The organism is Acetobacterium wieringae, assembly GCF_001766835.1.
GTDB classification, from domain to species: domain Bacteria; phylum Bacillota; class Clostridia; order Eubacteriales; family Eubacteriaceae; genus Acetobacterium; species Acetobacterium wieringae.
Genome location: NZ_LKEU01000023.1, coordinates 1 through 57671, shown reverse-complemented (window position 1 = coordinate 57671; position 57671 = coordinate 1). Strand labels below are relative to the sequence as shown.

The 57671-nt window shown below is 46.1% G+C and carries 56 protein-coding genes, 1 tRNA gene and 1 other annotated feature (1 of these 58 running past the window's edge); of the genes, 17 read left to right on the top strand and 40 right to left on the bottom strand.

The window, feature by feature from the left end:
• The 4 genes from ACWI_RS05710 to ACWI_RS05695 form a co-directional block, all read right to left on the bottom strand.
• A protein-coding gene (locus ACWI_RS05710) for a restriction endonuclease subunit S (RefSeq protein WP_070370471.1) crosses the window boundary here: on the bottom strand, positions 1 to 824 show its 5' portion. The gene continues 637 nt to the left of window position 1, outside the view; 824 of the gene's 1461 nt are visible here — the first part of the coding sequence; its start codon is at positions 822 to 824; the stop codon falls past the left edge of the window.
• Positions 825 to 2294, bottom strand: a complete 1470-nt coding sequence (locus tag ACWI_RS05705; RefSeq protein ID WP_070370470.1) for a class I SAM-dependent DNA methyltransferase — start codon at positions 2292 to 2294, stop codon at positions 825 to 827.
• Between the two features lie 30 nt (positions 2295 to 2324).
• Entirely contained in the window at positions 2325 to 4694 is a 2370-nt protein-coding gene (gene hsdR, locus ACWI_RS05700; protein ID WP_070370469.1) for an EcoAI/FtnUII family type I restriction enzme subunit R, read from the bottom strand.
• A gap of 357 nt (positions 4695 to 5051) precedes the next feature.
• Complete coding sequence (locus tag ACWI_RS05695) at positions 5052 to 5678, bottom strand: hypothetical protein (protein WP_070370468.1); 627 nt, start codon at positions 5676 to 5678, stop codon at positions 5052 to 5054.
• Positions 5679 to 5944: 266 nt separating this feature from the next.
• Between ACWI_RS05695 and ACWI_RS05690 the strand changes: the two genes are divergently transcribed.
• Complete coding sequence (locus tag ACWI_RS05690) at positions 5945 to 6370, top strand: pyridoxamine 5'-phosphate oxidase family protein (RefSeq protein WP_070370491.1); 426 nt, start codon at positions 5945 to 5947, stop codon at positions 6368 to 6370.
• 59 nt (positions 6371 to 6429) lie between these two features.
• On the opposite strand, the gene ACWI_RS05685 is transcribed toward ACWI_RS05690, so the two are convergent.
• The 7 genes from ACWI_RS05685 to lctB form a co-directional block, all read right to left on the bottom strand.
• Positions 6430 to 6690, bottom strand: a complete 261-nt coding sequence (locus ACWI_RS05685) for a Txe/YoeB family addiction module toxin (protein WP_070370467.1) — start codon at positions 6688 to 6690, stop codon at positions 6430 to 6432.
• A complete protein-coding gene (locus tag ACWI_RS05680) occupies positions 6683 to 6946 on the bottom strand; it encodes a type II toxin-antitoxin system Phd/YefM family antitoxin (RefSeq protein ID WP_070370466.1) in 264 nt (87 codons plus the stop codon). The genes ACWI_RS05685 and ACWI_RS05680 overlap by 8 nt, the downstream gene beginning before the upstream one ends.
• A 122-nt stretch (positions 6947 to 7068) precedes the next feature.
• Positions 7069 to 8340 carry a nickel-dependent lactate racemase gene (gene larA / locus ACWI_RS05675; protein WP_070370465.1) on the bottom strand — a complete coding sequence of 424 codons (1272 nt, stop codon included), beginning with the start codon at positions 8338 to 8340 and terminating at the stop codon, positions 7069 to 7071.
• Between the two features lie 235 nt (positions 8341 to 8575).
• Positions 8576 to 10117, bottom strand: coding sequence for an L-lactate permease (locus ACWI_RS05670; protein ID WP_070370464.1), 1542 nt, complete (start codon positions 10115 to 10117; stop codon positions 8576 to 8578).
• 8 nt (positions 10118 to 10125) lie between these two features.
• Positions 10126 to 11526 carry a lactate dehydrogenase subunit LctD gene (gene lctD / locus ACWI_RS05665; RefSeq protein WP_070370463.1) on the bottom strand — a complete coding sequence of 467 codons (1401 nt, stop codon included), beginning with the start codon at positions 11524 to 11526 and terminating at the stop codon, positions 10126 to 10128.
• A gap of 1 nt (position 11527) precedes the next feature.
• Positions 11528 to 12784, bottom strand: a complete 1257-nt coding sequence (gene lctC, locus ACWI_RS05660) for a lactate dehydrogenase subunit LctC (protein WP_070370462.1) — start codon at positions 12782 to 12784, stop codon at positions 11528 to 11530.
• Between the two features lie 19 nt (positions 12785 to 12803).
• Positions 12804 to 13607, bottom strand: a complete 804-nt coding sequence (lctB, locus tag ACWI_RS05655; RefSeq protein WP_070370461.1) for a lactate dehydrogenase subunit LctB — start codon at positions 13605 to 13607, stop codon at positions 12804 to 12806.
• 460 nt (positions 13608 to 14067) lie between these two features.
• On the opposite strand from lctB, the gene ACWI_RS05650 reads away from it, so the two are divergent.
• Positions 14068 to 14778, top strand: coding sequence for a FadR/GntR family transcriptional regulator (locus ACWI_RS05650; RefSeq protein ID WP_070370460.1), 711 nt, complete (start codon positions 14068 to 14070; stop codon positions 14776 to 14778).
• 68 nt (positions 14779 to 14846) lie between these two features.
• Here the strand turns inward: ACWI_RS05650 and ACWI_RS05645 are convergent, their stop codons facing one another.
• The 5 genes from ACWI_RS05645 to ACWI_RS05625 form a co-directional block, all read right to left on the bottom strand.
• Positions 14847 to 16331, bottom strand: coding sequence for a phosphohexomutase domain-containing protein (locus tag ACWI_RS05645; RefSeq protein WP_070370459.1), 1485 nt, complete (start codon positions 16329 to 16331; stop codon positions 14847 to 14849).
• A gap of 42 nt (positions 16332 to 16373) precedes the next feature.
• Positions 16374 to 17357, bottom strand: coding sequence for an ornithine carbamoyltransferase (argF, locus tag ACWI_RS05640; RefSeq protein ID WP_070370458.1), 984 nt, complete (start codon positions 17355 to 17357; stop codon positions 16374 to 16376).
• 55 nt (positions 17358 to 17412) lie between these two features.
• Positions 17413 to 18645, bottom strand: coding sequence for an arginine deiminase (locus ACWI_RS05635; RefSeq protein WP_070370457.1), 1233 nt, complete (start codon positions 18643 to 18645; stop codon positions 17413 to 17415).
• A gap of 139 nt (positions 18646 to 18784) precedes the next feature.
• A complete protein-coding gene (locus ACWI_RS05630; protein WP_026395084.1) occupies positions 18785 to 19057 on the bottom strand; it encodes a Veg family protein in 273 nt (90 codons plus the stop codon).
• Positions 19058 to 19227: 170 nt separating this feature from the next.
• Positions 19228 to 19962: an HAD family hydrolase gene (locus ACWI_RS05625; RefSeq protein ID WP_070370456.1), complete on the bottom strand. Its 735-nt coding sequence runs from the start codon at positions 19960 to 19962 to the stop codon at positions 19228 to 19230.
• A gap of 121 nt (positions 19963 to 20083) precedes the next feature.
• On the opposite strand from ACWI_RS05625, the gene ACWI_RS05620 reads away from it, so the two are divergent.
• Together ACWI_RS05620 and pheA are read left to right on the top strand one after the other, a co-directional pair.
• Entirely contained in the window at positions 20084 to 20719 is a 636-nt protein-coding gene (locus tag ACWI_RS05620) for a lactate utilization protein (protein ID WP_070370455.1), read from the top strand.
• A gap of 1 nt (position 20720) precedes the next feature.
• Positions 20721 to 21617, top strand: coding sequence for a prephenate dehydratase (pheA, locus tag ACWI_RS05615; RefSeq protein WP_070370454.1), 897 nt, complete (start codon positions 20721 to 20723; stop codon positions 21615 to 21617).
• A gap of 85 nt (positions 21618 to 21702) precedes the next feature.
• Here pheA and ACWI_RS05610 read toward each other — a convergent pair whose 3' ends face one another.
• From ACWI_RS05610 to ileS, 3 genes are all read right to left on the bottom strand, one after another.
• Positions 21703 to 22023 carry a hypothetical protein gene (locus ACWI_RS05610; protein WP_070370453.1) on the bottom strand — a complete coding sequence of 107 codons (321 nt, stop codon included), beginning with the start codon at positions 22021 to 22023 and terminating at the stop codon, positions 21703 to 21705.
• Between the two features lie 177 nt (positions 22024 to 22200).
• On the bottom strand, positions 22201 to 23964 hold the full coding sequence (locus tag ACWI_RS05605; protein ID WP_070370452.1) for a flagellinolysin: 1764 nt from the start codon (positions 23962 to 23964) through the stop codon (positions 22201 to 22203).
• Between the two features lie 303 nt (positions 23965 to 24267).
• Entirely contained in the window at positions 24268 to 27366 is a 3099-nt protein-coding gene (gene ileS, locus ACWI_RS05600; protein ID WP_070370451.1) for an isoleucine--tRNA ligase, read from the bottom strand.
• Positions 27367 to 27515: 149 nt separating this feature from the next.
• Positions 27516 to 27743 (bottom strand) — a binding site (T-box leader).
• Positions 27744 to 27979: 236 nt separating this feature from the next.
• Here ileS and ACWI_RS05595 point away from each other — a divergent pair.
• Together ACWI_RS05595 and ACWI_RS05590 are read left to right on the top strand one after the other, a co-directional pair.
• Positions 27980 to 28570, top strand: a complete 591-nt coding sequence (locus ACWI_RS05595) for a hypothetical protein (RefSeq protein WP_070370450.1) — start codon at positions 27980 to 27982, stop codon at positions 28568 to 28570.
• Positions 28571 to 28791: 221 nt separating this feature from the next.
• A complete protein-coding gene (locus ACWI_RS05590; RefSeq protein WP_070370449.1) occupies positions 28792 to 29286 on the top strand; it encodes an ECF transporter S component in 495 nt (164 codons plus the stop codon).
• Between the two features lie 56 nt (positions 29287 to 29342).
• Here the strand turns inward: ACWI_RS05590 and ACWI_RS05585 are convergent, their stop codons facing one another.
• A complete protein-coding gene (locus ACWI_RS05585) occupies positions 29343 to 29816 on the bottom strand; it encodes a gamma carbonic anhydrase family protein (protein ID WP_084633523.1) in 474 nt (157 codons plus the stop codon).
• A 137-nt stretch (positions 29817 to 29953) separates the two neighbouring features.
• On the opposite strand from ACWI_RS05585, the gene ACWI_RS05580 reads away from it, so the two are divergent.
• Positions 29954 to 31852, top strand: a complete 1899-nt coding sequence (locus ACWI_RS05580) for an ABC-F family ATP-binding cassette domain-containing protein (RefSeq protein ID WP_070370448.1) — start codon at positions 29954 to 29956, stop codon at positions 31850 to 31852.
• Between the two features lie 38 nt (positions 31853 to 31890).
• Here the strand turns inward: ACWI_RS05580 and ACWI_RS05575 are convergent, their stop codons facing one another.
• The 8 genes from ACWI_RS05575 to ACWI_RS05540 form a co-directional block, all read right to left on the bottom strand.
• Entirely contained in the window at positions 31891 to 33378 is a 1488-nt protein-coding gene (locus ACWI_RS05575) for a UDP-N-acetylmuramoyl-L-alanyl-D-glutamate--2,6-diaminopimelate ligase (RefSeq protein WP_070370447.1), read from the bottom strand.
• Between the two features lie 184 nt (positions 33379 to 33562).
• On the bottom strand, positions 33563 to 34258 hold the full coding sequence (locus ACWI_RS05570) for a DUF1638 domain-containing protein (protein ID WP_070370446.1): 696 nt from the start codon (positions 34256 to 34258) through the stop codon (positions 33563 to 33565).
• Positions 34259 to 34280: 22 nt separating this feature from the next.
• Complete coding sequence (locus tag ACWI_RS05565; RefSeq protein WP_070370445.1) at positions 34281 to 34985, bottom strand: GntR family transcriptional regulator; 705 nt, start codon at positions 34983 to 34985, stop codon at positions 34281 to 34283.
• A gap of 28 nt (positions 34986 to 35013) precedes the next feature.
• On the bottom strand, positions 35014 to 35664 hold the full coding sequence (locus tag ACWI_RS05560) for a cobalamin B12-binding domain-containing protein (RefSeq protein ID WP_070370444.1): 651 nt from the start codon (positions 35662 to 35664) through the stop codon (positions 35014 to 35016).
• Between the two features lie 250 nt (positions 35665 to 35914).
• Positions 35915 to 36694, bottom strand: coding sequence for a formate/nitrite transporter family protein (locus ACWI_RS05555; RefSeq protein WP_070370443.1), 780 nt, complete (start codon positions 36692 to 36694; stop codon positions 35915 to 35917).
• A 244-nt stretch (positions 36695 to 36938) separates the two neighbouring features.
• Positions 36939 to 37568 carry a cobalamin B12-binding domain-containing protein gene (locus ACWI_RS05550; RefSeq protein ID WP_070370442.1) on the bottom strand — a complete coding sequence of 210 codons (630 nt, stop codon included), beginning with the start codon at positions 37566 to 37568 and terminating at the stop codon, positions 36939 to 36941.
• A 174-nt stretch (positions 37569 to 37742) separates the two neighbouring features.
• Positions 37743 to 39953 carry a heavy metal translocating P-type ATPase gene (locus ACWI_RS05545; RefSeq protein WP_070370441.1) on the bottom strand — a complete coding sequence of 737 codons (2211 nt, stop codon included), beginning with the start codon at positions 39951 to 39953 and terminating at the stop codon, positions 37743 to 37745.
• Between the two features lie 24 nt (positions 39954 to 39977).
• Positions 39978 to 40289, bottom strand: a complete 312-nt coding sequence (locus tag ACWI_RS05540) for an ArsR/SmtB family transcription factor (RefSeq protein WP_070370440.1) — start codon at positions 40287 to 40289, stop codon at positions 39978 to 39980.
• 191 nt (positions 40290 to 40480) lie between these two features.
• On the opposite strand from ACWI_RS05540, the gene ACWI_RS05535 reads away from it, so the two are divergent.
• Positions 40481 to 41638, top strand: a complete 1158-nt coding sequence (locus ACWI_RS05535; RefSeq protein ID WP_070370439.1) for a uroporphyrinogen decarboxylase family protein — start codon at positions 40481 to 40483, stop codon at positions 41636 to 41638.
• 11 nt (positions 41639 to 41649) lie between these two features.
• Positions 41650 to 41802, top strand: coding sequence for a hypothetical protein (locus ACWI_RS18980; RefSeq protein WP_175440909.1), 153 nt, complete (start codon positions 41650 to 41652; stop codon positions 41800 to 41802).
• Positions 41803 to 41914: 112 nt separating this feature from the next.
• Here ACWI_RS18980 and ACWI_RS05530 read toward each other — a convergent pair whose 3' ends face one another.
• Both ACWI_RS05530 and ACWI_RS05525 read right to left on the bottom strand, forming a co-directional pair.
• On the bottom strand, positions 41915 to 42742 hold the full coding sequence (locus ACWI_RS05530; protein ID WP_070370438.1) for a deoxyribonuclease IV: 828 nt from the start codon (positions 42740 to 42742) through the stop codon (positions 41915 to 41917).
• Positions 42743 to 42789: 47 nt separating this feature from the next.
• A complete protein-coding gene (locus ACWI_RS05525) occupies positions 42790 to 43593 on the bottom strand; it encodes a ZIP family metal transporter (RefSeq protein ID WP_070370437.1) in 804 nt (267 codons plus the stop codon).
• A 225-nt stretch (positions 43594 to 43818) separates the two neighbouring features.
• On the opposite strand from ACWI_RS05525, the gene ACWI_RS05520 reads away from it, so the two are divergent.
• Positions 43819 to 44103, top strand: coding sequence for a hypothetical protein (locus tag ACWI_RS05520; protein ID WP_070370436.1), 285 nt, complete (start codon positions 43819 to 43821; stop codon positions 44101 to 44103).
• Positions 44104 to 44240: 137 nt separating this feature from the next.
• Here ACWI_RS05520 and ACWI_RS05515 read toward each other — a convergent pair whose 3' ends face one another.
• The 3 genes from ACWI_RS05515 to ACWI_RS05510 form a co-directional block, all read right to left on the bottom strand.
• Positions 44241 to 45338: a 6-phosphofructokinase gene (locus tag ACWI_RS05515; protein WP_070370435.1), complete on the bottom strand. Its 1098-nt coding sequence runs from the start codon at positions 45336 to 45338 to the stop codon at positions 44241 to 44243.
• Positions 45335 to 45475, bottom strand: coding sequence for a hypothetical protein (locus ACWI_RS18975; protein WP_175440908.1), 141 nt, complete (start codon positions 45473 to 45475; stop codon positions 45335 to 45337). The genes ACWI_RS05515 and ACWI_RS18975 overlap by 4 nt, the downstream gene beginning before the upstream one ends.
• A gap of 123 nt (positions 45476 to 45598) precedes the next feature.
• Positions 45599 to 46396, bottom strand: a complete 798-nt coding sequence (locus ACWI_RS05510; RefSeq protein WP_070370434.1) for a M50 family metallopeptidase — start codon at positions 46394 to 46396, stop codon at positions 45599 to 45601.
• A 244-nt stretch (positions 46397 to 46640) separates the two neighbouring features.
• On the opposite strand from ACWI_RS05510, the gene ACWI_RS05505 reads away from it, so the two are divergent.
• Together ACWI_RS05505 and ACWI_RS05500 are read left to right on the top strand one after the other, a co-directional pair.
• Positions 46641 to 47402, top strand: coding sequence for a hypothetical protein (locus ACWI_RS05505; RefSeq protein WP_070370433.1), 762 nt, complete (start codon positions 46641 to 46643; stop codon positions 47400 to 47402).
• Between the two features lie 271 nt (positions 47403 to 47673).
• Positions 47674 to 47749: transfer RNA gene (locus ACWI_RS05500), tRNA-Val, on the top strand.
• 66 nt (positions 47750 to 47815) lie between these two features.
• On the opposite strand, the gene ACWI_RS05495 is transcribed toward ACWI_RS05500, so the two are convergent.
• Positions 47816 to 48382, bottom strand: a complete 567-nt coding sequence (locus ACWI_RS05495) for a site-specific integrase (RefSeq protein ID WP_084633522.1) — start codon at positions 48380 to 48382, stop codon at positions 47816 to 47818.
• Between the two features lie 579 nt (positions 48383 to 48961).
• Here ACWI_RS05495 and ACWI_RS18970 point away from each other — a divergent pair.
• From ACWI_RS18970 to ACWI_RS19545, 4 genes are all read left to right on the top strand, one after another.
• Positions 48962 to 49123 (top strand): hypothetical protein, encoded by a 162-nt coding sequence (locus ACWI_RS18970; protein ID WP_175440907.1) that lies wholly within the window; start codon positions 48962 to 48964, stop codon positions 49121 to 49123.
• A 36-nt stretch (positions 49124 to 49159) separates the two neighbouring features.
• Positions 49160 to 49642, top strand: a complete 483-nt coding sequence (locus ACWI_RS05490) for a hypothetical protein (protein ID WP_070370431.1) — start codon at positions 49160 to 49162, stop codon at positions 49640 to 49642.
• Positions 49643 to 49659: 17 nt separating this feature from the next.
• Positions 49660 to 51183 carry an LA2681 family HEPN domain-containing protein gene (locus ACWI_RS05485; protein ID WP_070370430.1) on the top strand — a complete coding sequence of 508 codons (1524 nt, stop codon included), beginning with the start codon at positions 49660 to 49662 and terminating at the stop codon, positions 51181 to 51183.
• 321 nt (positions 51184 to 51504) lie between these two features.
• Positions 51505 to 51645, top strand: coding sequence for a helix-turn-helix domain-containing protein (locus ACWI_RS19545; RefSeq protein WP_084633521.1), 141 nt, complete (start codon positions 51505 to 51507; stop codon positions 51643 to 51645).
• 156 nt (positions 51646 to 51801) lie between these two features.
• Here ACWI_RS19545 and ACWI_RS05480 read toward each other — a convergent pair whose 3' ends face one another.
• From ACWI_RS05480 to ACWI_RS05465, 4 genes are all read right to left on the bottom strand, one after another.
• Positions 51802 to 52032: a type II toxin-antitoxin system MqsA family antitoxin gene (locus ACWI_RS05480; RefSeq protein WP_070370429.1), complete on the bottom strand. Its 231-nt coding sequence runs from the start codon at positions 52030 to 52032 to the stop codon at positions 51802 to 51804.
• Positions 52029 to 52346, bottom strand: coding sequence for a DUF4258 domain-containing protein (locus ACWI_RS05475; RefSeq protein WP_070370428.1), 318 nt, complete (start codon positions 52344 to 52346; stop codon positions 52029 to 52031). The genes ACWI_RS05480 and ACWI_RS05475 overlap by 4 nt, the downstream gene beginning before the upstream one ends.
• Positions 52347 to 52669: 323 nt before the next feature.
• A complete protein-coding gene (locus ACWI_RS05470; RefSeq protein ID WP_070370427.1) occupies positions 52670 to 53374 on the bottom strand; it encodes a GntR family transcriptional regulator in 705 nt (234 codons plus the stop codon).
• Positions 53375 to 53388: 14 nt separating this feature from the next.
• A complete protein-coding gene (locus ACWI_RS05465; protein WP_070370426.1) occupies positions 53389 to 54018 on the bottom strand; it encodes a cobalamin B12-binding domain-containing protein in 630 nt (209 codons plus the stop codon).
• Between the two features lie 214 nt (positions 54019 to 54232).
• On the opposite strand from ACWI_RS05465, the gene ACWI_RS05460 reads away from it, so the two are divergent.
• Positions 54233 to 56227 carry a fructose-bisphosphatase class III gene (locus ACWI_RS05460; RefSeq protein ID WP_070370425.1) on the top strand — a complete coding sequence of 665 codons (1995 nt, stop codon included), beginning with the start codon at positions 54233 to 54235 and terminating at the stop codon, positions 56225 to 56227.
• Between the two features lie 70 nt (positions 56228 to 56297).
• Here the strand turns inward: ACWI_RS05460 and ACWI_RS05455 are convergent, their stop codons facing one another.
• Together ACWI_RS05455 and ACWI_RS05450 are read right to left on the bottom strand one after the other, a co-directional pair.
• A complete protein-coding gene (locus ACWI_RS05455; RefSeq protein WP_070370424.1) occupies positions 56298 to 57071 on the bottom strand; it encodes a formate/nitrite transporter family protein in 774 nt (257 codons plus the stop codon).
• Between the two features lie 142 nt (positions 57072 to 57213).
• Positions 57214 to 57671, bottom strand: a 458-nt coding sequence (locus ACWI_RS05450; RefSeq protein ID WP_139142325.1) for a formate--tetrahydrofolate ligase, incomplete at its 5' end; no start/stop codon positions are given.

Here is a 57671-nt window from a genome sequence, read left to right as displayed (position 1 = left end):
GTGCCCTCTTCTTTGCGCTGCATAACCAACTTGCCCTGGATGGCATACTGTAAAATCGACTTTTTGAGCTCTTCCGGGAATTTTTTATTAAGCGCTTCCACTTCGGTATAGGCAACATCGTATTGATCGATATATGGCATTAAGGCTTCGATTATTGCGACAATGCGTTTTTGTTCAGCCTGTGGGGGGAGAGGGAGTAATCCACCTAGCAAGCTATTATCATTGATTGCCGGGTACGCAACACCTTTCATAACAGAACTTACATAGGAACTAAACATAGGACTTCGAAGAACAAAATAAAGAAAATAACTATTAATGCCGTTAAAGGGATGTAAAACCGCAAAAGCCGTACTTGCAATTGGCTCATGAACAAACTCTTTGTCAACAATACAAATATTCAATAAATATGGTCTTACCGTCGAATACAGCACTGTACCTTCGTTTACAATTTTCCTCGCTCTTGATGGTGCATCTTCTGGATTCATAAGATTTTCGTTATTACTAAGAATACCTTTGATGTTATCTATCGATCCAACATCAATATAATCAAATGTTACATCAGGCTTTTTCTGCCCCCAGTTATGAGTTATCTCCCCCAGCCGCACCCATTCCCAACTCTCCGGTATCTCAAAGGGTATCTCATCTTCCGTAATCCCCGGTAGCGCTTTCTGTTTTTTAATCTTCCCGTCCTTTAGCAGCGCCTGCTTCTCGGCGTCAATTTTTTTAAGCAGCTCCCGGGCCGTGCCCTCTTCTTCCCGCTGCCCCACCAGTTTCCCCTGGATCGCCAGCTGCAGAATGCTGTTTTTTAAATCCTGCGCTTTCATCTAATTTTCCTCAAGCATGGCCGTAATCTGTTCCAGCACATGATCAATTTGATCATTCAGGGAGGCCCGTTTTTCCTGATATTCCTGAATCAGCGGCAGGGGATCAAGAATCACTTCTTCTTCATGAGGAAAGCCGCACAAATCGAGGTTGTAGCTGCGGGCGATAATCTCATCCAGGCTGTATTTTTTAGCCTTGGCAAAGCCGTCGACTTCGATTTCTTCCCGGTTGTCCCACCAGCTTAAGGCTTCCTCAAAATGAGCCAGCTTCATCGGCCGGGTTTTTGAAAAATTCTTATAGCCTTCCGGCATATCGACCCGGTAGAACCAGATTTCTTTGGTGGGGGCGGTTTTATCAAAAAATAGAATATTCGTGCGGATCGAGGTGTAGGGGGCAAAAACGCTGTGGGGCAGGCGCACAACGGTATGCAGGTTAAATTCACTGGTCAGCTTTTTCTTGATGTTAAACTTGGCATTATCGGTACCAAATAAAAAGCCATCAGGGATGATTACCCCGCAGCGGCCGTTTTGCTTCAGCCGATACATAATCACATTCATAAACAAATCGGCGGTTTCGGAGCTCCGCAGTTCTGTCGGGAAATTGATTTTGACGCTGTCCTTCTCGCTGCCACCATAGGGGGGATTCATCAGAATGACATCGAAGGCGTCCATCTTGCGCAATTCCTTATAGTCGGTTTCCAGGGCATTGCCGTGGAGGATATTGGGATCATCGATGTCGTGGATCAGTAGATTGGTCACGCAGAGCAGATGGGGTAGGGATTTTTTCTCAATGCCGTAAACCGAGCGGTTATACAGCTCCCGCTTCTCCAGGGAATTGCCCACCTGCCCATCAAGGGCGGCCAGGGCCGATGTCAGAAAACCGCCGGTGCCACAGGCAAAGTCGCCAATTTTTTCACCCAGTACCGGCTTGACCACGGCAACCATAAAATCAGTGACCGCCCGGGGGGTGTAGAACTCCCCGGCATTACCGGCACTCTGCAAATCCTTGAGAAAGGCTTCATAGATGGCCCCAAACTCGTGGCGCTCGGTGTATTCGGTAAAATCAATCTCATCGATGATATTGACCACCTGGCGCAGTAATACCCCGTCTTTCTGGTAATTGTTGGCATCCTCAAAAGCGTAGCGGACAATCACCTGACTCATCGGGGTGGTTTCATCAATTTCCAAGTTCTTCAGGGTCGGGAAGAGGGTGTTATTGACAAAATCAAGCAGGGCATCGCCGGTCAGGGCCTGTCCGTCTTTATGATCGACGGCCCACTCCCGCCATTTAAGATGGTCGGGAATGATTGAGCGGTAGTTGTCATTAATCAGTTCCCAGGCTTCTTCTTTTGCATCATATATTTTTAAAAACAGAATCCAGACGATCTGTTCAATCCGCTGGGCATCGCCATTGACGCCGGAGTCGTTGCGCATTACATCCTGGATGCGTTTTACTAAGTTACTAATTGCCATTTATTTCCTGCCTTCTTTTATTTATGTTGCTTATGCATAATAGATTTCATTTTCCAGTTCCATGACGGCCTCAAGGTAGGCTTTTTTACCCCCAAAGGCCTTGACGATCTTCATTGGGCTGCCGATTTTGGCAAACTCTATCAGTTGCAGCACCTTGGTATCTTCGATCTCGCCAATGCCGTCATTGGCATACTTATCAAGCAGCGCCTCAATCACCTGTTTGGCGGTGTCGGAATATTTATACAGATAATGCCGCTTTCGGACATTCTCGGCCCGTTCTTTTTTGGTCAGCGGAGCCTTGTCATAGGCAATGTGGCAAATCAGATCAAAGTCGTCCAACTCGGTCTGGCCCATTTCTTCCCGGACAGCCTCCAACAGCACCCCATCGTCTTTTAACGCCTCAATAATTGCCTGCTTTTTCGCAGCTTTTGTCCAGCTGCGCAGAAAATCATCAAGGTTACTAAACTGGTTGCGGATATTTTTGCGGGTGTAGTCGATCAGGCTTTCGGTGATCAGTTTGCCGTCCTTGTCGACATATTGTACCCGTTCGGAAAGAACCCGGACGGTTATATCGCCAAGATAATATTTTTTCGGTTTGTCGTCTCCATCATCGACAAATGGCGGGGGATCGCCGATGACAAAGTCCCCGCCGTCTTCTTTAACCCCATCGCCGCCGATAACATCCCCTTCCCCTTCATCAGTCGGGGGCAGCGGGTCAATTACCGGATCATCACCACCCAGGTCAATCACCACTTCCGGCTGACCGTCGAAGGCCGGATCGGCAAACAGGCGGCTGGCATTGCGAAAATCCATGATCGTAAAATAGGTTTTGCCGTAGTCCTCCAGCAGCCGGGTGCCCCGGCCGATAATCTGCTTGAACTCGGTCATGCTGTTGATGTTGTTCTCCAGCACAATCAGTTTGCACATCTTGGCATCAACCCCGGTGGTCATCAGTTTGCTGGTGATGGCAATCACCGGATAGCAGCTTTCTTCATCGATGAAGTTTTCCAGCTGGGCCTTGCCCTCGTCGTTATCCCCGGTGATCCGCATGATATAGCGGTCGTTTTGGGCGTAGAGATCTTTATTCTCATTAATCAGAGCCTGGCGCATCCGTTCGGCGTGTTCGATATCGACACAAAAAACAATGGTTTTGCTGAAACGGTCGGTCTTTTTTAAAAACTCGGTAATTTTGGCGGCCACCACCCGGGTGCGGTCATCAATGACCAGATTGCGGTCAAAGTCTTTGATATTGTATTCCCGGTCTTCGATGACATAGCCATGTTTGTCAACCTTGCCAAGCTCCGGGCGATAGCCTTCAAGATCTTTATCAAGGCCAATGCGGATGACCTTATAGGGAGCCAGAAAGCCGTCATCAATGCCCTGCTTCAAGGAGTATTCATAAATCGGCTCGCCAAAATAGGTAAAGCTGGAGGCATCCTTGGTTTCGATGGGGGTGGCGGTGCAGCCGATATGGGTGGCAGCGGTGAAATAATCCAGCACTTTGCGCCAGGCCGATTCTTCCCGGGCACTGCCCCGGTGACACTCATCAATGACAATCAGATCAAAAAAGTTTGGCTGAAACTGACGATAGGTTTCCTCGCCCTCATCGCCAGCCAACTGCTGATACAATGCCAGATAAATTTCATAGGAGCTGTCCAGATTTTTATGCTGTACCTTGGTCATTTTGCCGCAAAAGGGCTTGAAATCACCGGTGATGGTCTGATCGAGTAAAACATTGCGGTCGGCCAGAAAAAGGATTTTTTTCTTCAGGCCCGATTTCCATAACCGGTAAATGATCTGAAAGGTCATAAAGGTTTTTCCGGTGCCGGTGGCACTGACCACCAGCACCCGGTTTTGCCCGTTGGCCACCGCCTCGACGGTCCGGTTAATGGCCACCCGTTGATAATAGCGGGGCGTTTTATAATTGGGCACATAGTAGTAAGGCGCAAACATCACCTTTTCTTTGGCGCCGTCAATGCCCTTATCCTCGCGGTAGCGCTGATACAAAGCTTCCGGCGCTGGGAATTCGCTCAGCTTCAGTTCCCTGACGGTACCGGTAAGCAAATTTTGCTCCACAAAACCCTCGCCGTTTGAGGCGTAAACATAGGGAACATCCAAAACCCGGGCATACTCAATGGCTTGCTGGAGCCCCGCCCCCACCGGATGATTCTGATCTTTGGCTTCAACAATCGCCAGCGGAAAATTGTTTTTATATGATAGCAGATAGTCCGCCCGTTTCTGCTTGCCTCTGGCGGTGATATTGCCCCGCAAAATAATCCGCCCGGCGGTAAAGGCGTATTCTAATCGCACCTGCTTATTGAGATCCCATCCGGCCGTCGTGATGGCCGGTGTGATGTATCTGGCTTTGATGTCTTCTTCAGACAAATGGCTCTTCCCCATGAATTTGACCCCCTTCATTTCGTTACGCACCTAAAATTTGTCAGTCTTTTTAATTATACGCCTCAACCGCTTAAATGGCTAGAAGAAATCACCGTTTTTCGCCACGTTCCTTCCCCCTATTCACTTTATTTAACAAATGTCAAATTTTTAAGCGCCGCCGCCGATTTCAGCTCACAAAACCGCACCCCCTGATAAAGAAAGGCCAGCTCCAGGGGGTAGTCCCGGGCTGCTCACCAAGCCCTGCCTTCCCCCCATCATCCCATCCCTGTCCTCACTAAAAAAAGTGCCACAACTAAAAGCGGTGGCACTTTTTTGATAAGCTGAAATTGTTAAGCCTTATCTGATCCTTGATCGTCGCTAAAAATTCAAGATAAAGGTACTGAGATCGCTTCCCGCTGGGCCAGCAAAGGTGACACTGAGCATTGAGGCGATCCCCGGCTTGACCCAATACCGTTCGGTTGTAATGGCACCGCCACTCCCTTCAGTCTCACTCACCACAAATCCGTCCTGTCCTAAAATCCCTTTGACCTCATCATAGGTCATCCCTTCGATAATCTTTTCGGCTTGCTCCTCGGTTATCCGTTGATCATCCGTCGCTGCGATGATATATTTTTCGGTCCCGATCAACTTTTTAGATAAAGCAACCTTGGGACTGCCATCGCCGAGACTCCGTTCCATAAAAATGACGGTCACCCCATTACCATTTTCATCCACATAATCAAACGCCCCTTCCACCGGGGATGTCGGGGTGACACCCAATGCCGCATCGACTTCCGCTTTGGTCTGGCCGATTTGCACCTTGTTGAAAAAATCACTGACATTTTCGCCAGCCTGATCCGTGCTCTCTTTTTCCGTCGTCTGTCCAGCCACTTGATCAGAGCTGTCTTTTTGCCCCGCCGGCTGACCGCAGCCGGTTAGTAGAACCAGTGAACAAAGCAACACAAACCCGATCAAACCCCAGTTTTTGGCACTAACCTTCATCATCGTGCACCTCCTGTAAAATTAGTTTATGGTGTTTATGTTATACCCCGTTTCCAGCTGATTAATCATCACCACCCCACCCATTCAAGCTGATTTTTTACCCAAGGCTACCTACCTGTGCTATAATCAGATTAACATCCGCAACCGTTAAGGATTCCTTTACGGTGATTATCCGGGTGGTTCAGAAGAACCATCCCTGGCCTGTCAAAATTTATTTATGCGGCCCAGAGGATGGCTTCCCCTTCCTCCCGCTGATGAAAGGTGGTAATATGTTAGCTAAACTGGAATCGCTTCTGCGCGACAATTCCCTCTGTGTTTTATGTACCGAAGCCGCGGGCAACCCCTATTGCTCGTTGATGACCTATCTGCCCAGCGACGATCTGGGGACACTTTATCTGGTCTCCACCCGGGAGTCGCGCAAATTTAAGAATCTGCTGGCCAATCCCCGGGTCAGTGTCCTGGTCGATAGCCGCCAGCACCAAGGCCAGGGAGCCAACATCGTTTCGGTGACCTTTGCCGGTTTATTTACGCCCCTGACCGATGCCAAAGTCCTCCCGATCAAGACCACGTTCGCCGAAAAACATCCGGAACTGGCAGAAATTCTTAATCATCCCGACAGCCTTGTCTTTGCGATTAAGCTAACGTCCTATCTGCTGCTCGATGGCCCGGTGGCCGCTGAGCAGGGTGAATTATAAGTTTACCGCTTTATAAAAATAGCGAGGTCTAAGCTTAACCGCTTAAACCTCGCTTTTTTTTAATCCTGATAATGTCCTTTGAGCGAAAGAATATAAATATTTCCATCTTCATCCAGGGCATAGACCAGACGGTGTTCCAAATCGATGCGCCGGCTCCATGCTTTACGATACTTCAGGGGCTCAGGCTTACCAATTCCGGTATAGCCATTTCGTTGAATATCTTTTAGCAATTCATTTATTCTCCGCAACATCTTTTTATCGGTCAATTGCCAATAGAGATAGTCTTCCCAGCCCTTATCCGAAAAGGTCAGATTACTCATCAGCCAGCGCCTCTAACTCGGCCATTGATTTGACAACCACTTTGCCCTGTCTGACTTGTTCGATGCTGCGGTCAATCATATCAAGATATTCGGCATTACGGGCCGTTCTCATGATTTCGTTGTATTTATCCAGGCTCATAATGACCACATTCTTTTCATCCTTACGGGTTACAATGACAGTCTCATTTTCGTCGGTGGCTTTATCACAATAATCTTTTAACTTACTGCGAATGGTTGAATAATTTACGGCTAACATTTTTTCCACCTCATATTCTTATTTGTACTATATCTTGTACAAATAATTGTACCATGCTACTCATCATCTGTAAAGCCTACTGCTTCAAATTTAAGAAATGGGCTTTTTCCCTTTCGGTTTTTTTACTCCACAATCACCGCCACCCCATCGGGGATCACCGTGACGGTGGCGGCTTCATTGTTCAGATACGCTCTTGCCATTGCCAGCGCCGCATTGACATCCTTGGCCGGGGTCATCTGGAATTCTTTAATCATCTCATCCGGGGCAGCCGAGATATAAATGACCTTGGCTTTTAAAAGAATCCGGGCCAGGATCTGAGCTTCCCACTGATCGGGGATGGTTTCGTTGCGGGGGGTGCTGACAAAACCGGCCAGCATTTTTTCCAGATTTTTCTCATCCCGGAAGGTGTTAAAAAAGGCGGCCCCGCCGTGGCCATCGCCTGACTTGGCCAGCATGATAATCACCCCGCCGGGCTTGACGGCGGCTTCAGCAGCGGTCATCCCTTTGACGGCCTGATAAATGTTCTGATCCAGCGGGTAGCCGCCGTTGCTGGTGATGACGATATCGCTGGGGGTGGCCTTGACCTTGCAGAGTTTTTCGAGAAAGGTCCGGCCCTTGATGTGGGCGGCATCGCAATCCCCGGCGACGGCATAGATCACCTCTTTTTCAGAATTGATCACGACATTGACCACAAAGGCCAGCTTGGCGGTGCGGGCGGCGTAGAGCATATCGATATGGAGGGGATTTCCCTCAATCACCCCGGTCCGGGCCTTAGGATGGGCAATGAATTCACCGCAATGATTGGCCAGCACACTGATGCGGCTGGCAATACCCGGCAGCACGCTCTTCCGGCCGCCGGAAAAACCGGCAAAGAAATGGGGCTCAATAAAGCCTTCCGAAACCAGCAGATCAGCCTCCGCTGCTAACTTGTTGATGATCAGCGCCCCGCCGGAGGGCAGGGTGCCGATTTCCACCAGGCTGCCGTCATCGCCGGAATCATGGACGACGATTTTTTCGCTATCAACAATGGTTTCGCCAAATTTGCCGACCAGTTCCTCCCGGGTGGTCAGACGGTGAAAACCGGTGGCAATCAAGATGGTGATCTCCGCATCGGGATTGCCCCGGCGGATTTCTTTTAGCATCAGCGGCATAATAATTTTACTGGGCACCGGCCGGGTATGGTCACTGGCAATAATCACGATCTTTTGTTTGCCCACGGCCAGCTGACAAAGCGGCTCTGAGCCCTCGGGGTTAGCAATCGCTGCTGCCACCAACTCGCTCTCAGTTTGCTCGGGATGATAGTCTTCAATCTGCGAGAGCAACACGCCATTTAGGCACGCCTCATCAAGCACCAACGCTTGTTTTTCTTTTCCATAAGGTATTTTGATTTCCATAAACGTATCCTTTCTGATTAGACGAAAGACATTAACAGAATTCTAATTTCTGCTAATGTCTTAACTTTCAAAGATGACTTCTCTTTATTTAATTTTTCTTTTATTTGATATCAGTTGAGTTTAAGTACTTCATCGATTCATATGGCATTTGAGCAGTGACGGGCGATCACGGATCGCCCCTACATTGCAATATTTCATTCAACTGATACGTTACTTTTTTCATTTGACATACGAATTATCCAAAGGTGCTCAACAGCCCGACAATCAGCGGTGCTCCGAAATAGACCACCAGTCCGATGATGATGACATAGACGGCGCAAACCTTCATCGTGGCCTGGAGAATCTTGCCCTCGCTGCCAATAATCCCGGTGGCGGCGGTGGCCACGGCAATACTCTGGGGTGAGATCATCTTGCCGGCGGTGGCACCAGCGGTGTTGGCGGCGGCCAGCCAGTAGGGACTCATGCCGATGGCGTTGGCGGCCTCGACCTGAAGCCCGCCAAAGAGGACGTTGGCGGATGTGTCACTGCCGGTAACAAAGGTCCCCAGGGCCCCGATCAGCGGCGCAATCAGGGGGTAGAAATCGCCGGTGACCAGCACCAGAATCTGGGCAATGACGCCAATCATGCCGCTGTAACCCATCACCTTGGCCAGCGCCACAATCGACATGATCGTAATCGCCGATTTAAACATCTGCTTGACGGTTTTGCCAAGGATCGTGGAAATCGTCCCGAACTTGACGCCTTGAATCAGGCCGCCCAGATAGGTGGCGATGATAATCAGGGTTCCCGGGGTGGCCAGCCAATAGAAGGTCATCGGCTTGCCGTGGGGGCCGGTGTAAATCTGCACCGTGGTGCTGACTTGTTTAAGCAGCCCGTTGATGGCCGGGAACAGCGACGAACAGAGAATAATAATGGCAAAGACCAGAATAAAGGGAAGCCAGGCCATAACGGCGGTCTTGAGCGGAATCTTTTCGATATTTTTAGCAGCGGTATCCTTATAAAAGACCTTGGCCATGGTAATCACCACCGCCATACAGATGACCGAGCCGACAATCGCTGGCAGTTCGGCGCCTAAATACTTAGCGACAAAAATCTGCGGTAAGCCGAAGGATAAACCAGCCATCAGGGTAATCAGGAAGACCCCTTTTATGGCTTTGACACTTTTGCCGGTAATGCTGACCAGGATGAACGGAATAATTACAATCATCACAAACAACTGGATGGCAATGGTAAAGGACAAATCGTTTACATTGAGGCCAGTAACTGATGCCAGGGTGCTGACAGGCAAGCCGATGGCCCCGAACGCCGTCGGAGTGGTGTTGGCAATCAGACAGATGATGGCGGCAAAGACCGGGTTAAAGCCCAGGGCCGCCAGAATGCTGGCGGGAATCGCCACGGCGGTACCAAAACCGGCAATGGCTTCCAGAAAACCACCAAAACCCCAGGCCAGAATTAAAACCAGAATCCGCTGATCGGTGGAGACCGAGCTCATCATTTTTTTAATGGTTTCCATGCCGCCGGTGTGGGTCACCAGGTTATAGGTAAAAACGGCCGCAATAATGACCAGGAAGATCGGCCAGATCGCCATCGCCGCCCCTTCCAGGGCAGCCGTCAGGCTATCGAGTACCGGCATCTGCCAGACCAGAATACTGAGTCCAATGGTCATCGCCAGGGCAATCGGACAGGCCTTCTGGCCGGGGATCTTTAAGACCCCCAGCGAGACAATCAGCCAGATCACCGGGATCAGGGCGATAAAGAAGAGTAACAGGTTATCCATATGCCCTCCTACATCTGACAGACTTTTTTAGGATTTAAAAGGTTTTTCGGATCAAAGGTTTGTTTAATGCCAGCCATCAGGGCCAGATGTTCTGTGCCAAAATCGTTGAGCAGATATTGTCGTTTGGCATAGCCGATGCCGTGTTCGCCGGAAACCAGTCCGTTAAAAGTCAGGGCCTTGGCATACATCCGGTCCATCGCTTCGTTAAGCTTGGCTTCCCATGCCTGTTGGTCAAGCTGGTCCCGACAGACATAGATATGCAGGTTGCCGTCACCGGCATGCCCAAAGCTGGGAATCCGAACATTCATTTCGGCAGCCAGTTCATGGGTAAACTCAATAAACTCGGCAATCCGATTTCGCGGTACCACCACGTCGCACTCATCCATTTCGGTGGTCGAGGCTTTAATCGCTTCCAAAAAGGCGCCCCGGGCTGACCAGACCGATTCTTTCCGCTCGGCGGTATCAACAATATAGACATCTTTGGCGCCTTCGGCCAGACAAAGGTTTGCCACCACTTCGTATTCGGCTTCCACCTGTTCCCTGGAGTTGCCATCAAAGGTCAAGAGGATGTAGGCATTGCTGGAAGAATCGGGGAATTTTTTACCGAGGAAATCTTCAGCAAAGAGAATCGTCTGGCGTTCCATAAATTCGATGGCTGTGGGGATCGCCTTGGATTTGATGATCTTGGGCACAATTCCGGCGGCATCGCTGATATTATCAAAGGGAATCAAGAGGCTTAAGGTCATCTTGGGCAGCGGCAGCAGTTTTAAGATCGCCTTGGTGATCACACAAAGGGTTCCTTCGGAGCCGACGACCAGATCTTTTAAGCTGTAACCGGAGCTGTTTTTAACGATTTTTCCGCCCAACTCGATGATTTCACCGTTTGACAGAACCACCGTTAGACCCCGGACATAGTCCCGGGTGACACCGTATTTGACAGCCCGCATACCACCGGCGTTGGTGCTGATATTACCGGCAATGGTCGCCGATTTTTCACCGGGATCGGGGGGGTAAAAAAGATCGTGCTCTTCCACAAATTTCGACAGTTCCATTAAGAGGACGCCGGGTTCCACGGTAACGGTCAGGTTTTCTGAGTCCAGCTCAAGAATGTTATTCATCAGCGTGGTTTCTAACATGATCCCGCCAAACAGTGGCACACAGGCCCCCACCAGGCCGGTACCGGACCCCCGGACGACGACTGGGATATTATGATCATAGGAATATTTCATGATTTTAGAAACTTCTTCGGTGGTGGTGACTTTGATCAGCACTTCCGGATAGGAATGAATGCTACCCAGCTCATCATGACTAAAATCTTCACCAATCTGATCGCCAACAAAAATCCGTTCGGCGGGAATCAGGGCCTTTAAAAAATCGATATCGTTTGTTTCCACTTTTTTGTAATTCATCTTAGCCAACCATCCTTTCTGGTGTTTCCATGGCTTCCGGCATTGCCACGGTTTTCCCGGCGGCAGCACTTTCCGGATCGGCAATCATTTTTAACAGTTCCGGAATGACCTCATAGAGATCGCCGACCATGCCGCAATGGGCAATGTTAAAGATCGGTGCTTTAGGATCATTGTTCACGGCAATGATATATTCTGAATTCTGCATCCCGGCGGCAAACTGAACGGCCCCGGAAATCCCCAGTGCGATGATCAGTTTCGGTTTAACGGTTCGGCCGCTGAGGCCAATCTGCAGGCGGGCATCAAACCAGCCAGCTTCGATACCAGGCCGGGTACAGGCCACGGTGGCGCCGATTTTTTCAGCAAACTCTTGGATCATCTCCAAATCCTTTTCGCATTTCACGCCCCGGCCAACGGCCACAATGGTTTCAGCTTCCGACAGGTCAATCCCTTTTTCTTTTTTAATGACTTCCAGCACCGAAATGGCGGATACCAGCTTGTCTTTGCCAATTTCCATCACTTCCACGCTGCCCCAGGGATTGGCGACCCGTTCCGGAGCCGAGAAGACTTTATAACGGACGGTACAAAACTGAGGACGGGTGTTTTCAGTAACAATCTGGGCCATGATATTGCCGCCGAAGGCTGGCCGGATCTGAACCAGATCGGTATTGTCTTTCATTTCCAGAATGGTGCAGTCGGCGGTCAGGCCAGTGCGGTAACGGGCAGCCACCCGGGGGGCCAGCGACCGGCCGACGTTGGTAGCACCCACTAAAATCGAAGACGGTTTAACCTTTTCGATAAAGTCTTCCAGGACGTTGGCATAGGGCTCAATCACAAAATGCTTTAGCTCCGGCTGATCATAGACAAAGACTTTATCAACCCCGTAGCTAAGCAACTCACTGGCTTCGGCCGTGATGTTGGTGCCCATAAACAGGGCGTAAACCGGATGACCGATGACGGCGGCCAGTTCCCGGGCCTTGCCAATCAGTTCAAAGGTAACCGGATGAATCACTCCTTCAATGTGATCGACATAGACGGTAATACCCTTGTAGAGGCTTTTGTCGATACTGATTTTTTCGTCTTCTTCGAGTTCAAGCACCCCGGCGGGGCCGTTTTTTAAACACATCTTGCACATTTTACAGGCGGCGGTGACTTCCAGACGAGCGTTTACATATGAAAAGGCATCAAAGGGGCAAATCTCTGCCAGTGCCTCAAAGGTTTTCTGATCGACGTTTTCGGTAATTATTTTAATTCCTGCCATGATTTTATTCCTTTCCTGCCTAATTATCTTTACTCAGATATTTTTTTTCAGTCAAAATGCCATGAAGTGCCTGGGCCAGCACGGTTCCATCGCCCTCAAAGCTTACTTTTTCAACATTACTTTCCGGTGGGAAGATCCGCTCCACCTGGGTCGGCGACCCGCTGAGACCATATTTTTTGGCATCGGTGTCGTACATATCCTTCAGGGTCAAAACGGTAATTTCGGGATTTTCGGAAATTTCCAGTTTTCGTTTATAAGATGGCAACCGGGGGGTGTAAATGTCCTTATCAACCGTGATCAGACAGGGGTATGGGACCCGTTGGATTTCTAAGGATTCTTCCATATTCATTTGCAGAGTCAGGCCCGCTTCATCGGCCACCAGAATTTTAATGACGTTGGTGACGTGGGGAATCCCCAAAAATTCGGCCATTTCCGGACCGACCTGGGCAGTGTCGCCATCAGTGGTCTGCTTGCCGCAGATGATCAGATCAAAGTCGCCCAGTTTTTTGGCGCCCTGAGCCAGGGTATAGCTGGTGGCAACGACATCGGCACCGCCAAATTTTCGGTCTGATAATAAACAGCCAGAGTCGGCGCCCATATAGAAGGATTCGAGTAGCACCTCTTTACTTTGCATCGGCCCCATCGACAAGGTCGTAATGGTGCCGCCCAACTCTTCTTTTAAACGGAATGCCGTTTCCAGACCATATAAATCATAGGGATTGAGCTTCGATTCAACCCCATCCCGAATCAAAACCCCTGTTTCCGGATCCACTTCGACGTTGGACGTGCCGGGAACCTGCTTGATACATACCAGTATTTTCATACTCACCCTCCATAAAATAAATTTTTTGATTATTGCGAGCTGCCGTGAGCTTTGGGCCCAGTTTGACAAACGCCTGATTCTACTAATCATTGTTTAAGTGAAGACCGCTGCGAAATTTCTTTTGCTGTCCGTTTTGGCACAGACAGCAAGGACTTCACTCCTGGTGGACAAATTTCGCCGTCAACCGAATTTTCCGTTGACAAAAACTGTTAAACCCTCTTAAACCCATTCATAAACCACTTGACAAAATTCTGATAAAATTCTACTATTGGTCTGGTGGTCAGACCACTAACCTGTTGCCATTATATGTCTTTCGTAAATCTTTGTCAAGTAATAAAATAACGTTTTCAGGAAATATTTATTTACCAACTCTTGATCTTTTTGAATTTTAAAAGCGACTGTGGTAAAATGGTGTATTATGATGTTTATAAAAAATCGAATGAAATGAAGTGACTTTGAGATGTTTAAAGAAATAGCCCATACGAAAATCTATTTGCAGATCCTCGAGCAGATTAAAGAAAATATTATCCGGGGAAATTTAAAAAGCGGCGACCGCCTGCCCTCGGAACGGCAATGGGCGGAGCAGCTGGGGGTATCCCGGGCGACGATCCGGGAGGCGATCCGGGCCCTTGAGATGATCGGTCTGGTGGTCTGTCAGCAGGGTGAAGGCAATTTTATTGCCGAAAATTTTGAAGATACCCTGACCCAGCCGCTGACGATTATGTTCTGGCTCAGCAACGGTCAACTCAGCGAAGTGCAAGAGCTGCGGCGGGCCCTGGAAACGGAGGCGGCCAAGCTGGCGGCGAAAAAAATGACACCGGAACGGTTTGCCAGTCTGGAAAAAATTTGTGATGCCATCGAAACCGAAACCGACGAAACGGTTCGGGCCGAACTGGACAAGCGCTTCCACTACGAAATCGCCCTGGCTTCGGAAAACCGGATGATCCGCAATGTTCTGCAGTCCTCGGCAACCCTGATTGAAGCCCTGATCAAGGATATCCGGATTGCCATTCTCGATGATCCCGACCGGGGACCGGTGATTGACACCCAGCACCGCCATATCTTAAACGCCCTGAAAGCAAAGGAGCCCTTAAACGCCGCCTTTGCCATGTCCCAGCATATGGATCTGATTGACGGCTTTGTGGCCGGGCTGGAAATTGATGAACACTGATTTAATGGTTTAAACGAAAAAAAAGCCGGATGGGGTTTGCCATCCGGCTTTTTTTATCGTTTTTTTGACTATACCAATGCTTCAAATTTGTGCAGAAAGTCGCGCAGGACCGTTTCAATGACCGCGCAACCACCCACTGTATCAGATTCGATGTTCAGTGGCATAATCGGGTCATGGAGGGACATCCGCAGCAGGCACCAGCCGTTTCCGGCGGCCTCGTCACAGCTGACCCGGACCCCTTCATAGTTGGGATCGACCACCGTCCAGCCGGGTTGGCTGGCAGCGAAGGCGGCAAACTCCGTCAACACGTTTTCGCCATAGGCTTTAAATTCACCCGTCATAATTTTTAAGCGGATTTCCTTAGCTTCCACCGGTTCTTTTAAACCGGCCAGAAACGAACTGATTGGTTGGCCAGCCTTAAACAACTGGGCAAACTTGATCAGCGCCATGGTCACCAGATAGGCCCCGTCATCAAGAAAATAGTTTTCTTTAATAGCCCCGTGGCCACTGGTTTCCATTGCCAGATGGGTTTCGATCCCCTCGTTATTTAAGCGGATGGCTTCATTAATGACGTTTTTATAGCCCCGCTTAAAGCGATGATGGTGGCCACCATGGCTTTCAATAAAGGCCGTTAGCCCGGTGGAGGTAATCGAATCGGTAACAATTGTCGAGCCGGGATAGTCGGATAAAAGCATGCTGGCAATAAAGGCGATAAAGCCATTACGGTTGATGGCGTTACCTTTTTCATCAATAATCGCCGCCCGATCGACATCGGTATCAAAGATGATCCCCAGATCGGCCTGATTATCCAGCACTGCTTTGGTGATATGGGCAATGGCTACGGCATCCTCGGGGTTGGGCACGTGGTTGGGGAAATGGCCATCAGGCTCCAGATACTGGCTGCCAGTGGTGTCAGCGCCCAGCGGCTTAAGCACCTGGCTGGCAAAAAATCCGCCCGCCCCGTTACCGGCATCAACCACAATTTTGGCGCCTGCCAGGGGCTGCTCGCTGCCAGTTTTGGCCCGGATGATGTTTAAAATATTCTGGGAATAGGATGGCAGAAAATCATAATCCCGGGCCTGTCCGCCGGGGGTAAACGATGTTTCAACGGTCTCAGCCAGCGTCAGAATGGCTGTGATATCTTCTTTATTGAGGCCGCCCTCTTTGGTGAAAAACTTCAGTCCGTTGCGGTTAAAGGGCAGATGACTGGCGGTGACCATTACCGCCCCATCGGCCTCGATAACCGGATCGAGGGTGGTCATAAACATCGCCGGGGTGGTACTGATGCCGCATTGATAGACCTGGTGTCCCCGACTGACCAGCCCCAATGCCACCGCCTGGGCGATGTGAGGCCCGGACAGTCGGCTGTCACGGCCAACGGCAAAGGTCAGCAGGGTTTTCCCCAGCTTTTGCTCAAGCCAGGTGGCAAAAGCAAAGGCTATTTTCATGGCCATGTCCTGGGTAAAATTAACGGCCTCGCCGGGAATCCCCTCCAGGGCCACCCCCCTAACGTCAGAGCCATTTTGTAATTTTTTAATATCTTTAATTTCCATGTTGTTCTCCTGGTTATCAATCACCCGTATCAATCGGGCCTTTTAGCCAACCAAAGAGGCGCACATGACGGCTTTGATGGTATGCATCCGATTCTCGGCCTCATCAAAAACCTTGGAATGCTTGCTGCGGAAGACCTCATCGGTGACTTCCATTTCAGCCAGCCCAAACTTCTCTTTAACTTCCCGGGCCACCGATGTTTCCTGATCATGGAAGGCCGGTAAACAATGCAGGAAGATGACCTCATCATTGCCGGTGGCCTTAATCATTTCCATGTTCACCTGGTAGGGCGATAACAGTTTGATCCGCTCAGCCATCTGATCTTCTTCGCCCATGGAAACCCAGACATCGGTATAAATGGCGTCAGCGCCCTTCACACCGGTGCTTATATCAGCGGTCAGCGTGATGGTGCCCCCGGTTTCTTCACAAAGGGTCTTCATTTCAGCGACCAAGGCTTCTTCCGGAAATAATGATTCCGGCGCTACCGCCACAAAATGCATTCCCAGTTTGGCACAACCGATCATCAGGGCGTTACCCATGTTGTTTCGGGCATCGCCGACATAGACCAGACGTTTGCCTTTAACACTGCCGAAATTTTCCTGAATGGTCAGCATATCGGCCAGCACCTGAGTGGGGTGATCCAGATCAGTTAAGCCGTTCCAGACTGGGACGCCGGAATGTTTGGCCAGCATTTCAACCGTCTCTTGTTCAAAGCCCCGGAACTCAATGCCATCATAAAAACGACCCAGCACGATGGCGGTATCCTCAATCGATTCCTTTTTACCCATCTGACTATTGGTCAAAAAGGTGACATTGGCCCCTTCATCAAAGGCGGCCACTTCAAAGGCGCAACGGGTCCGGGTTGAGGTTTTTTCAAATATCAGCACAATGTTCTTGCCTTTAAGCAGTTCGCCCACCACCCCTGATTTTTTCTTGGCTTTGAGTTCGGCGGCGTAGTCAATCAGATACTGGATCTCCGCCGGGCTAAAATCTTTTAATGTCAATAAATGACGTCCTTTTAAATTCATCATGTTTCCTCCGTTTATCGCTTGTTAAGCTTATTTTATAAATTAATTTTCGAAATCAAAACCCGTCCCGATACAAGGGCATGGTCATGCAGCGGGGGCCGCCCCGGCCACGAACCAGCTCAGAGGCTTCAATCCCAATCACTTCAATGCCATTTTGGGTGAGCACCTCATTGGAGCGCTCATTTCGGGCGTAGGCCACGATCACCCCCGGGGCAATCGCCAGGGTGTTGGTGCTGTCGTTCCATTGTTCCCGGGCAGCAGCCACCGGGTTGCCGCCGCCACTTTCAATCAGGTTAATGGCTGGTAAACCAAGCACTGCTTTGAGGGCTTCTTTGAGACTGTCCTGCTTTTGATACTGCAGATAGCCGTCTTTTCCCGGCGTCATAATGACGGTTTCGACCTGTTCCAGAATCCCCGGGTAAACAATGAATTTATCGACGTCCACCATTGTAAAGACGGTATCCAGATGCATAAAGGCTCGGTTGCTGGGAATTTTTACGGCCAGCACCTTTGTGATCCCAAGCTCGGCAGCAAAGAGGTTTTTGGCCAGTTCTTCCACCCCCTGAACCTCGGTCCGTTCACTGCAGCCCACCGCCACTACCGTCGGGCTTAAAATCAGGATGTCGCCGCCTTCCACCGAAAAGAAGTTGGTATCCTGGTAAAAGGTTTTATTGTCACAGTTTTTAAACAGCGGATGATGCTCATAAATCGCTGCCAGATAGCGACTTTCCCGTTTGCGGGTGCGGGTGGCCATGGCCGAAATCACCATTCCGTCATGAATGGTCACCGCCGGGTCGCGCATGAAATATAAATTCGGCAGCGGGTTTAAATAAAAGGCATAAGGTTCCGGGCCTTTTAAATAATCGGTCAAGACCAGATGCCGTTCCAGATGATCAAGCTGCTTTTGCAGCACTCCCGCAATCAACGCATCGCCCAGAGCATTGCTGTCGAGAGACATCAGGTATTCATTTAAAAACCCATCGATATAGTTGCCCGATGAGGGATTTTTATCAATCACTTCAGCTATGATGCTTTCCCGGACTGAGGTGTCTTTTAGTATATCTTTTAGCAGATCCTCAACATAGAAGACTTCGGACCCCCGTTTTCTTAAGATAGCCGCAAAGGCATCGTGTTCCTCCTGCATCCGCTTAAGCCAAGGGATATCTTCAAATAAAAGTTCTTTTAGCGAATCCGGGACAATCCGTTCCAGTTCTTTACCTGGCCGATGGAGCAACACCTTTTTGAGCTTACCAATTTCCGATTCGATTTTCAGGTTCTTATCATTCATTTTTTTATCTCCAAAATTTTCAATACCCGGTTATTATACCATCGGTTTGCTAAAAAACCTACTAGAATTACGCAAGATTGTCGCAACAAAAAAAGAAGAACCGGAGTTCTTCCCTTTATGTGAATCGTTTATCTTGTCGTTATGAAACCAACAGTGCCCCATCCGCTTCATTCTCATCTAGTAATACAATTTTCACACTCTGAGTTAAGAGATCGGAATAACTAAACGATAATTTCTGTTCTTTCCGTTGATCTTCTTGAACCCGGACGGTAAAAATACTGGGATAAGTGCTTTCAATTACCCCTTCTTTTTGGTAGAGTTTTTTCTTGCTTTTATGTGCTTCAAGTTTGACTCGTCTGCCCAGATAATTTTCCACCTCGCGTCTAATGTCCATAATCGTAGCTTTTGGCATGAACTTCACCTCTCTGTGGTTTTCTCTACGTTAGTATACCACAGATTAAAGCAAAAGTAAAATTTTTTATTATAACAAGACCTGGTTTTATTGTCAATATGTAAATTTGATTTTCGTTTACATATTGTTTAACGTTTACATTTTTTCATTGCTAAATTTTTTCCCGGGCCTTAGCGATGTTTTTTCTTCTGGGCATCGGGGTTGGGGTCCGGGTGTTCATTAAATACCGAGTACATTTCCCGACCGTAACGCAGGGCATCGACAATCCGCATCGGGTTATGGAGCCAGATGGCATCTTCCAGCTTGGTCAGAACTTCAAAAGATTCAAAGCCCCATGTACATAAAACCGGCAGCATTTCGGCTCTGATCGCGGTTTCATAATCGACAGTGGAATCCCCGACGTAAAGACATTGCTGGGGTGTCAGCCCCATTTTGGCCACCAACTCCAGGGACACCGCCGGATTGGGTTTTCGCAGGGCATCTTTGGTAAAGCCCCGGACATCCACATAATCATACTGCCCTAGCAGGGCTTTAACCAATGTTTTGGCCTCAAGATCAGGCTTGTTGGTACAAACCGCCCAGGGGATATCATTGGCCTTAAGATAATCAAGCAGTTTGGTAATCCCCGGGTAGGGTTTGGTTTTTTTTAAATAGTTGGCGGAATACTCCGACCGTACCATCTCCGTCAACTTGTCAACAAAGGCTTCATCATCCCGATACTTTTCCGGCAAGGCATCCCGGGTCAGATTTCTAAGCCCTCTGCCAATAAACCGTTTTCCCACTTCATAGGAATGGGTGGGAAATTGATGATATTTCATAATCCCATTGACCGAATCGATCAGATCCTCCAGTGAATTGACCAGGGTACCGTCTAAATCAAAAACAATTCCTTTATACTTATGCATGACGTCCTCCTCTTCTGCGATTGCATGTTTTTTAATATTATACCCCATTTTAACAATAAATTTTGTTTTTTTAACAGCTTTGGATTATAATAAGATTATTCTTATCTCTGGAGGTAATATTTTGGGTTATAAGGAAGAGAATTATCAAAATCTCAGTAAATCTTTAATCAAAAAACTTGAAAAACGAAATTTTGAAGGCTACTATTGCCAAACTGCCAGTGAGGCCCTGGAACTGGCCCTGTCACTGATTCCAGAAGGTGCCAGCGTCACCCATGGCGGTTCCGAATCGATCAAGGAAATTGGCTTACTCGATGCGATTAAAAATGGCAACTATCAATATATTGACCGCAGCCTGGCTAAAACCCACCAGGAAAAAAGAGAGGTGGTGGCCCAGGGCGTACTGGCCCACACCTTTCTAACCGGTACCAATGCCATCACTATGTCTGGTGAACTGGTTAATATCGACGGACTCAGCAACCGGGTGGCCCTGATGTGCTTTGGCCCGGAACAGGTGATTGTTATCGCTGGCATCAACAAGGTGGTGGCCAATGTCGACGCCGCCATTTATCGGGCCCAGAACGTGGCGGCACCAATCAACGCCATCCGATTAAACGCCAAAACCCCCTGTTATGAGACCGGCAACTGTGCCAATTGCCATAGTGATGACTGCATGTGTGTCAATATCGTGACTACCCGTCACAGCCGCATTCCCGGCCGGATCAAGGTGATTCTGGTGGGCCAGAACTTGGGCTACTGAGATGCAGCATCAAGCCAATCCCATTGTTTGTTTAAATGAGGCCTTTGCGGTCTATCCCCATACCTTAAAAAAAGAACCGCGGGTGGCCTATGCCGGTACCCGGGGTTCTTATGGTGAAGAAGCCAGCCTGTCTTTCTTTAAACATGACTGTGAACTGTTTGCCTACAAGACCTTTGAAGATGTGTTTGTCGCTCTCAGCCAGGGGTCCATTGATTACGGGGTGCTACCAATTGAAAACTCCTCCACCGGATCAATTGCAGCCGTTTATGATCTGCTGTCCCGCTACCAGTATTATATCGTCGGCGAGCAGGAAATTAAGGCCAGGCACTGTCTACTGGCCCCCAAGGGCGCCAGTTTGGAGCGCATTAGCGAGGTTTATTCCCACCCCCAGGGTTTTTCCCAATCCGAGGAATTCTTAAAGGATTATCCCGACTGGAAATGCATTCCTTATTTCAATACCGCCATTGCCGCCGAGTACGTGGCCAGCCAGAACGACTCGACCATGGCAGCCATTGCCAGCAAACGGGCCGGGGAAATCTATAATCTATCGATTTTGGCGGAGAATATCAACTTTTCCCAGACCAACGTCACCCGGTTTGTGATAATTTCACGGCAGATTGAACTGTTTGAAAACCCCACCCGGGTCAGTATTGCCTTTCATCTGCCCCATCGTCCCGGGGCGCTCTATGAAATCATCGGGATCTTTTCGGTGTTTTCACTCAACCTCTGTAAGATCGAATCCCGGCCACTGTTAAAAGAGAACTGGGAATACCTGTTTTTTGTCGATTTCACCGGCAATATCTCCCAAAACACTCTGGTCAACCTGCTGCCGATTATTCAGGAAAAGGCCGAATATTTTCAGTTTCTGGGCTATTATCCCCAGTATGAAGAAAAATAGGATCCGCTTAATCACTTAGCAACAAAACCCCAGGTTTTCACGACACCAATAAGTCGTTAAACCTGGGGTTTTTAATTGTTACTGTCTAATCATAAAAGGCCATTCGAACCTGCCCATTGGCATCAACTGCCGGGCTGTAATCATCGGAATGACAATTGGGACAGCGGGCCTTGGCCGCAAAACGATAATGACCACCATCACAGGGCCCGGCAATCGCTTCGACTTTTTCCTGATACGATAAAGCCGGATTCTGGTTATTAATTTTTTCCTGAATTTCTTCCTGACGGATCGCCTTTTCTTTACCACAGCTGTCACAATGCAACAATTCAAAATATAAGCCACCGCCTTCCCGGACATCAAATTCGGTCTGGCACTGGTTACACCGGGCCTTAAACTGTCTGCCCATAGATAAACGCCTCCTTTAAAAGCTGTCCTTACAAAAGACCAGCCGGTTTCATTTAACTTCTTTTTTTAATGCGGAGAAGCGCTTGTTTTGCGCTTCATCGACCCGTAACATTCCGCCAAACCCCAAGCTATCCATGCCTGTTTTTTTATTTTGCCAATGCCGGTTAAATAAACCACCTTAAGCCAACAGCTGCAGCACTCCCTGGGGTTGCTGGTTAGCCTGGGACAACATTGCCTGGGCTGCCTGAGAAAGAATATTATTTTTGGTAAAGGCCATCATTTCCCGAGCCATATCGACATCCCGAATCCGGGATTCTGATGCGTTTAAATTTTCTGAAGCAGACTCCAGATTCTTAATCGTATGTTCCAAGCGGTTCTGATAGGCCCCCAACCGGGAACGCTCGGCAGACACCATTGAGATCGCTGAATCACAGGAGCTGATGGCCGCACTGGCAGATGTGTGGCTGTCGACTTTCAAGTTGTCAATCCCCAGGGCGTCGGCCCGCATATCGCTTGTCGAGACCGCCATTGACTGGCCGGTATTGGCACCGATCTGGATATTAAATGACTGGGCCGCCGAATCAGCCAGATCCAGCCAGGTGACTGTAAAGTTCAACGGCTGATCTACCTCCGGTGCTCCTGACCCTGCCGTTTCTGGCATGATGGTTTCTGCTGTTTTAGCAGTTCCCCCAGCCGCATCTGCACCAAGAATTGAACCCGTATCAGCTTCAGCACCTATATTTAATACAACACGAGTTGTTGCATTTAAACTAGCCGTTGTAACTGTTGTTTTAAAGGTTGAGACCCAAGTTGCAACGCTATTAAAACCCAATCCAGCATGTGCAGTCTTCATAGCTAACAAGGCCGCATCTAAAGTCTCGGTTGGATTATTTTTTAAATGCGTAATTACTTCGCTGATGCCTGTTCCTCCTGCGTCTTTTATTGCATCATCCAAATAGCGTACCGATAGATATGCGGTCGAATAGTCGTTGGAATCTCCATTCCAGGCTCCATAAGAACCATCGCCAATATTGGCAACAACATTTTCGATGCTACCAAGAGAGGCAATGCTAGTTTCCAGTCGTTCATCAGCACCGTGCATGAATTCCGCCACCCCTTCATTAAACCAGATGGGCAGATCAGCAAAATTCATAGTTCGCATCATAACCGCATGGGTCATTTCATGAGCGATAACTCGATCCACATATTGGAAATAAGTACCGCCATCCTGGGTATCGGTGGGTTGAGCATAAGCCAAATTAATTTTTAAGGTCAAATTTGTTCCTGCAGTTCCAGTTATTCCTGGCGTACCCACAGTATCTGCCGGACTTGAGGTGAAACTTCCTTCTACATAGGCGGCATAAGTACTTGATGGATCATTGGAAAATTCAACGGTCATGTTGGTATTTGCTGGTGCAAGAAGTCCACCTAAGCTCGCTGAGACCAGCTGTTCGGCTTCATCGAGCCACCACTTTTTCAGGCTTGAAATCAGATTCTGCTGATCGGCGACACTTACTGAGGCATTGCCCTGGTTTAGCAGTTTTTTGGTATTGAATTCAGTAGTATTGCCAATCCGATCCACCTCTTTAGCCAACTGATCGATCTCGCTTTGAATCGCTTCCCGATCGGCAGTGGCATTGACGTCATTGGCGGCCTGAACCGACAACTCACGTATTCGCTGAACAATCGAATGGGTTTCACTCAGGGCGCCTTCGGCGGTTTGGATCAGCGAGATCGCATCCCGGGCATTGGCCCCAGCCTGATCCAGCCCCCGGATCTGGCCCCGCATTTTTTCAGAAATCGCCAGTCCGGCAGCATTATCCCCGGCCCGGTTGATACTCTGCCCCGAAGACAGTTTTTCCAGTGACTTACTGACCTGGTTATTATTACTCGTCAATTGACGATAATTGTTGATTGCCATGATATTATGGTTAATTCGCATGTGGTCACCTCCTTTCCCCATTGACTCACCCTGATAATCATAGTATAAAAACACGAAATGAATTTGCTAACATGACGCTTCTTAATAAACCCAACTATTCAACATTCGCATTTCAATATATATCGGCTGAACTGGCGTGACGCATTAGCTTTTTTATTCAAAGTTTGACATTTGCTAAATTATCTTACTTGAGATAATTAGTTTACGCCTTTTCTTAAAAAATGGCCATTAAAAAAACCGATGGCATTGACACACCATCGGTTTTTCATTATTTATTTATGATTTTTTTAATTGTTTAAGCGATTATTTTTTCTGCAGTTCAATCCCAGTATCATGGCCATTGAGATTAAACACTTCACCAACACCGGCCTTAACCGTAATCGTATCAGCCAGGGTTTCAGTTTTAATAAAATCAGTATAGATTTCAATCGCCCGATCCATGGCTTCGTCACTGCTGTAGGTAATGTCAATCCGATCCATCACTTCGTAGCCGTTGGCTTTTCGCAGCTGCTGAATCCGGGAGACAAACTCCCGGGCACAGCCTTCATCGAGTAGCTCCTGTGTGAGGCTGGTATCAAGAATAATAAACTTATTGTTAAACATCTGGACATTGAAGCCTTCTTTGGCAGAAATCCGGATATCGATGAAATCTTTGCGCAGTTCGAGGCTTTCGCCATCCAGCTCAATCACAAAGCTGCCATCAGCTTCCAGCTTGGCCACCACCTCACTGGCTTCCACTGAAGCCAGGGCCTTGCCCAGCAGCTTGACATTCTGACCGAGAATCGGGCCAGCGACCTTAAAGTCGGGTTTTAAGGCATAGTTCATGAAGTCACCCAGATTATCTTCAAAGACGACGTTTTTAATATTTAGTTCCTCTTCAATCAGGACGCAAAGATCGCCCAGGGTTTCCCGGTACTTGCCATCGACAATGATCTTGGATAGCGGTTGGCGAACCTTGATCTGGGCTTCTTCCCGGGCACCACGACCGAGGCTGACCAGTTCCCGTACCAGATCCATCGGTTCTTCAATGGCCTCCTGAATCAGCGCTTCGTTAGCCGTTGGATAGTCGGCCAAATGGACCGAAACCCCATCGGTCAGCTTTTGATACAGTTCTTCTGTGATGTATGGCGCAAAGGGCGCACACAGCCGAACCACCCCTTCAAGCACTTCCCAGGTGGTGTTATAAACGGCTTTTTTATCCTCCGTCAGTTCGGTTCCCCAGAACCGACGACGGTTGCGGCGGATATACCAGTTGGATAAATCTTCGTTAACAAAATTCTGGATTTTTTTGACCGCTTTGGTCAGATCAAAGACGTCCATTTCTTCCCGGACTTCTTTAACCAAGCGGTTGTATTTAGAAAGAATCCAGGCATCAATTTCGGGACGATTGGCATAGGGCACAAAGAATTCCCGGGGATCGATGCTATCGGTATTGGCATACAGGGCAAAGAAATGGTAGGTATTTTTTAAGGTATTAAAGAATTTACTTTGCACCTCTTTAATCCCCTTGACATCAAAACGAGTCGGCGTCCAGGCCGGCGAGACATAAAGCAGATACCAACGCAGCGCATCCGCCCCATATTCAGAAAACATTTCAAAGGGATCAACCGTATTGCCCCGGGATTTGGACATTTTCTGGCCGTCGGCATCGAGGATCAGGTCATTGACCAGCACTTTTTTATAGGGCGCTTTACCGGTGACAAAGGAAGAAATCGCCAGTAATGAATAGAACCAACCCCGGGTCTGGTCAATCCCTTCACAGATAAAATCAGCCGGGAATTGTTCTTCCCACAGTTCTTTGTTTTCAAAGGGATAGTGATGTTGGGCAAAAGGCATCGAGCCGGAATCAAACCAGCAGTCGATCACGTCTTTGACCCGGGTCATCGTTTTGCCGCAATCCGGGCAGGTGAAATGAACATCATCCACATAAGGGCGGTGCAGCTCAATGCTTTCGTCAATCCCCTCAATGGCCCGTTCCACCAGTTCTTTGCGGGAACCGACGGTTTCCAGCTTCCCGCACGCATCACAGCGCCACACCGGCAGCGGCGTTCCCCAGTAGCGACTTCTTGAGATCGCCCAGTCATTGAGGTTTTCCAGCCAGTTGCCAAAACGTTTTTCGCCGACAAAATCCGGGTACCACTCGACGCCATTATTATTTGCGATCAGGGTACCTTTGATCTTGGTCATTTCGATATACCAGCTTGGTTTGGCATAATATAAAAGCGGGGTTTTGCAGCGCCAGCAATGGGGGTAATTATGGAGCACCTTTTCTTTTTTGAACAGTTTGCCTTCAGCTTTTAACCATTTGATGATATCGAGATCGGCATCGATGACAAATTGTCCCTTCCAGGGGGTGTCGGTATATTTGCCGTCCTCGGCCACCGGCTGCAGCACCGGCAGATGGTAGGCACGGCCAACCTTGTAGTCATCTTCCCCAAAAGCCGGGGCGATATGAACAATCCCGGTACCGTCTTCGGTGGTGACATAGTCGGCACAGGTGACAAAAAAAGCTTTTTTGTCGGGCGTCACAAAGGGCATCAGCTGATCATACTCAACGTACTCCAAGTCTTTTCCCTTCATTTCTTCAATGATTTCGTAGTCATCGCCCAGGAGTTTGGGCGCCAGCACCTTGGCACAGATATACACGTCATCATTGCTGCGGGCTTTGATGTAATCGGCCTCGGGATGAACGGCCAGTGCCACATTGGCCGCCAGGGTCCAGGGGGTAGTGGTCCAGACTAAAAAGTATTCGTTGGCATCCTTGCGTTTAAAGGCCGCAACAACGGTGTTGCTTTTGATTTCCTGATAGCCCTGAGCGACCTCATGGGAGGCCAGACCAGTACCACAGCGGGGGCAATAGGGCATGATCTTATGCCCTTCATAGAGAAACCCTTCTTTATTGAATTTATCGAGAATCCACCAGACCGATTCAATATAATTGTTATCCAGGGTGATGTAAGGGTTTTCCATGTCAATGAAATAACCCATTTTGCGGCTCATTTCCTTCCATTGTCCTTCGTAATTGAAGACCGATTCCTTACATTTTTCGTTGAACTTATCAATGCCGTAGGCTTCAATTTCCGGTTTGCTGGACAGCCCCAGCTGTTTTTCAACTTCGATTTCCACCGGCAGACCATGGGTATCCCAGCCGCCTTTACGCAGCACCCGATAGCCATCCATGACCTTATATTTACAGACCGTATCTTTCAGTGTCCGGGCCAGCACGTGGTGGATTCCGGGACGGCCGTTAGCCGTTGGGGGACCCTCATAAAAAACAAAGTCCTGTTTCCCCGCCCGGTTATCAATACTCTGCTGCAACAGATTCATCGCTTCCCATTGTTTTGAGATTGCATCTTCTCTGTCGCCAATTTTTCCTTCTATTAATGTTTTAAACTGCGCCATATTTCTACCTCCATTAAGTCTCTCTTAGTTTACATAACTGCATTGCTTAATCTGTGTTTATTTTCTGCTCTTAAGTAATACGCTTTGGGATCACGCAATCCGTAATCGCACCAAGACTCGCCAAACACAAAAAACGCCCCCTGAAAAATCCAAGGGACGAAAAATCGCGGTACCACCCAAGTTGGCAGCAAACTGCCCACTCCATGAAGTTAACGATTCCCCGGGATTTCCTAAGCTTAATTAACCAATGGCCAACTTAAGTCTTCAGAAATCCTGTTCAAAGGTGATCTCTCTGAGGTATCTTTCGACAATCTTTCACCGAATTGATTATCTCTCTGTTAAAGCATTCCCCACAGCGTCCTTATCCTGACATTTATTTTTTTAGTTAGTTGAATACAATAGTTAATAACGATTTAAAAGTAAAAAGGTCTGTTTTATATTCTATCCAATATCCTTAATAAAATCAAGTTTTTTGAAATGTTTATTCAAAAAATTAAGAATATGGGTTATAATAAGGGCGAACTATTCATTCGTTACACAGATCATTGGGAAACAAAACGATTTGACTACCGCCGTTTCCAATTGATCTGTCCATTTCCAAAAAGGAGTCATTATGAAAACACGTTATATTATTCTTTCGGTTGTCCTAATTGGGGTTCTGATTGCTGGCGCCGTCTTTATGATCCCAAAGCTGATGAATGACGAAAAAACGACCGATCAAAAAACAACCGCTGAAGAAACAACAACGACCAAACAACCTGACCAAATTAAAAATAATCTGCCGGATACCACCGCTACCACTGCTATTGTGGTGCCCCAGGACATGCAAACGGTCATTTCCGAAAATCAGGCCGATCTCTATGTTGATGAAGCCGGTCTACTGGCGGGCAATTATCCCATCCAGATGGTTCCGCTGTATGGCGTAACCAGCGTTTCCGAATCGAACCAGATCACCACCGCCGCAGGCAAACCAGGCTGGAAAGCGGCCTATGTTTCGGATTTTTCCACTGATGAAATCCTTAGTTTTTACCAGAGTCTGCTGGCTGTCGCCCCGGATTATAGCGAGGAAACCGTTTCTGAATCCACCAATCTGAAGGGAACTGTCAGCGGCTATACCATCAGCCTGACCATTTCCCCAAACAATCCGGATAAAACTGACCTTCCCGGGGTGAGTGCTGTCAGTGTCTTTATTGATCAGGTTTGATGGGTTCAGATTTTTAAAAAAATCAGGTCATTCAAACCCTTGTATTCTAAAAATAATATGGGATAATTCTATACTAAGCCAAGGGTTTTCTGCGGCTTAGTATTTTTTATCGGCAATTGCAAAAATACCTGGCCGCTGTGGCCTGTTTTCACCCATCATGATTGCGCAATCTTGATCCATTTTGCAAATGCCTGGCATTTTTTAGAAAACGAGGAAAGAAAATGAACGAACAAACCAGAAAAATCACCTACACTGCCCTGATGATGGCCCTGACTTTCATCATGACCTCCCTGATCAAGATTCCCCTGCCAACGGGTTACATCCATCCCGGCGATGGGGCGGTACTGTTATCTGCCTATATCCTGGGGCCCTGGGGCGGTCTGATTGCTGCCGCCATCGGCTCGGCCAGCGCTGACTATTTTGGCGGTTACGGCGCCTATGTGCTGCCGACTTTTATTGCCAAAGGCTCAATGGCCTTTATTTTTGGCTATCTGATGAAGCGTTTCCCTGACAAAAATATCCTCCTTGGGATGTTCCCGGCAGTGATTGCCATGACGGCCGTTTACTACGTTTCTGAAGTGATTATGTACGGCAATATTGCCGGTCCGCTGGTCAACGTCCCGTTTAGCCTGTTGCAGGGCGTATTTGGGGTTGTCCTGGTCACCATTTTACACAAACCACTGGAACGCTTTCGCCTGACCCCGGTCAAGTTTTAACCATCTAAAAAAGACCCCTTGGGTCTTTTTTTATTTGCTCAGAGTTAGCAGACGGTTTACATATAACCCTTCATGGTATCCAGATATTCTTCGGCATTGTCCCGGATGCTCTGGATTTCTTCCGGCTTCAGTTCCCGAACCACCTTAGCTGGGCTGCCCATGATGAGTGAGTTGGGCGGAAAGACCTTGCCTTGAGTCACCAGTGAACCGGCACCGACAATGGAGTTATCGCCGATTTTGGCTCCGTTAAGAATAATCGCCCCCATCCCCACTAAGACATTATCCCCGATTTCGCAGCCGTGAATAATGGCATTGTGACCAATGCTCACGCCAGCACCGATGACTGTGGGATAACCTGGAGCCACGTGCACCACCGTACCATCCTGAATATTGGTGCGATCGCCAATGGTAATACTGTCCACATCCCCCCGGATGACTGCCTGAAACCACACCGAGATAAAATTACCCAGCTTTACTTTACCCACTACATCGGCACTTTTTGCAATAAAAACGGTTTTACCCAACATCATTCTGTTCACCCCACCTTAATCTACTTCGAATTATTATGACTACATGATACTATTTTCAGGACTTTTTGTAAAGTTTTTCCAAGATCCCCCAATTTATGATAAAATATCAGCAAAACAAAAACACAAAGGACGAGTCAATGAATATAGCCAGTATTGAGAACTTAAAAAAAACCTATGGGATCAAAACCCTTTTTCATGATATTTCTTTTTCCATCGCCGACACTGACAAGATCGGGGTGATTGGGGTCAACGGCTCAGGTAAAACCTCGCTGCTTAAGATTATTGGAAGCCTCGACAGCCCCGACGCTGGTGCAGTTAAATTTTTTGGCACCAAGCGGGTCGAAATCCTGCCCCAGGATCCCGATCTTAACCCAGATACCACGGTGCTTTCCCAGGTCTTTTGCGCCAACTCGCCGGAAATGAACCTGGTCCGGGATTATGAGTCCACCCTGGCCACCCTGGAAGATTCCCCGGAAGATGCCCCCCTGCAAAAGCGGCTGCTGTCGTTATCTCAGCGTATTGATGACGAAAACCTCTGGAATCTAAAATCCCAGGTCGAAACAATCCTCTCCCAGCTGGGTATTCACGACTACCATAAAAAAATCAAGCAGCTTTCCGGTGGCCAGCGCAAACGGGTGGCGATGGCCTCGGCCCTGCTGACACCTTGTGATTTGCTGATTCTCGATGAGCCGACCAATCACCTCGACAATGACACCATTGCCTGGCTGGAAAACTACCTGTTAAACCGCAAAGGGGCGCTGCTGATGGTAACTCATGACCGTTATTTTCTGGATCGGGTGGTGACCCGAACAATCGAATTGGATAAGGGCCAGCTCTATGAGTATACCGGCAATTATTCAGACTTTTTAGAACAGAAAGCGAACCGCCGGGAAGCTCAAAACGCCATTGAAGCCAAACGTCAAAACCTCTACCGCCGGGAACTGGCCTGGATCCGCCGGGGGGCCCGGGCCCGAACCACCAAACAGAAAGCCCGAATTCAACGGTTTGAAGAAATTAAAGACCAGGCCACCGATCTGTCCGAAAATCAAATGGAAATCTCGGTGGGCTTTTCACGGCTGGGTAAAAAAGTCATTGAAATCGAGCATTTATGCAAATCCTTTGGCCCCCAGAAAATTATCAGCGATTTTTCGATGATCCTCGGTCCCAGTGAACGGATTGGGATCATCGGTAAAAACGGATATGGCAAATCGACCCTGCTCAATCTTTTGGCCGGAAAACTTAAGCCGGATAGCGGCACCATCACCCTGGGGGATACCGTTAAACTCGGTTATTTTTCCCAGGAATCCGAGGATATGGATCTGAGCCTCCGGGCCATTGATTATATCCGGGAAAAAGCCGAAGTCATGGAAAATTCCCGGGGTGAAACGGTCACCGCCGCTCAAATGATGGAGCTTTTTCTGTTTGATAAAAACAGCCAATGGGTGTATATCTCCGAACTCTCCGGCGGCGAACGACGGCGGCTCTATCTGCTGGGCATCCTGATGATGGCTCCCAATGTATTGCTGTTTGATGAACCCACTAACGATCTGGACATTGACACCCTGACGATTCTGGAAGCCTACCTGGACGAGTTTCAGGGCTCGGTACTGACCGTTTCCCATGACCGTTATTTTCTGGATCGTACCTGTGAACAGATTTTATCTTTTGACGGTAAAGGCCAGATCACCAGCCAAACCGGGAATTATTCGGACTATATCAAAAAACATCCCCTGACTGGCCTGGGTACCAAAGACAATAGCCCGGAACAGCCGGAGAAAAAAACCGCCGCCCCGGCCAGTGAAAAACCGAAAACCCGCAAGCCCGGCCTGACCTATAAGGAAAAACGGGAGCAGGAAGCCCTGCTGCTGGATCTCGAAGCCAAGGATCAACGACTGGATTTTGTCACTCAGAAGCTGTCAGAAACCACCAGGGATTACACCGTCTTAGAGGAACTGGCCAACGAAAAGGCCGTACTGGAAGACGAACTGCTGACCATCATGGATCGGCTGGAAACCCTGGAAACCCTGGAAAAATAACAAAAGCGCCTCATGGGCGCTTTTTGCTTGTCTTTTTACTATTTATCGGACTTCCCTTTCAACCGGGCAACGGCTTCCCGGGCGGTGTCCCATTCGTTATAATAGAGGGTTTCGTCTTTCATAATCTCCTGTTTTTCATGGCCTTTTCCAGCCAGCACCAACACATCTCCCGGACCGCACAGGGTAGCACCATAATAGATCCCTTCCTGCCGGACTTCAACCGTGGCAACCTGATCGGTTTTCTCCCGAACCCCCGCCACCACCGCATTGATAATATCCATCGGGTTTTCACTGGCAGGGTTGTCCGAGGTGACCACCACCATATCGGCATAGGCGCCAGCGATCCGGCCCATGATTGGCCGTTTTTCCTTGTCCCGGTCGCCATTGCAGCCAAAGACCAGAACAATCCGACCAGGAAATATTTTTCGCACCGACTGGAGCAATTTCTCCAGCGAATCGGGCGAATGGGCGTAATCAATGACCACATCAAAGGGGGCTTCCACATCGAGAATTTCCATCCGGCCGGAAACCCCCGGCATCGTCGCCAGGGCCTCCCGAATCACGCTCATCGGCACCGCTTCTTCCACAGCAACAATGATCGCCGCCAGGGCATTATAAACCATGAACTCACCGGGAATATTTAAAAACAGTTTTTCCTCTGCCACTGGAGTAACCAGTGTAAACGCCGTTCCCGTCGTTCCCAAAACCAGATCTTTGGCATAATAATCACTCCCTGGTTTTAAGCCATAGGTAATCACTGGCGTCGCCGATTTTTGTGCCAGCAGTTCGCAGAGCTTCTGCCCCCATGGATCATCGCCATTGACAATGCTGGCCTTGTTTTGCTTAAAAAAAAGTTTGGCTTTCGCCTCAAAATAATTTTCAAAGGTCTTATGATAATCCAGATGATCCTGGGTCAGATTGGTAAAAATACCGTAATCAAAATCCACCCCATTGACCCGATCCAGAGCCAGTCCATGGGAAGAAACTTCCATAAACAGGTGACTGCAGCCGCCATCCTTCATTTCCTTGATGATCTCCTGGACTTCCAGCGATTCCGGGGTCGTCCGGCCTCGATTATCAACCACCTGGTCGCCAATCAGATTATGGATGGTGCCAATCAAACCGCATTTCTTACCTTCGCTTTCAAAAATATGCTTAAGCATATAGGTCAGTGAGGTTTTGCCATTGGTTCCGGTAATCCCGGTCACTAGCATCGACTGCGATGGCTTCCCGTAAAAGCAGCTTCCCAGGCTTCCCAGCGCATAGCGGGAATCGGCGACTTTAATGTAGCAGACCTCCGGCTGATACTCGGGCAGATCATTTTGATAAACCACGGCAACCGCACCGCCATCGATGGCATTACCGATATAGCGATGACCATCTGTGACGTAGCCGGGAATGGCCACAAACAGACTGCCGGGGACAACTTCCCGGGAATTATAGCAAATTTTTTCTATCTCACAGTCCGGTAGACTGTTTCTTACTTCGATTATTTTTAGTTCGTTTAACAATAGTTCCAGTTTCATTGGTTTTCCTCTCTTGTTTATCATCCGTAAAACTCATTTATTATTATACTGTTTTCCCTTTTGTCTGTCTACACCTGTATGACTAGCAGAAGTCAACCCTTTGGCGCAACATCTACAACAGCACAAAATAAAAAGAGAGACACGTTTTTCGTATCTCCCGAGTAAGTCAATCAAATCCGCATTTTTACATTTTAAACATATTGGCACAGGATGCCACAACACATTCCACCCCAAAATCGTCCTTAGTCACTTCCTGTCCCGGCTCGATCACGGCCACCCGGTGATCCCATTTAAGCGACAGAAACATTTCCAGGATTTCCACATCACCCTGGGTGATTACAAAATCCAGTTTCAGCACCTGGCTTAGGTGGCGGGCACAATGAATCCACTCATCCAGATCATAGGCACCTGAATCAATCATCATCAGGGACTTGTAGTTTTTAAACATAATTTCCATGATCATTTCAGCCCGCTTGGGCCCATATTTGTTGATGGCATAATGATATTCTTCTTTTAAAGACTTTTTCCCCATCATCCAACCGCGGGTGATAAAGTAGGTTTCACCCCGGATCGATTTGAGTTTCTCCTTATTATGAAGCAGAATCTGGATACAATCCTCAGAGCGCAACAGCGCCAATCTGGCATGGTCACTACGCAATCCGATCAGGGCTTTGCCGCAATTCCCGTAGCTGAGCAGAATGGTGTCGTATTCCTGATGACGGTTGATCTCTTTTTGCAGTTCCTGATTTAGCATATCCGGGTTGTTATGAAGTTCTGCACTCATCCAAATGGTGTCATAATTGATGCCGGTATTTTTCATCGCCAAGCTCATCTCGTCCTGAATCATTCCACACGCAATTAATAAGATACTTTCTTTCATCCCATACCTCAGTTATTCATAACTAATCGAAGGAAGCGACTGCCTCCAACCCTGAATCGTCACCGGTAAAGTACATAAGACCCCATCCAATGGGGTGATCTTTTTCATCCATCAGCTTCTGTTCCACCACCAGCACCGGATCACCTTCCATGATATCCAGCACCTGACTAACTTCGCCGGTTGCTGCCATGGCCCGAATCTTCAGCTTTTTGGTCATCGCAAAAATGGAGTTCTTTTTGGCCACCATTTCGGGAAAGGTCGCATAGCGAATTTCTTTCTCGACAATCGGAATGCCCCGGTAATACGGAATATACTTAACATCAAAGGCCTTTACCACCCCATCGCTGACAAATACCCGTTTGACCACGATGACATGTTTGTTTTCGGGGATTTCCAGGTTAAAGCCCACCTCATAGCTGGGCTTCACGACGTTGACTTCAATCAGTCGGATTTCCTCACCTTTTTTTTCAGTCGTCATCATTTCATCAAAATGAAGGGTGTACGAATCCAGATTCGGCTCACAAACATAGTTTCCTTTACCTGGTATGGAGTAAATATACCCTTCATTGACAAGTACAGCCAACCCTTTTCTGACCGTCATGCGACTGACATTAAATTCTTCACAGAGAAGATTCTCAGATTGTATGGCATCACCCGGTTTAATTTCTTCACTGGTTATTCTATTTTTTATTGCATCGACTATTTTTAAATATTCGGGGGATCCCATTTCTCTACCACCTTGGTCTATTTTCTATTTATTGTTTTTTTCCGGTTTTTTCAATCATCCATAATTTGCATTTCTCGACCCCAGTCATCACATCTTTAGTGGCAAAATCGGCACCAACTATCTGAGCTGCCTTTTCATCAATGACAGCACCACCGATAATGACCCGGTAATCATCCCGGATGCCCCGGTTAACCAATTCACAGACTACCGCCCGCATTTCATAAATGGTTTCCTGCTGCATACCACTCATGCCGATGATATCCGGTTTGACGGTTTCAATAGCTTCGATGACCTGATACAGCGATACATCCGTCCCTAAATCAATGAGTTCGAATCCGGCAGTTCTGGCAAAGGAACCAAAAATATTTTTGCCAATATCGTGACAATCTCCAAACACCGAAAAAAGCAATAGTCGCCCGATCTTATTTTTAGGGGTTACCTTAGTAACTTCTTTTAATTCTTCCAGCTCCATCACTTCCTGAAAAATGATCCCGGCAAAAATCAAATCCGCAATAAAATAATCACTGGTTTCGTATAATTTACCAACCCGTTCCATTCCGGTTTGGAGCCAATTAAAAATGTCAATTGGTTTAAACCCTTTTCGAATAGCAATCCGTACCAGTTCCAGGGTTCGATCCTCATATAATCCTTCGATGGATCTTACAATGCTATGTTTCATAATTTAAGTTCCACTCCCTTAAAGGTGTAAATTGAATACCACCACCACGTTTATCAACCTGGCTTTATCTAAATGATCACACCTGGAATTTCTAGTTTAATATTTTTCAAAGTTCTTATAATTATAACCTAAATTATTTTTTTTGATAATGGTATAATTGATATTTATCATACAAATTTTTATTTCTTTAAGTTTAGAGGCCTTTGCTCTTCTCTTAATGAAGAGCAAAAGTTACTAAACTGTCAACTTTTTATGCCGCTGATTTTTTAGCATAGGTAAAATGATAGCAAGCAGGAATGATAACGGCCCCACCAATAATATTTCCCAAGGTTACTGGAAGAATATTGTTCAGAAAAGCCTGGGCCCAGGTTACATCTGCGCCGCAGAAGATCCCCATGGGAATAAAAAACATGTTGGCCACACTATGCTCAAAACCAGACAAAACGAAGAGCATGATGGGGAACCAGATCGCAAAGATCTTACCGATGATATCTTTGGCCCCGGATTGCATCCAGACCGCCAGGCAAACCAGCATGTTACAGAAAATCGCCCGGATGATCACTGGCATTAAAGGAATCGCACATTTTGCTTCGGCAATGCCAATAGCTTTTGCTGTCATCGCTTCACCATAGAGACCGCTTTGTGACATTAAATAAGCCAGTAAAACAGATCCCACCAGATTGGCTGCCCAGACCACACCCCAGTTACGCAACATTGCGCCGACGGTAATTTCTTTTTTGAAAAGTGATAAGGTCATCAGGTTGTTTCCAGTAAACAGTTCTGCACCACAAATAACCACCAGCATCAGGCCCACCGGGAAAACCCCAGCCCCAATATACTTGGCAAAGGTCGCTTCAAAACCAGTACCGGCACCCGATGTAATAACCGTAAAACCATAAGCCCCAAAACCAATAAAGACACCAGCAAAAATACCCAAAACGAGCATTTTACTGATTGGCAGCTTGGCTTTATTATTACATCCGTTCACCATGTTCTCGCAGATTTCTGCGGGACTAAAAAAATTATTCACCCTCTCCTCCTAAACATAAAGTTTTCCGATTTTGATGAAATCGTTTGTCGAAATTATACCATACTTATATCGACCTGTATATACAAATATCTACAAATCTTATAAATTTAGCGCTAATAAAGATGTCTCTATTTGATCAAGAGTCATCCTATTTCTCTTTCGTGTAAATAAAAAAAGGATAAAGATCCGAGCTAACGCTCCCCTTTATCCTCGTATTTTTATTTTATTTTGGGGTTATTAAGGCTTAGACCCATCCCTGACAGATTTTAACGCCTTCTGCTGCATTGGTGGTAAATTGATCAGCACCCACATATTCACAGGATTCTTTCGTAACCGGATTTCCGCCAATGATCACTTTAGCATCGATGCCAGCAGCTTTGAGCGCATCGACCGTTTCTTTCATCGAATCGATCGCTAATGTTAAGACTCCACTCATACCAATGATCGCCGGATTGCAATCTTTGGCTTTTTCGACAAAGATTTCTGGAGCCACATCAATCCCCAGGTCAATCACTTCAAATCCTGCCGCTTCCGACATACTCTTAAAGATATTTTTTCCGATATCGTGTAAGTCACCATGAACCGTTCCGATAACGATCGTTCCAGCAACTGCTGAATCATCACCGCCTAAAACCGGTTTTAGCACATTGATAGCTTCGGTTAACAATTCGCCAGCAAAGATCAGATCGCCAACAAAATATTCGCCTTTTTCAAACAGATCACCAACCAGTGCCATACCACCCTGACAGGCAGCAACGGCTTCCTGTGCTTCTGCTTCAGAAGGATTCGTCGCCACAAAATCATTGAGCAGATCCATTACATCTTCTTCTTCTAAATCTCCAACTGCCTGTGTTAATACCTTTAAATCCAGCATTTTAATACCCCTTCTTTAAAAAAATCATCTCATAAAAAACTTGTGTGACATGTGTGTACATGTTTAGTCGTATGATACACCTTTAACATCCGATTGTCAAGTAAACGCTTCCAATTCTGACGGGTAAATTTTAACCAAAAAAAATCGCCGATAAACAGCGATTTTTCATTTTTTCTATTTTGTTTTCTGCCAGCTTCCCCGATAACGGAGAATCCGGGTGGTATTTAAAATAGTCAGGATGGCGGCACCAACATCGGCAAAAATTGCCAGATACATCTCACCCATGCCAAAGAAGGTCAAAGTCAGTACCGTAATTTTAATCCCCAGAGCCAGAACAATATTCTGAATCATAATCCGGCGAGTATATTTGGCAACGTCCACCGACTTGACAATATCCATGGGATCATCCTTCATCAGAATGATGTCGGCTGCCTCAATGGCGGCGTCTGAACCCAGGGCCCCCATGGCGATCCCCGCATCAGCCATCGCCAGCACTGGGGCATCGTTCATGCCGTCGCCGACAAAGATGGTTTTACCCTCCGGATTGTCAGCCTTGATTCGCTCAAAGGCCGTCACCTTATCCTGGGGCAGACAATCGCCCATCACTTCATCAAGCTGCAGCTGCTGACCGATCTGGTTGGCAACCTGGGCATTATCCCCACTGAGCATCACGGTTTTTTTGACGCCCAGTTTTTTGAGCTGTTGCAAGGTGGCAAAGGTATTATCTTTGACTTTGTCCCCCAATACCAGGTACCCAGCCAGTTGCTTATTGATGGCAATATAGACAATGGTACCCGCCTCATCATTTTCGGCCAGTTCAATCTGATGATCGATCAGAAGACTCTTATTTCCGGCCAGGATTACCTGATTGTCCACTTCCACCCGGGTACCTTTGCCGGGAATTTCGGCATAATTTTTTAACCGGGTTTCATCAACAATAATTTGGGCATGGGCCGTAATTGCCTTCCCAATGGGGTGGTTGGAATAGTGTTCCCCGGCAGCTGCGGCCGCTAACACTTCTGCTTCGCTAAAGCCTGGAGCCGCTACAGTTTTGATGACCTTGAATTCACCCTGAGTCAGGGTGCCGGTTTTGTCAAAGACAAAGACATCCGCTTGATAAAGAACATCCAGATAATTTCCACCCTTAATCAGAACCCCTTCCTTGGAAGCCCGGCCAATCCCACCAAAATAACTGATCGGAATCGATAATACCAGGGCACAGGGACAAGACACCACCAGAAAGATCAGGCTCTGGTAAAACCAGGTTTCCCAGGACGCACCAGGAATCAGAAGCGGCGGAATAATGGCCATAGCAATTGCTGAAAAGACCACAATCGGGGTATAATAATGAGAAAACCGGGTGATGAATTTTTCGGTTTTACCTTTTTTATCACTGGCTTCTTCAATCAGGTGCATAATTTTCATGGCCGTGGAGTTTTCGTAGTCTTTCGTCACCCGCATCTTCAGCACCGCATTACCATTGATCATCCCGCTGAGGATTTCATCCCCCTTTTCGACCTTCCGGGGATAGGATTCACCCGTCAGCGGCGAGGTATCCAAATGGGAAATCCCATCCATGATGATCCCATCGGCAGGGATTTTTTCGCCGGGTTTGATCACCAGCACATCACCCACCTTTACTCGTTTGGCATCAATAACTACCTCCCCTTCGGGGCCAACCCGATTGGCAGTAATGGCATTAAAGCTGATCGTTTCGGCAATCGAACGGCGGGCATTGTCGACAGCCCGATCCTGAAAATATTCGCCAATGCCGAAAAAGATCATAACCCCAGCAGCTTCCGGCCATTCGGTTAAAACCAGGGCCCCAAAGGTGGCGATGGTCATCAGAAAATTTTCATCAAATATCTGACCTTGTCCGATGTTACGAAAGGCCAACAGAATCACCCGATACCCGGCCAATAAATAGGCCCCCAGAAAAATCCCAATCGTGACCACTTCCAGATTTGCGGGCAGAAAAGCCTGAAACACAAAACCCAGAATAAACAATCCAATGGCCGTAATCAGTTCCAGTTTCTGCCGTTTATCCATATCGCCCAGAGCTCCTGCGTGGGAATGCCCTGCGGATTGAGATATCTCACCCGGATGATGGGTATGTTCGTGACCATGCCCATCACAACCACAGGGCTCGGCTGCTGCCGTTGATTTGCGATTTTTGGAAACCACAACATGGGGCTCCAGCGAATGCACCAGTTTGACAATGGCATCATAGGTTTCGTCCTGAGCAAATCCCTCCCCTTCATCAATCACCAATGATCCGGTGGCCAGAGACAGACTGGCTGCCTGAACATTTGGCATTTTACCAACCAATTTTTCAATTTTTCCGGCACAATTGGCACAGTTAAGTCCTTCTAAAAATAGCTTCATGCTGATAACCTCTTTTCAATACTCCTAATGATGGCTTAAATGGGTGATGGTTAAGAGGACAATCACTTCCACGTGCGCATCATCCAGATGATAAAATTTCATTTGACCTTCTTTTCGATAACTAATGATCCGTTTGTCTTTAAGAATTCGCAATTGATGAGATACCGCCGTTCGGGTGACATCCACCAGGTTGACAATATCATTCACACACAACTCGCCATTTTCAAACAGCGCCGAGACGATTTTTATGCGGGTTGGATCACCCAGTACCTTAAAAAATTCAGCCACCTCAAACAAGGTTTCCTCGGTATGATCGTTTTTCAAAACTTTACTCATTGTATCTCCTTAATATGTGAACACTTGCTCACTTATTAACATCATAGTAGCACATTTTGGTGCCCGAATCAAGCCTTATTTTCAAACACTTTTCGTCTCAATAAAGATTGACAATTGTCAAAAATAATGATAATTTGAACACATACAATATTTCAGCTGATTTCAACGCAAAAGGATAAAGGTCGCAATAAATGAGTGATGCCAAAGGATTATTGGACGAACGATTGATCCGTATTGAAAAAGCCGTAAATCTGGAAAAACCAGACCGGATCCCTATTTTTGCCTTAAACAGCCCGGAAGTGGCGGTAGACTATTGTGGTCAACACCTTAAAACAGCCACCTGGAATCTGGAGATTCTCCGGGAATGTCTGCCCGTTTACTATCAGGATATGAAGGTCGATGCCGCCTTTGCGGCTTTTTTGCGCTGTCCGGGAATGTACACCATCATCGAATCTCAGAATTTCGTGCCCAATAAGGATGGCTTTATGCAGCATCCTGAAGTCTGCGGAATGCTGCCCAGTGAATATGAAGATTTGATCAAAGATCCCTTTAAGACTCTGGTGGAAAAGGTTCTGCCCCGGCAGTACAAAGCCTTTGCAAAGCCCGGAATGCTGGGCGGACTCAACCTGGCCAAAGGCGCCCTTAGTTATCTGCGCCACAGCCAAATTCTAAAGGAAATTGATGCACATTGCCGTGATACAGCGGAAGTTCCGATTATTTCTGACAATATGATCGAAGCCCCCTTTGATTTTCTGGCCGATCAGCTCCGCAGTTTTATGGGCATTTCGGTGGATATGCACCGCTGCCCCGATCTGGTGGAGCAGGCCTGTGAAGCTCTGCTGCCGCTGATGCTACGCTGGGGGGTGACCAGCTATTCCGGTCCGCCAAAAAGAATCCCTGCTATTTTTATGCCCTTGCACATGCCCGCTTTTTTAAGTCCCCAGCAGTTTGAGCGTTTTTACTGGCCGACCTTCTCCCGATTGGTCAATACCCTCACTGCGATGGGTTATACCGTCGCTTTATTTATTGAGGGCAACTGGTCAAAGTTTTATGATCATCTGGCCAATCTCCCCCCCCATGTGATCGGCATTTTTGAATACGGCGACATGAAGACAATTAAAGAAAAGGTCGGTAAGACCATGTGCGTTATGGGTAATTATCCCATTGAAGTCCTGAAATCCCACTCCACCGCAGAATGTATTGATATAGCAAAAAAGATGATCGATGCCGGCGCACCTGGCGGCGGTTACATCTTTACCACCGGCAAAGCAATTATCCGCGGTAAAGGCCTGGATCTGAAAAAGCTCCAGGCAGTTCATCAGTATGTAATCGATCACGGAAAATACTAGCGAGGTATGATATGGAAACCATCGACTCTGACTATCTGAACTATTTTAAAACCTATGCGGCCCAACATCCGGAGTTAACTGAAGCGGATGAAAGCATTATGGCGGATCCCTGGGACATTAATGAGGACGTCCTATTGGGTTATGTATTATCCTTATTGATCTAACTCGATACGAATCACCGTGCCAGTTAAGGATTTGCTCCAAACAACAAAAAAGCAGAGATGGGTCAGCCATCCCTGCTTTTTTTGTTATATTACGCCGGATTTTCCCCCGGATCTAAAAAGATCGGAGCAATTCGATTTCTTTTTGATAATCCTGCGCCACTTCCTGGGGCGTTTCCAGAAAAAAAGGCAGGTCTTTTAGTTGGGGGTGGATGACAATCTGCTTAAAGGCATTAATCCCCAGGGTTCCCAAACCAATCTTTTGATGGCGGTCTTTGTTGCTGTTAAACGGCATCATGCTATCATTTAAATGTAGGCATTTGAGATAGTTCAAGCCAATGATCCGTTCAAAATCTTCCAGTACCCCCTCCAAATTTCCGACGATATCATATCCTCCTGAGTAAACATGACAGGTGTCCAGACAGACCCCCACTTTATCTTTTAATTCGACCTGATCGATGATCCTTTTTAATTCGTCAAAACTTCGGCCGATTTCAGTGCCTTTGCCGGACATGGTTTCCAACACCACGGTGGCCTTCTGCTCGGGCCACATTTCCTCATTGAGAATCTGGGTGATCCAGCTAATGCCTTGCTCCACCCCCTGTCCGGTGTGGCTGCCGGGGTGAAAATTATAAAGCTCACAGGGCAGCTCTTCCAGTCGCAGCAAATCTTCTTTAAATACCATCCGGGCAAATTCCCGGGTCTTCGGAGTTGCCGAACACATATTTAAAGTGTAGGGCGCATGAGCCAATAGATCACCAAACTGGTGCGCTGCCATAATCTGCCGGAGTCCGGCCACATCCTCCGGGTCGAGTGCTTTGGCCTTACCACCCCGGGGATTTCGGGTAAAAAACTGGAAGGTATTGGCATTAATTTTTACGGCTTCCTGACCCGCCTTCGTAAATCCACCCGCAATTGACAGGTGGGGTCCGATTATTAACATTTTTTCTCCTCGTTCGCTGGTCTCAATTTAACTGCCAGTCTTAAATTTTATCCCAAAGCCACATCCAGAATCATCATCAGGGTGAAACCAAACATGACGCCGATGGTAGCAATATCGCCTTCATGACCCAGCCGAGCTTCCGGAATCAACTCTTCTGCCACCACATAGATCATGGCACCGGCGGCAAAGGCCAGAGCAAAGGGCAGCATCGGGGCGATAAAGACTACTGCGGCTGCCCCAATCACCGCTGCAACGGGCTCCACCATACCAGAGAATTGACCAATCAAAAAGGCCTTGCGTCGGCTCATGTTTTCTCGCCGCAGGGGAATCGATACCGCTGCTCCTTCCGGGAAATTCTGCAGACCGATCCCCAAAGCCAGCGATACGGCCCCGGCCAGGGTCATTGCCGGAGAACCGGAAGCCAGACCACCAAAAGCCACCCCCACCGCCAGACCTTCGGGAATATTATGGAAAGTAATTGCTAAAACCAGCAATACACTGCGTTGCCAGGAGGTTTTAATCCCCTCCCGGTGATTGGTACCAGGATGAACATGAGGCAGCAGGCGATCCACCAGCCAAAGGAAAAAACCGCCCCCCAGAAAACCCAGAGACACAATCACATAAGCTGGCAAGGGACTTCCCTCGGCCATCTCAATGGCTGGGGCCAACAGCGACCAAAAGCTGGCGGCGATCATCACCCCGGCGGCAAAACCCAACATGGCATTTAATACCTTAATGTTAATTTCTTTGAAAAAGAAGACCAGAGATGCCCCTAAAGCGGTGACAAACCAGGTGAACAATCCGGCAAATAGAGCCAGCAAAACTGGCGGATATTCCAATAAAAAGTCCATTTACTCGCTTCACTTCCTTTCGTTACAGTGGATAATTTAAATCATTCTAATTTATTATCAAGTATACTATAAAATGGTGTCAAAAATCCATTCTTTCTTTTAAAACGGTTTCGCCCAAATTTCTTGTCTGGTTTTGCAAATAAACCTTGTTTATTTGGCTTCCCGCTCCTATAATTAATTTATCAGTCGGCACCGGCTGAAATAACGCTGAAGAAGGTAATAACAATGAAAAAAAGTGAATTAATTACAGTCTTTAACACTGTTCAGGAAAAGTTTGAAGATGCCATTACCGAAGAATTTTTTCTGCAACGACTCAAACCGTATGCTGATGAAGATGGTTTTGTCGATTATCACAAACTGGCAATGTTCGCCCACAACGAATCGCTGGCTTCTGCAAAAGGTTTCTTTTTTGAAGTCCTTTCAGAAATTTTAGTCGACGACGATGATGTGGTGCTCGAAGAAGATCTTGACGAAATCACCAGCGACACCCCCGAAGTAACTCCAGAATAAGAACTGAGTAATTTTCTACTGCAGTCTTTATCCGCAGTTATTAAATTATCCTGATTTCCCTTAATGCCCAGGCAGAAATACTTTTCTGTCCGGGCATTTTTTTACTAAACACGAATCAGCTTGGCCGTGATCCCCGGTCATTCGCCGAAGGATACCCCCAGACTTTTAGCCACCTGAATCAACTCCGAATCAACGCCCACTTGTTTATTGTTGCCGATCACCTCTTCCAACGGGGCACTGGTCATCTTGCCATCCTGGAGCGCTACCATATTTCCAAACTTACCCTCAGCAATCAGCTCCACCGCTGCCACCCCATAACGGGTCGACAGGAGTCGATCATAAGCCGAGGTAATGCCCCCCCGCTGAAGATGACCCAAAACCGTACTGCGAATTTCGTGATCAGTTATTCGTGCTTCCAAAGCTATGGCCAGCTTATTGCCAATGCCTCCGAGACGCACCGGATCCGGAGAGTCACTGACAATTTTGGCAACCGTCAGCTCCCCACCCTTTTCCATGGCCCCTTCGGACACCACAATGATGCTAAAGGGCAGGCCCCGCTGGCTGCGCTCATTCATTTTTGCCACAATGGCATCCAGCGAAAAGGGTATTTCCGGTATCAGAATCACATCGGCAGAACCGGCAATCCCGGCATGGAGGGCAATCCAGCCGGCATTTCGACCCATTACTTCCAGAACCATAATCCGATGGTGGGACTCTGCTGTTGTATGCAGCTTATCCAGGGCATCCACCACCACATCAACCGCTGAATTAAAGCCAAAGGTCACATCCGTTTTAGATAAATCATTGTCAATGGTTTTAGGCACCCCAATAACCTTGACCCCTTTTCTAGCAAAATCCCGGGCACTGGTCAGGGTACCGTCCCCGCCGAGAACCACCAGAACATCCACCCCTTCTTTCTTCATATTTTCTACCGCCACATCGGACACATCTTTTCTTACACACTGGCCATTTTCTTCCACCTGATAGTTAAAAAGATTATCCTTATTTGAGCTGTAAAGGATGGTTCCTCCTTTGTGGAGAATTCCCGATACGCTATGGGCATCCAATTTGATAAAGTCATTATTGTATAACCCCCGGTACCCAAACTTATAACCAATCACCTCGTAACCGTAATTGGCGATCGCCGCTTTGGTTACTGCCCGAATTACGGCATTCAAACCGGGACAGTCGCCACCACCTGTTAGAATTCCAATTTTTTTTACCTGATTGTTCATTGTTTTGCTCCATTTCCTGGGTAAATAAATTTAATCTGCCCAAACCAGCCGTCTTTCGTTGCCATCAACCAGCCCGATGCATGATCGGGATCTTTATGCAACTCTAAAATAGCATTGATCCCTTCGATTGTTATCATCTCATACTGATATTATATCGGAGCAACCAAAAAATTACAAAGATTATCGGGAATAATTGCATAATTTTTGTTCCATACTAAACAAAAAACCATCCACTGATTGGGATGGTTTTTTATGTAAATTCAACGGGCAAAAATTCTGCAAATTAGACTGATACCAAAAGCAATCAAAGAAAAAATGACGGCAATCATTAAAAATGAGGTCATCAGAACATTGTATCTCAGTATATCAACAGCCAGTATGGATTGAAACAAACCAATGGCATTGAGAATCAGCAAGACCAAAAATATAAAAACCAGGCCCTTGAAGGCACCCTTGATATCCGCCGGACTCAGGGAGATATGGGAAGAGATACAAATCGCTAAAAACAAAAACAGGTAAAAGCGACCGTTTTTAAAATTCTCGCTGGAGAAAATTAACTTCAGCAATTCCCCATAAGCACTGAACAGGTCACTAAATGAGGCCACGCTCAAGGTTTCAACCGCCAGACTCTGGGTCACCACTCCCATAAAACTTTCCAGCACCTGGGGTAGCAACAGCGCCAGCAATGCCATGATTACCAGCAGTCCACCAAAAATCGGGGCAATACCAATAAAAAAATTCCCCACCTGATGGTAGATATTTTTAGGATTATAGGCATGATTCACATACCCCATCACCCCATCCCGATCCGGTCGCTGAAACAATTTGATGGCGGTGATTTTATGACCAAAAAGCAGCGCCATCAGGGCGTGGCTGAGCTCGTGAACAGGGGTTCCAACAATCCCGGTGACCATGATGGCATTTCTGCCCAAGCCCTTGTGAAAATTGCGGTTGGATTGTGTTTCCAATATTCCCAGCAGTAGTCCGGCGAGGATAATGACCCCAGTAAAATAAAGGGTTTCCAGACCGGTTTTAGAAAACAGATCAATAATAAACATCGTTTTTCCTTTTGATTATGATTTTTTTGCCCCCGTCCCTTTACCAGGCAGACGGAGATTTTAACCATTATACCGAAAAAAGATTTAGAATTTCATTAGACGTATCCCTCATCGGCTTTTCTGGAATTTTATTGTGTATCTGTGATTATTACAGTCTTTCTAGGGTATACATTAGAGCAGCATAGAACAATAACCTGTTATTTGTGAAAAACTCATTCGAAATGAAAAAGAAAGGATAAACAAAATGAAAAAAAACAGAGTTTTACTTGTTTTCTTTGTATTATTGTCAGTACTTCTACTTGCCGGTTGCGGTGGCAGCAATAATACTGCCAAAACCGATGATGGTACTGGCAACGGCGAAAAAAGCGCTACCCTCGATGAAAGCCTCAGTGGCGCAGCGCTCCTCAAAAGCTTGAATTTTAGCTATCCAGACTCTCTTAAGATGACCACAAAAACAGTTTTGACCGATAATCTCAGTACCACCTCCACCACCTATACCAAAGGGGACAATTTCCGGATGGAAATGGAAATGCCGGAGATCGGCAAACAGATCACCATCTATAATGCCGCTGAAGGGATAACCTACCAGTATACCGAAGGACAGACAACGGGATTTTCATTTAAGGATCAGGAAATGACCACTGATCTGGGCGATCTGAACCTGGATGAAGGCGTCACCAGCATTGACGACATCACTGACATTTTCCCGGATAACGTGGTAGCCCGGGTAGAAACCCTGGACGGTGAAAAAGTGATCTATATTGAAACCACCGAAAACGACCCTGAAAACGGGGTAATGGATATGCATATGTGGTTTTCAACTAAATATGGCGTACCGCTGAAAACTGAAATTCTCAGCAATGGCACGGTGGTTATGAGCTCGATCGTCACCGATATTTCCGCCGATAACATTGCCGACAGTCAGTTTACCCCGCCATCCAACGTTGTCTTCACTGATTTTTCATCGATGAACCTGGATGATCTCACGACTATCCCCGAACCCTGATCGAGACTGTATCCATCACACCGCAAAAGGCCTGGGCACATGCTCAGGCCTTTTGTCCGCACCGATCTCTTGGGCAACAAATAAAGCACCCAACCGTAGAAGGTATTCAAACAACCATCTTTTTAATATCTTCTACCAGATTGCAACCACTGCGTGGTCGCAATTAATACTGAAAGAATATCAACTGTATTAAAAAGTGTCCCTGAAGTTCTTTTAAAAAAAGCTTTACTTTTTGCAAGGATTCAGGTAAAATGATCAAGCAGTAAAAAGTGATCTCGTAGCTCAGCTGGCAGAGCACTACCTTGACATGGTAGGGGTCGATGGTTCAAGTCCATTCGGGATCACCATTTTTCCCATAAGAAAGCCATTTCTTATGGTTTGAATAAGTGAAAAGTTGACATTTTAACCGAATTTTAACCGATAGAAATGACATTTGTTTTTTGAGGTGGATCATACAAGGCGTCTATTAAAGACGCTGTTTTTATTTTCTGCTGTTCCAGCACGTGGGTATAGGTTCCCAATGTCTGACTTACGTTGCTGTGGCCTAAAAGTTCCTGTACCGTTTTTGCCGGCTCTCCCAGTTCAAATAAGCGGGTCGCATAAGTATGGCGCAAATCATGAAAAGTCTTGTCATTAATTCCAATGCTGGCATAGACTTTTTTTAGTTCCTGCAAAACGTTGGAAGAATCAAGCGATGTATTTACAGGCGTTCCAAAAACCAGGGTCTCATCACTCTGTATGATACCAATTTTAAAAAGCATTATCTTTTGTTCACGTAAGTGATTCATTAAAATATTGCGTGTTCGTTGTGCCATGGGTATGATGCGGTTCGATTTTTTAGTTTTCGTATTCGTGACGTAATTAACCCGTTTATTACTTTCAATATCCTTAACATAACTATGGGTTTTATTGATCCGGATGGTTAAAAATTCAAAATCAAAATCGGCCCAGGTTAAAGCAAACAACTCTCCTTGACGCATACCGGTATCTAATGGACTTATGGGAGAACACGCATACTGTGTTACTGATGGCCCTCAATTTAACTATACCACATTCCAGGGATGCGGAGCAGCTACAGCTGAAGAACTTTGCCACTGATAAATCTACCTGCTTCTGTCAGCTGCGGGCTGGATGTCAGCGACTTGTTAAAGATTTGCCCAGAATTTGAGAGACTTCTTCGAGTGACCACCGACCATTTCCAATAGGGCCCGGTGTCCCCCGATGAATCTGGAAGAGGGCCGCACTCCCAATTCCTGTCATCTCACCGGTGAAGCCTTTGTCGCTTATTTTGCCGGCCATATGAATGAAACGATAATGGCCTAGATGGCTGATTTTGCCGTCAGTCAGGGGATCGGCGTGATCCGCTATCCCAATCAATTATTCTGTTACTTTCAAATCCCGCTTCGTAACTATTTTATCTATTAAAATTTAATATAACCTCTTTCTTTGTTGCCCCGGCGGGTTGTCTGCCGGGGTTTTGTTATTATAAAAAATTAAAAATTTTCAGTAAGTATGTTATAATTTAATTCAATAAATAGTAATTAGAAAGGTAATAATCAATGAAGATAGATGTTTTTGCGTGGATACTGACAGGATTTAAAATCTTGGATAAAATTGAAGTTTTTGTAAAAAAGTGGGCTAAATCCGAAAAATATCAAAAAACTGCAACAATGATAGCAGGGTTTTCATATATTTCAATTTTAGCCTTGTGTTTTTTGTAATATGTAGGTTATTCTAGTATATATTTGGGAAAAATTATGTATCTGGTACTTATTTTGTGGCAATTACCTCAGTTAGTATTTGCCACGATTTCAGTTAGAAGTATGATCAAGTATTTATTTGTAAATCTAATACTCATTATGGGGACGGTATATTTATTAATGGTAACATATTTTGGTGATGTAAATTACTGGATAATCGTTTTGTTGTACTGTATACTTTGGGTTATTATCGCCTTAATATCTGAAATAGAGGTTGCTAAAATGGCGAATAATATCATCATTACTGCTACAACAATAGTAATCACTGGTATATCAATAATAATTGGCATTCCAGACGTTGGAATAAATAATGTTATGCTTTTGGTATTTCAAGGTTTTATGTTAGTATTTTTACCGTTTCTATGTACTGCATTAATCAGCAATTTAATAGTTCAAGCAAAAGAATATTGGCAAAAAAAATACCGGGTAAAAAAAACTGGGGACCTATGTAAATTTATTACAGATAAAAAGAGTGAATAGACTTAAAGGTGAATGGTATGTTAACTACTGAAAAATATATTTCAAATCCGCTTGATCCTTTTGTTATCAATTTAGATGAAGAATTTGACAAAGCTTATTTTAATAAAGATATTTCAAAGATAAGACTGTCTATAGACAAAGCTGAGATGAATAAACGTGAATTGGATCTACTTTCACAAGCAAAATTATGCTATTCTCTTGGTACGTCATACGGAGACATTGCATCATTAGATGAAGCCCAAGATACGGAAAAAAACTTAGAAATGCAGCTTTTCTATTTGCAAAAGAGTATTCAATTAATTCCGTCACTAGACACAGATAATCCAATATTGAGACCATGGATTAACAGTTTGCTATTGCCGTTGTACACAAATTATGCAAATGTCCTAGAAAAATGCGGGAGAAAATCAAAAGCGATAGAATTCTATCATTTAGCTTTAAATGTCAATCCGGATTTTTCGATGGCAATCGGGAATGCAGGGGTTGCTTATTATCATTATGCAATAGTTGTACCAGATTCGATTCACAGTGATTATATTAATCATTTTGCATATCATTACCTAAAAAAGGCAATTAAATTGGGTGGATTTCCTGAACCTAAAGTAAAGGAGATATTCACAACATATATTGAAAATTATGACTTGGATTATGAAAAAGAGAAATTAATACCGCCATTAAATATACCTCAGTTTACCTACCCAGAAGTAGAATTGAACTATCGAAACTGGGCCTTGAAAAACAAACTTTTTCTGAATCCGTTAAATGACTTGCCAGTGTCGGAATTGTGTTTTGCTGCAGACGTACTTCATCTACCAAACATGGTCGTCAATATTGATGAGAAACCAGTATTGCATGGGTTGTACAATCAACTAAAACAGGAATATATTTTTGTACGACATCTGTTATATGAAACACTAGAAGCACCAACTGATGTTCATTATGCGGATAAGGATACATACTTACTACAATTTGCTGACTACCCGCTGTATTCGATTCGCTGTGAAAAATTGAAAACTGTTTTTCGCATTTCATATTCACTCTTGGATAAAGTAGCATTTTTTATCAATAATTATTTTAAATTAGGTATTAAAGAAAGAGATATCAATTTTCGAAGCATTTGGAAACTGAAAAAAGAGGGCAGAAATAGTTATGAGTATAGAAACGTTTTAGAACCAGAAAAAAATTATTTTTTGAATTCTTTATATTGGATTAGTAAAGAATTGTTTGATACTAAGGAATTCTCGACTAATCCAAGAGCTGAAGAATTAAATAAATTGAGAAATTCTCTTGAACATAAATACGTAAAAATCTATAGTGAAGACTACCCAGTTAGAAATAATGGTGAAATAGATGATTTGGCAATATATCTATCAGAGAATAGATTAAAGATGATAACGCTTGATCTATTAAAATTGACAAGAGAAGTATTAATTAATCTTTCACTAGCAGTGAATATGGAAGAAATTCAAAATAAATCGTTTGAAGAGCATGTCATACCAACAGTCGGTTTTCTAAAATATGAAGATGAATGGAAATTATAAAGCAACCACAATTAGGTTACCGTTTCTTCTAGTGGACGCTACCCCTGTTGAAACTGGAATAGAGCGACGTTTTGTCCTCATCGGCGAAGCTTTTAATAGCCTGTAGGTATGCTAACATTTTGACTCCAATAACCGATTTTTTCGACAGCTATGGTTAACCCCCGTAACAAACAAATGGCGTGTGGATGCTCCCCTCGACAACCTTGTTCAGTTAAATTGCTTTATCAATAAAAACACATTTCGTGTTATAATTAATTCGAAGAAGAGGTTTTTAAATGCGCATGTTCAGTGAAAATCTCAAACATTTGAGAAAGCAAAAAAATTAGCCAAGTTATTCTGGCGAAAGAATTGGGAATTTCACCATCGGCAGTTACGATGTACGAGCAAGGAAAACGAGATCCAAGGGCGCAAGAGGAGGTTATCTGTTTTAACCGTGTTTTAAGCGATACTGGCGCAGATTGAAACAGTTAACTAAACGGTAGGGGGTGTTGTGATCAAGTCTAATCGCTCTCCACCATTTATTAAGTATTGAAGCCTCTTTTAGAGTTTTTTTATTTTACCCTTTTTCAAGAATTCCCGCACTTTTTCCGCAATCATTTCTTGCAATCTGACGATATTTTAAGCAGTTTTATCATACTCCATAATGGTCAGCTCACTGGCCAGTGCTTCAGCTTTATCGACGAGAATATCCAATTTTTCAGCGACAGAAGATGAAAAGTATTCTTCACCACACTGATCGCATTTATAACAGGGAACATTCTTAATAATGATGATGCAGTTTTTTAGGTTGGCAAAATAGGTGGTGGTCGCTGTTTCCATTGTGCCATTTTTACAGGTTAAACATTTCATTGTTCGAACTCCTTTCTTGTCTTCATATCCGACATCCATTTATCCGGATCTGGATAATAGGCCGTTACGATTTTTGCAGATTCCCCATTACTGGCAATTACGATATGCAGTGGGGTGTCTGGTGCAATGTAACCTAAGATTAAACAGCTTGGTGTCAGGAAATCATCTGGATAGTCTTCAATAATTGAACCTGACATAACGGCAATCCGTATATGCTTTGGTCGGATATTGCGCTGTTTGCATCGTTCAATAACGTGTTGAGTAAAAAAGACAACGTCTTTTTCATATAGTCCTCTTAAATCTTCAATTTTCATATTGTTACAACCTTATATCTGCTAATTGAAAAATATCATTTTCAGCTTCTGAAGTCTGCAATATCATCTTAAATTTCATAAATTTTGAGCTTCTCCCTGATTTTTTTAATGGAATCGATTAAAAAAATCGTTTGTCCCAATTCCATTTCATCAATTCCTTTATCAAGTGCCTTAAACAGTTCTTGTTCAAATAAATTTTGTTTGGGTTCTTTTACTGGTGAGGTCATACAAATTAACGCCTTTCCATTGTTTACCTGGCCAGCAAAATGCCCGCTGCCAGGAAATGTATCTCGTTTTAAACTAACGCATTATCACCAACGCGATTAAAAAGTCGTTTCTGCTGTCAGGGTAAAGTAATTCCGTTTAATATAAAATTCATTATAGCTGATGGGCATGTTATCTTCCATGGAAATGATATTTTGAGATACCAGAAAACAACAGTCGTCATGATCAAGCTGCAGGTTTTCCCGAACTTCCAGAGGGGGGTGAACGATATCGATGTTGAGAATTTTTTTATGCTGGAACTGCAGTTTCCCCTTTTCCATCAGCCCATGAAAATTAGCAAAGTTGATCACGTCTTCCACAATCGGATTTCCCTTCTGATAGGGTAGAAAAATGGACGCATATTGGATCACCTCTTCTTTTATTTTGGTGGCTTTCTGAATTTTAATGACCTTTTCAAAGGAGCCGATCTTCAGTTCCCGCATCAGTTTGCGACCCGGGGTAATAACGCCCACACTGACCAGTTTGACTTCTTCCACTTCCCCCTTCAGGCTGTCGATTTCATCAAAATAGAACTGGTACTGATTGGCCGTGGGTTCACATACATAGTTCCCCTTGCCGGGAATGGTGTAGATATATTTTTCATTTACCAACAAGGCCAGACTTTTGCGCAGAGTGGTTCGGCTGACATCAAACTGCTCAGCCATTTCGTTTTCCGATGGTAATAGATCTCCGGGTTTTAAGATACCTTTTTCAATTTTTCCTTTGATATCATTGACAATATCAAGATATAGAATTTTTCTCATTGCCCATCACCCATTCACTTCAAAAGCCATTGCTTGCAGATACTGACCCCTTCGATGGCATCGCTGGAGTAGTCATCGGCACCTACATATTTGGCATAATCAGTTCCCGCCAGAGCACCTCCTAAAATGATTTTCAGATCTTCCCGGAGCCCCTGGACAACGATTTCATCAATGACTTCCTTGATATTCTCTACTACTGAGGTGAGAATTCCGCTGATTCCCAGAATAGCGGGCTTTTCTTTACGGATAATTTCGATAAACCGTTCCGTGGAAACATCAGTTCCCATGTCAATGACTTCAAACCCTTCAGCTCGGAGCATACTGATAAAGATGTTTTTTCCAACATCGTGGATGTCGTCAAAAACCGTACCCACCACGATTTTTCCCAGTCTCTTGCCATTAATGAGCTGGGTACTGTCCATGCCCATCATGCTCAGCAGGTTGGATACCAGTTCCCCGGCCATAATCAGATCGGCGATATAGTACTCCCCTTCTTCATAACGAACCGCCACCCGCTGCAGAGCGAAATTCAGTTGATTGGCAATTGCTTTTTTGTCTTTTCCACTCTCCAGTTCTGCAGCCACCAGGGCCATCGCCCGTTTCTCGTCAATTGCTTCTACTGCGGCAATAATTTTTGTCTCCATTTTTCCCACCTGTATATTAAAACTAAGATTTGTGATCGTTTACCCGGTCTTTTTCAGACTGGCCTGCTATTTCATGAGTCTCATTTTATCACGGAATCTGACTTTTGTCTTTAGCTGACCTTGATATTTTTTAATGGCTTTTTAATGGTTTCAAGTGTATAATCAGGACGAAAACATTTACATCATAATTTGAATTTTAAAGATAGAGGTCGATATGAACGGTTATACAAAAACGCAATTACAAGAAAATCAAAAATATCTGGAGCTGTTGTCTCAAAATTTTCCTAATATTACCAGTGCCGTAGGCGAGGTAGTCAATCTCAAAGCGATCCTCAACCTGCCCAAGGGAACCGAACATTTTCTTACCGATATTCATGGTGAACACGAAGCCTTCAATCACGTCATGCAAAACGCTTCCGGTGCCATTAAGCGCAAAGTTCATCAGGAACTGGGCAACACCATTGCCTTTGAAGAACTGGAAGAGCTATCTACCCTGATTTACTATCCCGAAGAAAAAATTGATCTGATAAAAAAAGAACGGAGCCGGGAATCTCTGGATAATTGGTATAAACTGACCATTTACCGGCTGGTAAAGGTGTGTCGGGCAGCCGCTTCAAAATATACCCGTTCCAAGGTTCGCAAAGCCCTCCCCAAAGATTTTGCCTATATCATGGAAGAACTGCTTCAGGAGGACGAACACCGTTTTAATAAACGGGAGTATTACCATGAGATTATTGAGAGCCTGGTTAATCTGGAACGAGCCCAACACTTTATCGTGGAGATTTCCGGGGTGATCAAACGGCTGACCATTGATCACCTTCATATTATTGGCGATATTTATGACCGGGGGGCCGGTCCTGACGAGGTCATGGATACCCTGATGCGCCATCATTCACTGGATATGCAGTGGGGCAACCACGACATTCTATGGATGGGCGCTGCCGCCGGCAACGCAGCCTGTATCGCCAACGCCGTCCGAATCGCCCTGCGCTATGCCAACATGGATGTGCTGGAAAACGGCTATGGCATTAACCTGTTACCGCTGGCTTCATTTGCCAACCGGGTTTATGGTGACGATCCCTGTACCAAGTTTACTCCCAAAATTTCTGACAGCCACACCGTCTCCGATCAGGAAACAGCGCTGATGTCCAAAATGCACAAGGCCATTGCCATGATCCAATTCAAACTGGAAGAAACCATGATCGACAACCACCCTGAGTACAACATGGCCAAACGGCAACTGTTACGCCGCATTAACTTTGACAATGGCACCGTCGATGTCGAAGGTATTGTTTACCAGCTTAATGACACAAACTTCCCCACCCTGAATCCGTCCGACCCCTGTACCCTGACTGAAGAAGAAACACTGGTAATGGATCGTCTTGTTTATGCTTTTTTACACAGTGAAAAGCTTCAGAAACATATCCGGTTTATGTATGCCAAGGGCAGTATGTACAAGGTCTTTAATGATAACCTGCTTTTTCACGCCTGCGTCTTGCTAAATGAAGACGGCAGTTTTAAAGCCAAAGAGATCGCCGGGAAAACCTATGTCGGCAAAAGTCTGATGGACAAGTTCGACCAGATGGCTCGGGAAGCCTATTTCGGTAAAACTGACCAGGATGAAAACCCCACCCGCACCGACTTTTTGTGGTTCTTATGGTGCCATGAGGATTCACCCCTCTTCGGCAAAGACAAAATGGCCACCTTTGAACGTTATTTCATCGATGACAAAGTACCCCATAAAGAACATCATGCACCCTTCTACCTGTTAATTGACGACGATGAAGAGCTGGCCCGAAAAATTCTGATCGAATTCGGGGTTGACCCGGATCATGGTCACCTGATCAACGGCCATATTCCGGTGAAAGCCACCTCTGGCGAAAGCCCGATCCGGGCCAAAGGGAAACAACTGGTCATTGACGGTGGCTTTGCCCGGGCCTACCAAAAAACCACCGGCATCGCTGGCTATACCCTGACCTACAATTCCTATGGGCTGATTCTGATCAGCCACGATCCTTTTGAATCCGTAGAAAAGGCCATTTCTGACGGGGTTGATATCAAATCCACCCTAATGGTAGTGGAAAAAACCACCGAACGAAAACGAGTTCGCGACACCGATACCGGCAAAGCGATCATGGCTCAAGTGGAGGACTTGGAAATGCTGATCACTGCCTACCGCAAAGGCCTGATCAAGGAAAAACAATACTAAGAATCAACCCCTAAAAAAAAGAATCTCCACCAGACTTTGGTAGAGATTCTTTTTCTATTTTCAGCCTTCATTAAGCTGCTTTTTTTGCATAAGTAAAATGATAGCAAACAGGGATAATAATTACTCCGCCAATAATATTTCCCAGGGTAACCGGAAGAATATTGTTGAGGAATGCCTGAGCCCAGGTTACGTCTGCGCCACATAAAATCCCCATGGGAATAAAGAACATGTTGGCCACACTATGTTCAAAGCCGGACAAAACGAAGAGCATGATGGGGAACCAGATCGCAAAGATCTTGCCAATGATATCTTTGGCCCCGGATTGCATCCAGACTGCCAAACAAACCAGCATGTTACAGAAAATCGCCCGGATAATCACTGGCATTAAAGGAATCGCACATTTAGCTTCGGCAATACCGATAGCTTTTGCTGTCATCGCTTCACCATAGAGACCGCTTTGTGACATTAAATAAGCCAGTAAAACAGATCCCACCAAATTGGCTGCCCAGACCACACCCCAGTTACGCAACATTGCGCCGACGGTAATTTCTTTTTTGAAAAGTGATAAAGTCATCAGGTTGTTACCGGTAAACAGCTCGGCACCACAAATTACTACCAACATCAGGCCAACCGGGAAAACCCCCGCCCCGATGTACTTGGCAAAGGTCGCTTCAAAACCGGTACCAGCACCAGATGTAATAACTGTAAAGCCATAGGCGCCAAATCCGATAAAAACGCCAGCAAAAATACCCAATACGATCATTTTTCCAATTGACAATTTGGCCTTATTGTTACAGCCTTTTACCATATTATCACAGATTTCTGCGGGACTAAAAAAATTCATATTCGTTCTCCTCTTTCAAAATTAAAAATTATAAGGACTATTTCAGGATTAGTTTATCGTTTTCACACTTAACTGTTTATGAATAATGAATTAAGAGGAATCCCGAAGGATCCCTCAGTTTTCTACTAAATTTTAGCTGTTTCTAGAACAAACCAGCAATTACGCCGTTTTCATCAACATCAATTTTTTCAGCCGCTGGTACTTTTGGCAGACCAGGCATTTTCATGATTTCTCCGGTCAGCGCGACAATAAAGCCAGCTCCGGCTGAGATATTAACCTGACGTACTGTGATTCTAAAACCAGTTGGACGACCCAGTTTGGTCTGGTCATCGGTTAAAGAATATTGGGTTTTAGCCATACAGATTGGCACCTTGTCAAAGCCAAGGGATGTCAGTCTTTCGATTTCTTTGGCTGCGGTCGGAGTAAAGTCTACGCCGTCTGCTCCGTAAATACGGGTGGCAATGGCTTCGATTTTAGCTTTGATTGGCATATCCAGTTCGTAACAGTATTCGAAGGTGCCTTCGCTTTCGTCAATTAAACGAACCACTTCTTTGGCCAATGCTTCCCCGCCTTCGCCGCCTTTTGCCCATACCTGGGAAA

Excerpts from the sequence above, each read along its gene's own strand:
- ACWI_RS05505 (WP_070370433.1), top strand. The coding sequence starts at position 46,641 with ATGAAAAAAAACAGAGTTTTACTTGTTTTCTTTGTATTATTGTCAGTA.
- ACWI_RS05520 (WP_070370436.1), top strand. The coding sequence starts at position 43,819 with ATGAAAAAAAGTGAATTAATTACAGTCTTTAACACTGTTCAGGAAAAG.
- ACWI_RS05465 (WP_070370426.1), bottom strand. The coding sequence starts at position 54,018 with ATGGAGACAAAAATTATTGCCGCAGTAGAAGCAATTGACGAGAAACGG.
- ACWI_RS05690 (WP_070370491.1), top strand. The coding sequence starts at position 5,945 with ATGTTAGCTAAACTGGAATCGCTTCTGCGCGACAATTCCCTCTGTGTT.
- ACWI_RS05630 (WP_026395084.1), bottom strand. The coding sequence starts at position 19,057 with ATGCCAAAAGCTACGATTATGGACATTAGACGCGAGGTGGAAAATTAT.
- ACWI_RS05530 (WP_070370438.1), bottom strand. The coding sequence starts at position 42,742 with ATGTTAATAATCGGACCCCACCTGTCAATTGCGGGTGGATTTACGAAG.
- ACWI_RS05510 (WP_070370434.1), bottom strand. The coding sequence starts at position 46,396 with ATGTTTATTATTGATCTGTTTTCTAAAACCGGTCTGGAAACCCTTTAT.
- ACWI_RS05625 (WP_070370456.1), bottom strand. The coding sequence starts at position 19,962 with ATGCATAAGTATAAAGGAATTGTTTTTGATTTAGACGGTACCCTGGTC.
- ACWI_RS05670 (WP_070370464.1), bottom strand. The coding sequence starts at position 10,117 with ATGGATAACCTGTTACTCTTCTTTATCGCCCTGATCCCGGTGATCTGG.
- ACWI_RS18980 (WP_175440909.1), top strand. The coding sequence starts at position 41,650 with ATGGAAACCATCGACTCTGACTATCTGAACTATTTTAAAACCTATGCG.
- ACWI_RS05565 (WP_070370445.1), bottom strand. The coding sequence starts at position 34,985 with ATGGGATCCCCCGAATATTTAAAAATAGTCGATGCAATAAAAAATAGA.
- ACWI_RS05495 (WP_084633522.1), bottom strand. The coding sequence starts at position 48,382 with ATGCGTCAAGGAGAGTTGTTTGCTTTAACCTGGGCCGATTTTGATTTT.
- ACWI_RS05535 (WP_070370439.1), top strand. The coding sequence starts at position 40,481 with ATGAGTGATGCCAAAGGATTATTGGACGAACGATTGATCCGTATTGAA.
- ACWI_RS05605 (WP_070370452.1), bottom strand. The coding sequence starts at position 23,964 with ATGCGAATTAACCATAATATCATGGCAATCAACAATTATCGTCAATTG.
- ACWI_RS05485 (WP_070370430.1), top strand. The coding sequence starts at position 49,660 with ATGTTAACTACTGAAAAATATATTTCAAATCCGCTTGATCCTTTTGTT.
- ACWI_RS05475 (WP_070370428.1), bottom strand. The coding sequence starts at position 52,346 with ATGAAAATTGAAGATTTAAGAGGACTATATGAAAAAGACGTTGTCTTT.
- ACWI_RS05595 (WP_070370450.1), top strand. The coding sequence starts at position 27,980 with ATGAAAACACGTTATATTATTCTTTCGGTTGTCCTAATTGGGGTTCTG.
- lctB (WP_070370461.1), bottom strand. The coding sequence starts at position 13,607 with ATGAAAATACTGGTATGTATCAAGCAGGTTCCCGGCACGTCCAACGTC.
- ACWI_RS05460 (WP_070370425.1), top strand. The coding sequence starts at position 54,233 with ATGAACGGTTATACAAAAACGCAATTACAAGAAAATCAAAAATATCTG.
- lctD (WP_070370463.1), bottom strand. The coding sequence starts at position 11,526 with ATGAATTACAAAAAAGTGGAAACAAACGATATCGATTTTTTAAAGGCC.
- ACWI_RS05560 (WP_070370444.1), bottom strand. The coding sequence starts at position 35,664 with ATGAAACATAGCATTGTAAGATCCATCGAAGGATTATATGAGGATCGA.
- argF (WP_070370458.1), bottom strand. The coding sequence starts at position 17,357 with ATGAATTTAAAAGGACGTCATTTATTGACATTAAAAGATTTTAGCCCG.
- ACWI_RS05575 (WP_070370447.1), bottom strand. The coding sequence starts at position 33,378 with ATGAAACTGGAACTATTGTTAAACGAACTAAAAATAATCGAAGTAAGA.
- lctC (WP_070370462.1), bottom strand. The coding sequence starts at position 12,784 with ATGGCAGGAATTAAAATAATTACCGAAAACGTCGATCAGAAAACCTTT.
- ACWI_RS05685 (WP_070370467.1), bottom strand. The coding sequence starts at position 6,690 with ATGAGTAATCTGACCTTTTCGGATAAGGGCTGGGAAGACTATCTCTAT.
- ileS (WP_070370451.1), bottom strand. The coding sequence starts at position 27,366 with ATGGCGCAGTTTAAAACATTAATAGAAGGAAAAATTGGCGACAGAGAA.
- ACWI_RS05480 (WP_070370429.1), bottom strand. The coding sequence starts at position 52,032 with ATGAAATGTTTAACCTGTAAAAATGGCACAATGGAAACAGCGACCACC.
- larA (WP_070370465.1), bottom strand. The coding sequence starts at position 8,340 with ATGGAAATCAAAATACCTTATGGAAAAGAAAAACAAGCGTTGGTGCTT.
- ACWI_RS05645 (WP_070370459.1), bottom strand. The coding sequence starts at position 16,331 with ATGGAAATTAAAGATATTAAAAAATTACAAAATGGCTCTGACGTTAGG.
- ACWI_RS18970 (WP_175440907.1), top strand. The coding sequence starts at position 48,962 with ATGAAGATAGATGTTTTTGCGTGGATACTGACAGGATTTAAAATCTTG.
- ACWI_RS05515 (WP_070370435.1), bottom strand. The coding sequence starts at position 45,338 with ATGAACAATCAGGTAAAAAAAATTGGAATTCTAACAGGTGGTGGCGAC.
- ACWI_RS05470 (WP_070370427.1), bottom strand. The coding sequence starts at position 53,374 with ATGAGAAAAATTCTATATCTTGATATTGTCAATGATATCAAAGGAAAA.
- ACWI_RS05550 (WP_070370442.1), bottom strand. The coding sequence starts at position 37,568 with ATGCTGGATTTAAAGGTATTAACACAGGCAGTTGGAGATTTAGAAGAA.
- hsdR (WP_070370469.1), bottom strand. The coding sequence starts at position 4,694 with ATGGGGAAGAGCCATTTGTCTGAAGAAGACATCAAAGCCAGATACATC.
- pheA (WP_070370454.1), top strand. The coding sequence starts at position 20,721 with ATGCAGCATCAAGCCAATCCCATTGTTTGTTTAAATGAGGCCTTTGCG.
- ACWI_RS05490 (WP_070370431.1), top strand. The coding sequence starts at position 49,160 with ATGTATCTGGTACTTATTTTGTGGCAATTACCTCAGTTAGTATTTGCC.
- ACWI_RS05545 (WP_070370441.1), bottom strand. The coding sequence starts at position 39,953 with ATGAAGCTATTTTTAGAAGGACTTAACTGTGCCAATTGTGCCGGAAAA.
- ACWI_RS05590 (WP_070370449.1), top strand. The coding sequence starts at position 28,792 with ATGAACGAACAAACCAGAAAAATCACCTACACTGCCCTGATGATGGCC.
- ACWI_RS05705 (WP_070370470.1), bottom strand. The coding sequence starts at position 2,294 with ATGGCAATTAGTAACTTAGTAAAACGCATCCAGGATGTAATGCGCAAC.
- ACWI_RS05455 (WP_070370424.1), bottom strand. The coding sequence starts at position 57,071 with ATGAATTTTTTTAGTCCCGCAGAAATCTGTGATAATATGGTAAAAGGC.
- ACWI_RS05650 (WP_070370460.1), top strand. The coding sequence starts at position 14,068 with ATGTTTAAAGAAATAGCCCATACGAAAATCTATTTGCAGATCCTCGAG.
- ACWI_RS05635 (WP_070370457.1), bottom strand. The coding sequence starts at position 18,645 with ATGAATGATAAGAACCTGAAAATCGAATCGGAAATTGGTAAGCTCAAA.
- ACWI_RS05585 (WP_084633523.1), bottom strand. The coding sequence starts at position 29,816 with ATGATGTTGGGTAAAACCGTTTTTATTGCAAAAAGTGCCGATGTAGTG.
- ACWI_RS05680 (WP_070370466.1), bottom strand. The coding sequence starts at position 6,946 with ATGTTAGCCGTAAATTATTCAACCATTCGCAGTAAGTTAAAAGATTAT.
- ACWI_RS05570 (WP_070370446.1), bottom strand. The coding sequence starts at position 34,258 with ATGAAAGAAAGTATCTTATTAATTGCGTGTGGAATGATTCAGGACGAG.
- ACWI_RS05695 (WP_070370468.1), bottom strand. The coding sequence starts at position 5,678 with ATGATGAAGGTTAGTGCCAAAAACTGGGGTTTGATCGGGTTTGTGTTG.
- ACWI_RS05610 (WP_070370453.1), bottom strand. The coding sequence starts at position 22,023 with ATGGGCAGACAGTTTAAGGCCCGGTGTAACCAGTGCCAGACCGAATTT.
- ACWI_RS05580 (WP_070370448.1), top strand. The coding sequence starts at position 29,954 with ATGAATATAGCCAGTATTGAGAACTTAAAAAAAACCTATGGGATCAAA.
- ACWI_RS05540 (WP_070370440.1), bottom strand. The coding sequence starts at position 40,289 with ATGAGTAAAGTTTTGAAAAACGATCATACCGAGGAAACCTTGTTTGAG.
- ACWI_RS18975 (WP_175440908.1), bottom strand. The coding sequence starts at position 45,475 with ATGATAACAATCGAAGGGATCAATGCTATTTTAGAGTTGCATAAAGAT.
- ACWI_RS05525 (WP_070370437.1), bottom strand. The coding sequence starts at position 43,593 with ATGGACTTTTTATTGGAATATCCGCCAGTTTTGCTGGCTCTATTTGCC.